Annotated in this window: 52 protein-coding genes and 1 pseudogene; 21 read left to right on the forward strand and 32 right to left on the reverse strand. The window is 70.4% G+C overall.

All coding sequences use genetic code 11. From position 1 onward, the window contains the following. A pseudogene (locus tag FVE25_RS56050) lies at positions 1-88 on the reverse strand (O-acetyl-ADP-ribose deacetylase); the annotation flags it as partial. Between the two features lie 87 nt (positions 89-175). On the opposite strand from FVE25_RS56050, the gene FVE25_RS51470 reads away from it, so the two are divergent. The 5 genes from FVE25_RS51470 (at position 176) to FVE25_RS51490 (ending at position 2974) form a co-directional block, all read left to right on the forward strand. Next, positions 176-499 (forward strand): BlaI/MecI/CopY family transcriptional regulator, encoded by a 324-nt coding sequence (locus FVE25_RS51470; protein ID WP_281367994.1) that lies wholly within the window; start codon positions 176-178, stop codon positions 497-499. After that, complete coding sequence (locus FVE25_RS51475) at positions 496-1404, forward strand: M56 family metallopeptidase (RefSeq protein ID WP_157254732.1); 909 nt, start codon at positions 496-498, stop codon at positions 1402-1404. The genes FVE25_RS51470 and FVE25_RS51475 overlap by 4 nt, the downstream gene beginning before the upstream one ends. A gap of 71 nt (positions 1405-1475) precedes the next feature. Beyond that, complete coding sequence (locus FVE25_RS51480; protein ID WP_157254733.1) at positions 1476-1967, forward strand: helix-turn-helix domain-containing protein; 492 nt, start codon at positions 1476-1478, stop codon at positions 1965-1967. 3 nt (positions 1968-1970) lie between these two features. Continuing rightward, the gene (locus tag FVE25_RS51485) at positions 1971-2495 is read left to right on the forward strand and encodes a hypothetical protein (RefSeq protein WP_181019985.1); all 525 of its coding nucleotides are present in this window, start codon (positions 1971-1973) and stop codon (positions 2493-2495) included. Between the two features lie 110 nt (positions 2496-2605). After that, the gene (locus tag FVE25_RS51490) at positions 2606-2974 is read left to right on the forward strand and encodes a DUF2516 family protein (protein WP_157254734.1); all 369 of its coding nucleotides are present in this window, start codon (positions 2606-2608) and stop codon (positions 2972-2974) included. Here the strand turns inward: FVE25_RS51490 and FVE25_RS51495 are convergent. Beyond that, positions 2959-3654 (reverse strand): SGNH/GDSL hydrolase family protein, encoded by a 696-nt coding sequence (locus FVE25_RS51495; protein ID WP_157254735.1) that lies wholly within the window; start codon positions 3652-3654, stop codon positions 2959-2961. The genes FVE25_RS51490 and FVE25_RS51495 overlap by 16 nt on opposite strands. Positions 3655-3696: 42 nt before the next feature. Here FVE25_RS51495 and FVE25_RS51500 point away from each other — a divergent pair, with 42 nt between their 5' ends. Then, positions 3697-4431: an alanyl-tRNA editing protein gene (locus FVE25_RS51500; RefSeq protein ID WP_157254736.1), complete on the forward strand. Its 735-nt coding sequence runs from the start codon at positions 3697-3699 to the stop codon at positions 4429-4431. Here FVE25_RS51500 and FVE25_RS51505 read toward each other — a convergent pair. From FVE25_RS51505 to FVE25_RS51515, 3 genes are read right to left on the reverse strand one after another with little or no spacing between them, the layout of a single operon-like run. Next, entirely contained in the window at positions 4428-4637 is a 210-nt protein-coding gene (locus FVE25_RS51505) for a helix-turn-helix domain-containing protein (protein WP_157254737.1), read from the reverse strand. The genes FVE25_RS51500 and FVE25_RS51505 overlap by 4 nt on opposite strands. A gap of 1 nt (position 4638) precedes the next feature. Beyond that, entirely contained in the window at positions 4639-5238 is a 600-nt protein-coding gene (locus FVE25_RS51510) for a DUF2975 domain-containing protein (protein ID WP_157254738.1), read from the reverse strand. A gap of 27 nt (positions 5239-5265) precedes the next feature. Further along, positions 5266-6162 (reverse strand): TetR/AcrR family transcriptional regulator C-terminal domain-containing protein, encoded by an 897-nt coding sequence (locus tag FVE25_RS51515; RefSeq protein WP_246268791.1) that lies wholly within the window; start codon positions 6160-6162, stop codon positions 5266-5268. A 122-nt stretch (positions 6163-6284) separates the two neighbouring features. Between FVE25_RS51515 and FVE25_RS51520 the strand changes: the two genes are divergently transcribed. Continuing rightward, positions 6285-7367: an FAD-dependent monooxygenase gene (locus FVE25_RS51520; protein ID WP_157254740.1), complete on the forward strand. Its 1083-nt coding sequence runs from the start codon at positions 6285-6287 to the stop codon at positions 7365-7367. Here FVE25_RS51520 and ligD read toward each other — a convergent pair. Continuing rightward, complete coding sequence (gene ligD / locus FVE25_RS51525) at positions 7357-8259, reverse strand: non-homologous end-joining DNA ligase (RefSeq protein ID WP_246268792.1); 903 nt, start codon at positions 8257-8259, stop codon at positions 7357-7359. The genes FVE25_RS51520 and ligD overlap by 11 nt on opposite strands. Positions 8260-8322: 63 nt before the next feature. On the opposite strand from ligD, the gene FVE25_RS51530 reads away from it, so the two are divergent. From FVE25_RS51530 to FVE25_RS51540, 3 genes are read left to right on the forward strand one after another with little or no spacing between them, the layout of a single operon-like run. After that, the gene (locus FVE25_RS51530) at positions 8323-9936 is read left to right on the forward strand and encodes a DUF2207 domain-containing protein (protein ID WP_157254741.1); all 1614 of its coding nucleotides are present in this window, start codon (positions 8323-8325) and stop codon (positions 9934-9936) included. After that, a complete protein-coding gene (locus FVE25_RS51535) occupies positions 9933-10877 on the forward strand; it encodes an RNA polymerase subunit sigma-70 (protein ID WP_157254742.1) in 945 nt (314 codons plus the stop codon). The genes FVE25_RS51530 and FVE25_RS51535 overlap by 4 nt, the downstream gene beginning before the upstream one ends. Further along, a complete protein-coding gene (locus FVE25_RS51540) occupies positions 10870-11967 on the forward strand; it encodes a serine hydrolase domain-containing protein (protein WP_157254743.1) in 1098 nt (365 codons plus the stop codon). Before FVE25_RS51535 ends, FVE25_RS51540 begins: the two co-directional genes overlap by 8 nt. Here FVE25_RS51540 and FVE25_RS51545 read toward each other — a convergent pair whose 3' ends face one another. After that, the gene (locus FVE25_RS51545) at positions 11968-12588 is read right to left on the reverse strand and encodes a response regulator (protein ID WP_157254744.1); all 621 of its coding nucleotides are present in this window, start codon (positions 12586-12588) and stop codon (positions 11968-11970) included. Then, the gene (locus FVE25_RS51550) at positions 12585-13619 is read right to left on the reverse strand and encodes a sensor histidine kinase (RefSeq protein ID WP_157254745.1); all 1035 of its coding nucleotides are present in this window, start codon (positions 13617-13619) and stop codon (positions 12585-12587) included. The genes FVE25_RS51545 and FVE25_RS51550 overlap by 4 nt, the downstream gene beginning before the upstream one ends. Positions 13620-13799: 180 nt before the next feature. On the opposite strand from FVE25_RS51550, the gene FVE25_RS51555 reads away from it, so the two are divergent. Beyond that, positions 13800-14306 (forward strand): GlcG/HbpS family heme-binding protein, encoded by a 507-nt coding sequence (locus FVE25_RS51555; RefSeq protein WP_157254746.1) that lies wholly within the window; start codon positions 13800-13802, stop codon positions 14304-14306. Between the two features lie 340 nt (positions 14307-14646). After that, the gene (locus FVE25_RS51560) at positions 14647-15228 is read left to right on the forward strand and encodes an ankyrin repeat domain-containing protein (RefSeq protein WP_246268794.1); all 582 of its coding nucleotides are present in this window, start codon (positions 14647-14649) and stop codon (positions 15226-15228) included. On the opposite strand, the gene FVE25_RS51565 is transcribed toward FVE25_RS51560, so the two are convergent. Beyond that, positions 15225-16184: an asparaginase gene (locus FVE25_RS51565; RefSeq protein WP_343046195.1), complete on the reverse strand. Its 960-nt coding sequence runs from the start codon at positions 16182-16184 to the stop codon at positions 15225-15227. The two genes, FVE25_RS51560 and FVE25_RS51565, sit on opposite strands and share 4 nt — an antisense overlap. Here FVE25_RS51565 and dtd point away from each other — a divergent pair. Then, the gene (gene dtd / locus FVE25_RS51570) at positions 16183-16608 is read left to right on the forward strand and encodes a D-aminoacyl-tRNA deacylase (RefSeq protein ID WP_157254748.1); all 426 of its coding nucleotides are present in this window, start codon (positions 16183-16185) and stop codon (positions 16606-16608) included. The genes FVE25_RS51565 and dtd overlap by 2 nt on opposite strands. 192 nt (positions 16609-16800) lie before the next feature. On the opposite strand, the gene ygfZ is transcribed toward dtd, so the two are convergent. From ygfZ to FVE25_RS51590, 4 genes are all read right to left on the reverse strand, one after another. Beyond that, positions 16801-17736 (reverse strand): CAF17-like 4Fe-4S cluster assembly/insertion protein YgfZ, encoded by a 936-nt coding sequence (gene ygfZ / locus FVE25_RS51575; protein ID WP_157254749.1) that lies wholly within the window; start codon positions 17734-17736, stop codon positions 16801-16803. A gap of 23 nt (positions 17737-17759) precedes the next feature. Continuing rightward, positions 17760-18173, reverse strand: a complete 414-nt coding sequence (locus tag FVE25_RS51580; RefSeq protein ID WP_157254750.1) for a Fur family transcriptional regulator — start codon at positions 18171-18173, stop codon at positions 17760-17762. A 308-nt stretch (positions 18174-18481) separates the two neighbouring features. Continuing rightward, positions 18482-18778, reverse strand: coding sequence for a DUF2470 domain-containing protein (locus tag FVE25_RS51585; RefSeq protein ID WP_157254751.1), 297 nt, complete (start codon positions 18776-18778; stop codon positions 18482-18484). A 6-nt stretch (positions 18779-18784) separates the two neighbouring features. Next, positions 18785-19273 (reverse strand): heme-binding beta-barrel domain-containing protein, encoded by a 489-nt coding sequence (locus tag FVE25_RS51590; protein WP_157254752.1) that lies wholly within the window; start codon positions 19271-19273, stop codon positions 18785-18787. Between the two features lie 68 nt (positions 19274-19341). Here FVE25_RS51590 and FVE25_RS51595 point away from each other — a divergent pair, with 68 nt between their 5' ends. Continuing rightward, the gene (locus tag FVE25_RS51595) at positions 19342-19704 is read left to right on the forward strand and encodes a DsrE family protein (RefSeq protein WP_157254753.1); all 363 of its coding nucleotides are present in this window, start codon (positions 19342-19344) and stop codon (positions 19702-19704) included. On the opposite strand, the gene FVE25_RS51600 is transcribed toward FVE25_RS51595, so the two are convergent. Then, the gene (locus FVE25_RS51600) at positions 19698-20627 is read right to left on the reverse strand and encodes an NADP-dependent oxidoreductase (protein ID WP_157254754.1); all 930 of its coding nucleotides are present in this window, start codon (positions 20625-20627) and stop codon (positions 19698-19700) included. The two genes, FVE25_RS51595 and FVE25_RS51600, sit on opposite strands and share 7 nt — an antisense overlap. Before the next feature lie 50 nt (positions 20628-20677). On the opposite strand from FVE25_RS51600, the gene FVE25_RS51605 reads away from it, so the two are divergent. Next, positions 20678-21304: a TetR/AcrR family transcriptional regulator gene (locus tag FVE25_RS51605; protein WP_181019986.1), complete on the forward strand. Its 627-nt coding sequence runs from the start codon at positions 20678-20680 to the stop codon at positions 21302-21304. An 84-nt stretch (positions 21305-21388) separates the two neighbouring features. Next, positions 21389-22093 (forward strand): cytidylate kinase family protein, encoded by a 705-nt coding sequence (locus tag FVE25_RS51610; RefSeq protein ID WP_157254756.1) that lies wholly within the window; start codon positions 21389-21391, stop codon positions 22091-22093. 855 nt (positions 22094-22948) lie between these two features. On the opposite strand, the gene FVE25_RS51615 is transcribed toward FVE25_RS51610, so the two are convergent. From FVE25_RS51615 to FVE25_RS51630, 4 genes are all read right to left on the reverse strand, one after another. Then, entirely contained in the window at positions 22949-23662 is a 714-nt protein-coding gene (locus tag FVE25_RS51615; protein ID WP_157254757.1) for a type 1 glutamine amidotransferase, read from the reverse strand. Then, positions 23652-24956, reverse strand: a complete 1305-nt coding sequence (locus FVE25_RS51620; protein WP_157254758.1) for a MurT ligase domain-containing protein — start codon at positions 24954-24956, stop codon at positions 23652-23654. Before FVE25_RS51620 ends, FVE25_RS51615 begins: the two co-directional genes overlap by 11 nt. A gap of 41 nt (positions 24957-24997) precedes the next feature. Further along, the gene (locus tag FVE25_RS51625) at positions 24998-27928 is read right to left on the reverse strand and encodes an ATP-binding protein (protein ID WP_157254759.1); all 2931 of its coding nucleotides are present in this window, start codon (positions 27926-27928) and stop codon (positions 24998-25000) included. An 84-nt stretch (positions 27929-28012) separates the two neighbouring features. After that, on the reverse strand, positions 28013-29947 hold the full coding sequence (locus tag FVE25_RS51630; protein WP_157254760.1) for a hypothetical protein: 1935 nt from the start codon (positions 29945-29947) through the stop codon (positions 28013-28015). Positions 29948-30181: 234 nt separating this feature from the next. Between FVE25_RS51630 and FVE25_RS51635 the strand changes: the two genes are divergently transcribed. From FVE25_RS51635 to FVE25_RS51645, 3 genes are read left to right on the forward strand one after another with little or no spacing between them, the layout of a single operon-like run. After that, positions 30182-30778, forward strand: coding sequence for a hypothetical protein (locus FVE25_RS51635; RefSeq protein WP_157254761.1), 597 nt, complete (start codon positions 30182-30184; stop codon positions 30776-30778). Beyond that, on the forward strand, positions 30775-31419 hold the full coding sequence (locus tag FVE25_RS51640; RefSeq protein ID WP_157254762.1) for a hypothetical protein: 645 nt from the start codon (positions 30775-30777) through the stop codon (positions 31417-31419). The genes FVE25_RS51635 and FVE25_RS51640 overlap by 4 nt, the downstream gene beginning before the upstream one ends. Positions 31420-31422: 3 nt before the next feature. After that, positions 31423-32289: a hypothetical protein gene (locus FVE25_RS51645; protein ID WP_157254763.1), complete on the forward strand. Its 867-nt coding sequence runs from the start codon at positions 31423-31425 to the stop codon at positions 32287-32289. On the opposite strand, the gene FVE25_RS51650 is transcribed toward FVE25_RS51645, so the two are convergent. Next, positions 32279-33538: a hypothetical protein gene (locus FVE25_RS51650; RefSeq protein WP_157254764.1), complete on the reverse strand. Its 1260-nt coding sequence runs from the start codon at positions 33536-33538 to the stop codon at positions 32279-32281. The genes FVE25_RS51645 and FVE25_RS51650 overlap by 11 nt on opposite strands. A gap of 120 nt (positions 33539-33658) precedes the next feature. Next, complete coding sequence (locus FVE25_RS51655; protein ID WP_246268798.1) at positions 33659-34837, reverse strand: benzoate/H(+) symporter BenE family transporter; 1179 nt, start codon at positions 34835-34837, stop codon at positions 33659-33661. 47 nt (positions 34838-34884) lie between these two features. Between FVE25_RS51655 and FVE25_RS51660 the strand changes: the two genes are divergently transcribed. Further along, on the forward strand, positions 34885-35448 hold the full coding sequence (locus FVE25_RS51660) for an XRE family transcriptional regulator (protein ID WP_157254766.1): 564 nt from the start codon (positions 34885-34887) through the stop codon (positions 35446-35448). On the opposite strand, the gene FVE25_RS51665 is transcribed toward FVE25_RS51660, so the two are convergent. The 11 genes from FVE25_RS51665 to FVE25_RS51710 all read right to left on the reverse strand — a co-directional run bounded on the left by FVE25_RS51665 (position 35415) and on the right by FVE25_RS51710 (position 41571). After that, a complete protein-coding gene (locus FVE25_RS51665) occupies positions 35415-36146 on the reverse strand; it encodes a methylated-DNA--[protein]-cysteine S-methyltransferase (RefSeq protein ID WP_157254767.1) in 732 nt (243 codons plus the stop codon). The two genes, FVE25_RS51660 and FVE25_RS51665, sit on opposite strands and share 34 nt — an antisense overlap. After that, complete coding sequence (locus tag FVE25_RS51670) at positions 36143-36694, reverse strand: RNA polymerase sigma factor (RefSeq protein ID WP_246268799.1); 552 nt, start codon at positions 36692-36694, stop codon at positions 36143-36145. Before FVE25_RS51670 ends, FVE25_RS51665 begins: the two co-directional genes overlap by 4 nt. Before the next feature lie 94 nt (positions 36695-36788). Further along, the gene (locus FVE25_RS51675) at positions 36789-37094 is read right to left on the reverse strand and encodes a DUF1416 domain-containing protein (protein WP_157254769.1); all 306 of its coding nucleotides are present in this window, start codon (positions 37092-37094) and stop codon (positions 36789-36791) included. Continuing rightward, entirely contained in the window at positions 37094-37933 is an 840-nt protein-coding gene (locus FVE25_RS51680) for a sulfurtransferase (RefSeq protein WP_157254770.1), read from the reverse strand. The genes FVE25_RS51675 and FVE25_RS51680 overlap by 1 nt, the downstream gene beginning before the upstream one ends. Further along, entirely contained in the window at positions 37930-38343 is a 414-nt protein-coding gene (locus tag FVE25_RS51685; RefSeq protein WP_157254771.1) for a DUF4395 domain-containing protein, read from the reverse strand. The genes FVE25_RS51680 and FVE25_RS51685 overlap by 4 nt, the downstream gene beginning before the upstream one ends. A 57-nt stretch (positions 38344-38400) precedes the next feature. Then, positions 38401-38514, reverse strand: a complete 114-nt coding sequence (locus FVE25_RS57295; RefSeq protein ID WP_397086968.1) for a putative leader peptide — start codon at positions 38512-38514, stop codon at positions 38401-38403. A 3-nt stretch (positions 38515-38517) separates the two neighbouring features. Further along, complete coding sequence (locus tag FVE25_RS51690; protein WP_157254772.1) at positions 38518-38943, reverse strand: thioredoxin family protein; 426 nt, start codon at positions 38941-38943, stop codon at positions 38518-38520. A 38-nt stretch (positions 38944-38981) separates the two neighbouring features. Then, a complete protein-coding gene (locus FVE25_RS51695) occupies positions 38982-39806 on the reverse strand; it encodes an anti-sigma factor family protein (protein WP_246268810.1) in 825 nt (274 codons plus the stop codon). Then, positions 39806-40318, reverse strand: coding sequence for a sigma-70 family RNA polymerase sigma factor (locus FVE25_RS51700; RefSeq protein WP_157254790.1), 513 nt, complete (start codon positions 40316-40318; stop codon positions 39806-39808). The genes FVE25_RS51695 and FVE25_RS51700 overlap by 1 nt, the downstream gene beginning before the upstream one ends. Positions 40319-40465: 147 nt before the next feature. After that, positions 40466-41131, reverse strand: coding sequence for an LmeA family phospholipid-binding protein (locus FVE25_RS51705; protein WP_157254774.1), 666 nt, complete (start codon positions 41129-41131; stop codon positions 40466-40468). Between the two features lie 188 nt (positions 41132-41319). Further along, a complete protein-coding gene (locus FVE25_RS51710) occupies positions 41320-41571 on the reverse strand; it encodes a MoaD/ThiS family protein (RefSeq protein ID WP_157254775.1) in 252 nt (83 codons plus the stop codon). 167 nt (positions 41572-41738) lie between these two features. Here FVE25_RS51710 and FVE25_RS51715 point away from each other — a divergent pair, with 167 nt between their 5' ends. After that, positions 41739-42434 (forward strand): response regulator transcription factor, encoded by a 696-nt coding sequence (locus tag FVE25_RS51715; RefSeq protein ID WP_157254776.1) that lies wholly within the window; start codon positions 41739-41741, stop codon positions 42432-42434. Here FVE25_RS51715 and FVE25_RS54780 read toward each other — a convergent pair. Continuing rightward, positions 42431-42673: hypothetical protein (locus FVE25_RS54780; RefSeq protein WP_219826022.1), on the reverse strand; the 243-nt coding region annotated here is incomplete at its 5' end. The two genes, FVE25_RS51715 and FVE25_RS54780, sit on opposite strands and share 4 nt — an antisense overlap.

Consider the following 42673-nt stretch of genomic DNA (forward strand, 5'->3'; position numbering starts at 1 on the left):
CGCCCCCCATCAAGGAGGAGTTCGCCGCATTGACCACGGCGTCGACCTCCTGCATGGTGATATCTCCCTTAACAAGAGTGATGTCCATCTCACCAGCATCCCGGATGGCTGCTCGACACGTTGTAGTACTACGCTGGAGCGTGTGAAGGGTCTTGGCGAGCTTGAGCGCAGCATCATGAACATCCTCTGGGCGCAGAGCAGCCCGCTGACAGCCCGTGAGGTGGGCCGGCTCATCGCCGAGCGCGACCTCGCCCCCACCACGGTGATGACCGTCCTCGACCGGCTGACCCGCAAGGGCTTCCTCAACCGCATCCGTGACGGCCGGGCATGGCGTTACGAACCTGCGGAAAGCCGCGACACGTACATCGCCGAGCTTATGCTTGAGGCTCTGGAAATGACGGGCGACCGATCGGCCGCCCTGACCCGCTTCGCCCAGGCGGTCGCCGCCGATGAGGCGGAGATCCTGCGCAAAGCCCTTACGGAGCTGGAGGACGAGTGATAACCGCCGCCGCGCTGGCAGCGCTCGCGACCGCGTGCGCGCTCGGCGCCTGGCGATTCACCTCCGCACGCTGGACCTACCGCGCCCCCAAGACCGCCATCATCCTCTGGCAGGCACTCGGCCTGGCCTGGGGGCTGGCCACCACGGGCGCGATGCTCGCCTACGCCGTTCAGCCGTACGAGCGGGGTCTCCTGCACGGACTGATCGCCTTCGCCCAAGGCTGGCCGCCCGTCACCCCCTGGGACCTGCCCCACCTGGTCGCCCTCGTGGCCGGCCTGACCGCGCTGGCCGTGCTCGTCGCCGTGACCCTGGCGGCGGGCGTCCAGGCGCTGCGTGCCCGCCGCCGCCACCGCGAGCTGCTGGCCCTCATCTCCCGCGACGACCCCTTCGTGCCCGGCGTGCGCGTGCTCGACCACCCGGGCGCCGCCGCGTACTGCGTGCCCGGCCTGCGCTCCCAGGTCGTCATCAGCGCGGGCGCGCTCAAGCTGCTGTCGGACGACGAGCTGACCGCGGTGCTCGCCCACGAGGCCGCGCACGTCCGCGAGCGTCACGACCTGGTCCTGCTGCCCTTCGGCGCGCTGCGCCGCCTGCTGCCCTGGTCCAAGGTGGTGTGCGAGGCGCAGTCCCAGGTCGAGCTGCTGGTCGAGATGGCCGCCGACGACCGTGCCCGCCGCTACTGCTCGCCCCGCCGCCTGGCCACCGCGCTGCTGCGCTTCGGTACGGCCGGCGCCATGCCCGCTCCGCACGGGATGCTGGGCAGCGTGAGCTCGGCCAACGTCATGGCCCGGGTGAACCGCCTGGTCAAGCCGGACCCGGAGCTCCAGCCCCACTTCCGCTACGGCTACCTCGGCCTCTCGGCCGCCCTCCTGTCCGCCGCGGCCTTCCTCTGGGTGATGCCCCTCTAGCTCACCAAGGACCGCTTGCAACTGTTAGCTCCTCGTTTGCAATTGCAAGCACCTTGAGGCAGACTATGGGCATGGCACTGCCCAAGGTCGGTTCGATCGGCGAGTACATCCGCGAGCAGCGGCAGCAGGCGAAGATCTCACTGCGCCAGCTGGCCGCCGCCGCCGGGGTCTCCAACCCCTACCTCAGCCAGATCGAGCGCGGCCTGCGCAAACCGAGCGCGGAGATCCTCAACCAGATCGCCAAGGGTCTCCACATCTCGGCGCAGGCGCTCTACGTGCAGGCGGGTCTCATCGAAGACCGGGAGCCGCCGAGCGACGTGGAGGCCGCGATCCGGGCCGACACCCACATCACCGGGCGGCAACGCCAGGTGCTCATCGACATCTACGAGTCGTTTCGCAAAGAGAACCGCGCCGAGGACGAGCAGACCTCCCAGAACGCCCGTCCCCAGCGCGATCCCGATTCGGACGACGCGCCGCTGCCGCAGGAATACCTCGCCGCTCTCGAGCCTTACGCGGCGACCTCGAGCAACGGCACCGTCACCCAGGAAACCAAGGAAGGTTAACCCATGACGCTCGCCACCGAGGTCAAGAAGCTGACCGAGTCCAAGCCCTTCTACGCGGTCGCGGGCGCCGGCGACTACGCCGTCGAGAAGCTGCGGGAGCTGCCCGAGCAGTTGCTGAAGCTCCAGGAGCGGCGCGCCGAGATCGCCAAGGACCTGCCCGAGCGGGCCCGCGTGCTGAGCGGCAAGGCCGAGGGCTTCGCCCGCGACCTGCCCGAGAAGGCTCGCGCCTACGCCGACGAGCTGGGCCACAAGGCCACCGAGGCCGCTTCGGAGCTCGGCCACAAGGCGACCGAGGTCTACGAGCAGTTCGCCAGCCGCGGCCGCAAGGTCGTCAGCAAGGTGAGCGGCGAGGCCGCGCTGGAGCTGGAGGAGGTCTCGGAGAGCGCCGAGCCCGCCACCGCCGCGGTCGCCACCACGCGCCGGCCCGCCGCCCCGAAGAGCACCACCGAGAAGCCGGCCACCGCGAAGCCGGCCACCGCGAAGAAGAGCACCCGCACGACCTCGCGCACGGACAAGCCCAAGGCCTGACCTGGCGCCTCAGGACCCGTCCCCACCAGGGGCCGGGTCCTTTCTGTTGCCCGCGTGCCCGAGTTGCGCACTAGGCTGGGGCCGACAACGCAGCCTTGGGCGGAGCCAACATGAGTGTGATCAACGGCGTTCTCAACCTTCTTTTCCTGGTGCTGGCCGTCGGCATCCTGGGCATGTCGCTCTACGCGCTGATCCACGCGCTACGCGTGCCGGGCAACGCCTTCATCTCGGCGGGCAAGCTGAAGAAGGAACTGTGGCTGCTGATCCTCGGCCTGGCGACGCTGTTCGCCGCCGCCGGATCGTGGTCGTACTTCACCGCCTTCATGATCTACGGCGGCGCCGTCTTCATCGGCATCGGCCTGGGCATCTTCTCGATCATCGCGGTGATCGCGGCCACGGTGTACATCGTGGACGTCAAGCCTGCGGTGAAGGGCATGGGCGGCCGGGGCGGCAGCAACGGTCCCTACGGCCCCTGGTGACCCGCCAGGCCGGCGCCCTCGAGCGCGCCGGCCAGCCACCGGGCCAGGTCCGCGTGACCGGCGAAGGTGGGATGCACCCCGTCGGGCAGGAGCACCTCCGCGCGGCGGCCGGTGATCCAGCGCTGCCGCAGCGGGTCCAGGAACGTGACCTCCTCCCTGGCGGCCACCTCGGCCAGCGCGTCGCGGACGGCGAACGCCTTGGGCGGGGCGGCGTCCAGCCAGATCGGGCCGACCATGACCATGCGGGTCTCCGGCCAGCGGGCCCGGACCGTCCACAGGAGTTCCGCGGCGGCCCGCCGTACGCCCAGGGTGTGCCAGCGGCGGTCGTTGTGGCCGCCTGAGATGACCAGCAGGTCGGGGGCGGGGCGCCAGGCGAGCTCGGCCTCGAAGGAGTCCCGGAAGGTGCGGCCCACGCGGCCTTTGTTGAGGTAGCCGGTGCCGCCCGCGCCGGCGATGACGGGCTGCCAGCCGAGCAGGCGGGCGGTTTCCGAGGCGTAGCTGCCCCAGGTGGGGACGGGGCCGGAGCCGACGGTGAAGCTGTCGCCCACGAACATCAGCACGGGTGCGGCCTTCTGCTGGACCGGGGTGGGGGCGGAATGGACGGCGTCGCCCGCCGCACTGCTACATCCGGAACAAAACGCCAGAATCAGCGCGGCTGGTGCGATCAACTGGCGATGCATCAGGCCGCGCATGATCACCTCGTGGGCTCTAAGCTGCCGGGCATGAGCTCCGACCTCCACGGGCGCACCGAGCGCCTTGAGCTGTCCGACCAGAACCTGCGTGAGTTCGAGGCTGTCGTGCTGGACGCGACACCCGAGGGGATCGTCTTGAGCAGGTCGGCATTCTACCCAGGTGGCGGCGGTCAGCCGGCGGATCAGGGAGTTCTGCTCTGGCTGGGTGTCGAAACCCGGATCGCCGGGGTGCGCAAAGGCGACGATCTCTACCTGATTCCGGCCGAGGGCGATCCGATTCCCCCGGTCGGGACGGTCGTGCGGGCGGCCGTGGCCGACGAGCGGCGTTCGGCGCTGATGCGCACCCATTCGGGGCTGCACGTGTTGTGCGGGGTCGTCTTCCGCGACTACGGCTCGCTGGTGACGGGCGGCAACATGGAGCCGTTCAGCGCCCGCATGGACTTCAACCTGCCGGAGGTGCCAGCGGGGTTCAAGGAGGCGGTCGAGGACGCCTGCAACGCCGAGATCGGCCTCGACCGGCGCATCGACATCCGGGTGCTGCCGCGCGGGGAGGCGTTCGAGATCCCGGACATCATCCGCACCGCCACCAACCTCGTGCCCGAGGAGGTCGAGGAGGTGCGGATCGTGGACATCGTCGGCCTGGACACCCAGGCCGACGGCGGCACCCACGTGGGCTCCACCGGCCAGATCGGCCGGATCAAGGTCACCAAGATCGAGAGCAAGGGCAAGGGTTTCCGCCGCCTGCGGATCGCGATCTCCGACTAGGCGTCGGGGGTGTAGGCGAGCAGGTCGCCCGGCTGGCACTCCAGCGCCTCGCACAGCCGGATGAGCGTGGAGAAGCGGATGGCCTTGGCGTGGCCGTTCTTGAGGATGGACAGGTTGACCACCGTGATCTCCACGCGGTGCGACAGCTCGGTGAGCGTCATCTGACGTTCCTTGAGCAGTTGGTCCAGGCGAATGTGGATCGGCATGTCAGATGGTCGCCTCCACCTCTTCGAGCAGGGCGAGGCCGCGCCGTACGATCTCCGCGATGCCGAGCGCGGCCGCGCCGAACAGCATGGCGACCAGCCCGCCGCCCGAGGGCGGCTGGACGGGGTTGACCTGGGTGAGCAGCACGCCCGACAGGAGCGTCTTGGCCAGCCAGGAGAGCACGGACGAGGCCGCGGTGCCGATGATGAGGGTCCAGCCGAGCGTGCGCAGGTGGCCGGCGGTGCGCGCGGAGAAGAGCGCGCGGTCGCCCGACCTGGCCAGGCGCAGGGCCCGCACGAGGCTCAGCAGCGCGAGCAGCCCGGTGACCAGCCAGGGCAGGTTGTCGAGCAGGTAGAGGCCGGCGACCGGCGGCGAGGGCCGCGTGGAGCGGACCATGACCTCGCCCACGCCGCCGACGAAGGCGGCGTGCTCGGCGAGGGTGCCGGTCACGCCGGCCTCCGGCACGGTGAGGACGACGCCGATGCCGCCGGCGTTCCCGAAGAAGGCCATGGACACGGCTTGCAGGAGCAGCCCTAAGCCGCCGAGACAAGCGAAGACGAAGGCGATCGTGAACACGATCTCGAGCCTGGCGATCCATCTCATAACGATTATCGTAAATAACGAAAGTCGTTATGTCGAGGGCTCGATGACCCGCGCCATGCCGTCGAGCAGTGGCGTCAGGCCGAACTCGAAGAAGGCGTCGAGGTCCATGTCGTAGTCCTCGCCCAGCCCCGCGGTGACGGCGACGAAGTGCGGGTAGGCGCCGGAGGCGGCGATGGCGGCCAGGCCGGGTCCCTGCGCGTCCATCCACTTCTCCTCGTCCAGGCCGCTGGCCTCCTGCTGCTGGGTCCCGCGCTCCAGGTGTACGGCCACGCCCTGGACGTAGTTGTAGAGCAGCACGTGAAGGTTGTGCCGGGTGAGCGCGTCGAGGCCGTAGCCGTCCAGGGCGGCCAGGACGAACTCGGCGTGCCGCATGAGGTTGGGCACGACCAGCGGCCGGGTCAGCGCGGTGACGTGCGGCAGCCAGGGGTGGCGGCGGCAGAGCGCCCACATGCTGCGCGCCGACAACTCCAGGCGGGCCCGCCAGCCGTCCGGCGGGTCGGCGGGGTAGCCGGCCTCGCCGTAGGCGGCGTCGGCCATCAGGACGACCAGGTCCTCCTTGCCGGCCACGTGCCGGTAGAGGGACATGGTCGCCGCGCCGGTCCTGGAGGCGATGCCGCGCATGGACAGCGCGGCCAGGCCCTCGGCGTCGGCGATCTCGATGGCGACGCGGACGATGCGCTCGCGGGTGAGGTCGGAGGGCGTGGGGGTCCGGTCGCGGGCGGGGCCGACGACGGTGTAGCCGACACGGGGCTCGGCGGTGATCACACCCTCCTGGGCCAGGGTGGTCAGCGCCTTGGCGGCGGTGGCCAGGGCGACGTCCCACTCGCGGGCCAGGCCACGGGTGGACGGGACCCTGTCGCCGGGCTTCAGCATGCCCTGGGCGATGCGCCGCTTGATGTCGGCCGCGATGTTCTCCGCCTTCAACGAGTTCTCCCATGTCCGCGCTGTACTAGTACAGAAGCTAGCAGAAATGCCTGTTGCACCGGCTGTGCGTACTGTGTACATTCACTTTGCGTACAGCGTCAACGACTGAATGGAGAACCCTCGTGAACGTCCTCGTCTCAGGTGCGAGCATCGGCGGCACCGTCCTGGCCTACTGGCTGCGCCGGCGCGGAATCCGCGTCACCCTCGTCGAGCGGGCGCCCGGCCCGCGCGGCGGCGGCCAGGCCATCGACGTGCGGGGCGCCGCGCTGACCGTCGCCCAGCGGATGGGCATCCTGGAGGAGATCCGCTCCCTCAGGACCGAGATGCGGGGCATGTCGGTGATGGACGGCGACGGCAACGAGGTCATGCGCAGCGAGGAGTCCACCTACAGCGGCGGCCGCCTGGACAGCCCGGACGTCGAGATCATGCGCGACGACCTCACCCGGATCCTCCTGGACTCCGTCGAGGGCGCCGAGATCCTCTGGGGCGACTCCATCGCCTCGCTCGACGACGACGGCTCCGCCGTACACGTGAGGTTCGAGAAGAACGCGCCGCGCAGCTTCGACTTCGTCGTCGGCGCCGACGGGCTGCACTCCAACACCCGCGGGCTGGTCTTCGGCGAGGAGGCGCGCTTCATCGAGCACCTCGGCACCTACGTCGGCTTCTTCCGCACCGAGAACTTCCTCGGCCTCGACCAGTGGCAGGTCTGGCACCGCGACGGCGCGGCGGGCTTCGGCATCTACCCGGCACGGGGCAACGACGAGATCGTGGTGAACCTGGGCTTCGAATCCGGGCCGATCGCCTACGACTACCGCGACGCCGAGCAGCAGAAGCGCATCCTCGCCGGCGCGTGCGCCCACCTGCGCTGGATCGCGCCGAAGCTGCTGGAGGCGCTGGCGGCGGCCGGCGACCTCTACTTCGACTCCATGTCCCAGATCCACCTGCCGGAGTGGAGCAAGGGACGGGTCGCGCTCGTGGGCGACGCCGCCTACTGCGCCTCGCCGAAGTCGGGGCAGGGCACCAGCCTGGCCATGGTCGGCGCGTACGTGCTGGCCGAGGAGCTGGCCACGACCGGCGGGCCCGGCCGCTACCAGGAGCGGATGGCCGGGTTCGTCGCGCTCAACCAGGCCCTGGCCAAGGAGAACCCGGCCGGTCCGGCCTCCGACGAGAGCGTACGGCGGGCGGCCGACGGCATCACGTTGTGAGCCCGCGCCAGGTCGGGTGGCGCAGGACGCCGTCGCGGGTCCATCCGGCGTACTCGACCTCGCCCCTCAGCACCGGCTCCACCCAGTGCGCGGGCTCCGGAGCCGGTCCGGCGAAGGGCGAGACCGGCCGGACCAGCGGCGTCAGCCGTACCAGCAGCTCGTGCAGCATGCGCTCGGTGAAGCCGGTGCCCACGTGACCCACGTACCGCAGCCCCTCGTCCCCGGGCACGCCGACCAGCAGCGAGCCGATCGTCCCGGACCGGCGGCCCTCCCCCGGCTTCCAGCCGCCGACCACCACGTCCAGCATCAGCGTGAGCTTGACCTTGATCCACAGCTCGCTGCGCCGCCCCGGCAGGTACGGCGCGTCCAGCCGCTTGCAGACGATGCCCTCCAGCCCGTGCTCGCGCGCGACGTCCAGCACCACCCGCGCGCTGCCGGGGAACGAGGGCGGCACCCGCACCCGCCCGCGCTCCAGGCGCAGGTCCTCCAGCAGCTTCCTTCTCTTCTCGTACGGCAGGCGCAACGTCGATCGCCCTTCCAGGTGCAGCACGTCGAAGACGTGGTACACCACCGGCACGGCCGCCACCAGCGACCGGCTCGGCGCGCGCACGTGCATGCGCGACTGCAGCCTGCCGAAGTCGGGCGCGCCGGAGGAGTCCAGCGCGACGATCTCCCCGTCCAGCACCATGTTCTTGTCGCTCGCCAGATCCGCGCGCAGCTCCGGATAGGCGCCGGTCACCTCGCGGTCGTTGCGTGAGAGCAGCCGCACCTCTCCGTCGAGCAGGTAGGCGACGGCTCGTACCCCGTCCCACTTGAACTCGGCGGCCCAGGCCGCCTCCTGCGAGGCGATGGGCAGCTCCCCGCTGACCGCCAGCATCGGCCTGATCAGCATTATTCCCCCTGGTCAGAGGCATACCCCTGCCGGAGAAAGGGGGAACCGATACGATTTGCCGCCATGACCGGAATCAGGCTGATGCTGGGCGTGGCCGCCGTGCTGCTGACCGCCGTGCCCGCCCCTGCGAGCGCCACCGCAGCCGGGCCGATCACCGACGAGGTCACGCTGGAGTTGCGCAAGGACGGCGTGCTCCGGGTGAGCGAGAAGATCGGCGCCGAGAGCCCCGGAGAGGTCAGGCGGACCTTCCTCACCCGGACCCGGTTCGACGACGCCAACGACCGCCTCTACCGGATCGCCAACGTCAAGGGCGGGCAGCTCGCCGGTGACGTGCTCACGGTCAAGGCCCCGGCGACCGTCACCTACGAGGTCACGGGCGCGGTCACGCCGGCCGGGGGCGTGGAGGAGCTGCGCTGGTTCGCGGTCAACGGCTGGAACGTCCCGGTCGCCAAGGCCACCGTCAAGGTCACCGGGGCCGGCATGGTGCAGAACCTGTCCTGTTTCGCCGGTGAGCTGACCTCGGCCGTCGGCTGCACCAGCGCCTCCATGGATCATGGGGCGACCGAGGCCGACTTCGAGCAGCAGAACCTGGGGCCGGGGCAGGCGCTGACCGTCGTGGTCGGCTATCCGAAGGGGACCAGTTCCGGCAAGCCGCTTCTGGAGCGGCGGTTCTCGCTGGCCGCCGCGTTCACGCTGGACGTGGTGACCGGCGGGGCGCTGGCCGGGTTGCTGGTGTTGCTGCTGGGCGGGGTGGTGCTGCTGTACTGGACGCGGGGGCGCGACGCCCGGGTCGCCGGGCAGGAGACCGCCTCGGTCGATCCCATCCAGAACGGGCACTTCTCGCCGCCGGACGGGGTGCGGCCCGGGCAGATCGGCACGCTCGTGGACGAACAGGCCGACGTGGTGGACGTGACCGCGACCATCGTGGACCTGGCGGTGCGCGGGTACCTTCGCATCGACGAGCAGCCGCGCGGGGCCTACGACGCGCCGGACTGGTTGCTGGTCAGCCTGCCGAACGCGCCGGTGAACGCGTTGCTGCCGTATGAGAAGGCGTTGTACGACGCGGTGTTCGAGGGCAGGGACGCCACCCTCTTGTCGGATTTGTCAGGCTCTTTCGCGAAAAATCTCGGGAAAGTGCGGGATGAGCTTTATGAGGATGTGGTGCGGCAGGGGTGGTTCGCCCGGCGGCCCGACACCGAGCGGACCCGGTGGACCACGCTCGGCCTGGCCCTCATCGGCGTCGGCGTCCTGGCCACGGGGGCGCTGGCCTGGTTCACGACCTACGGGCTGCTGGGGCTGGCGGTGATCATCGCAGGGGCGGCGCTGGCCGTCGGCGGGCAGGCCATGCCGGCCAGGACCGCCAAGGGCTCGGCCGCGCTCGCGCACACGCTGGGCTTCCGGCAGTACTTGTTCTCCGGCGAGCTGGGAAATGTCCCTGAGCAGCACCGAGTCGAGCTTTTTTCGCGATATTTGCCCTACGCCGTGATTTTTGATGGCGTGGAGCATTGGTCGCGCATCGTGGCCTCCGTCACCGGCAACGGCCACCAGGCCGACAACCTGTACTGGTACCACGGCCCCGCCGAGTGGGACCTGTCCAAGTTCGCCGGATCGATGCGCACCTTCACCACCACCACCTCCGGCGCCATCTCCGCCACCCGGCAGCTCCGGTCGTTGTGAACGCCGAGGAGCTCGAGCGGCACCGCAGGGAACTCCACGTGCACTGCTACCGCCTGCTCGGCTCCTACCACGAGGCGGAAGACCTGGTCCAGGAGACGTTCCTGCGCGCCTGGCGCAAGCGCGAGACGCCGCCGGACAACCTCAAGGCGTGGCTGTACAAGATCGCCACCAACGCCTGCCTCGACTTCCTGCGCGCCAACCCCCGCCGCCCCGAGCCGCGCGAGGCCCCGATCGCGGCCGACGAGGGCCTGTCGTGGCCGGTCTCCGCCCATGTGCCGTGGCTTCAGCCGTACCCCGACCATCTCCTCAACGCCGTCATCGAGCGCGAGACGATCGAGCTGGCCTTCCTGGTGGCGATCCAGCATCTCCCGGCCAGGCAGCGGGCCGTCGTCATCCTGCGTGACGTGCTCGGCTGGTCCGCCGCCGAGACCGCGGAAGCCCTGGACACGACGGTCACCGCGGTGAAAAGCGCCCTGCAGCGGGCCCGTCCGGTGCTCAAGGAGCACCTGCCCGCCCAGCGCATGAACGCCGCCAGCGCCGACGAACTGGCCGTCGTCCGCACGTACATCAGAGCGCTGGAGGAAGGCGACCCCGCCGTGCTGCCCGCGCTGCTCAAGGCCGACGTCTGGCAGACCATGCCGCCCGCGCCCCTGTGGATCCTCGGCCGCGACGCCTTCGTCTCCTCGTGGGGGCCGCAGATGGCCGGGGAGGGCTCGTGGGGCGACTGGCGGGTGCTGCCGGCCCGGGTCAACCGGCAACCGGCCATCGCCGCCTACCTCCGCCGGCCAGGCGAGGAGCTGTTCTCGCCGTTCTGGCTCGGCGTCTTCCGCATGGACGGGCCGCTGATCAGCCAGATCACCACGTTCGGCCACGAACTCTTCCCGGATCTGCATCTCCCCGATTCCTTTTCCGGCGCCGGCTCGTCATATGCGCATGACTGATCTGCAGAAGAACGTCCAGGCCCTTGCCGACGAGCTCGTGGAGACCGGTGTGGAGCGCGGCCTCCAGGTCGCCGTCTACCGGGACGGCGAGCTCGTCGTCGACGCCGTGGCCGGTGTGGCCGACCCCGCCACCGGCCGCCCGATGACCTCCGGCACGCCGGTGTACGTGACCTCCACGGGCAAGGGCATGGTCGCCACCGTCGTCCACGTCCTGGCCGAGCGCGGCGTGCTCGCCTACGACACACCGATCGCGGAGTACTGGCCCGAGTTCGCCGCCCACGGCAAGGAGCGGGCCACCGTACGGCATGCGCTCACCTACCAGCTCGGCCTGCCCGGCGTCCCGGTGGACACCACGGCCGCCGACCTCGTGGACTGGGAGAAGATGTGCGCGACGCTGGCCGGCGCCAAGCCCTGGTGGGAGCCGGGCACCAAGATCGGCTACCACCCGCAGAGCTTCATGTTCATCGTCGGCGAGGTGGTACGGCGGGCCTCCGGCAAGACCGTCTCCCAGGTGCTGCTCGAGGAGGTGGCGCAGCCGCTCGGCGTGGCCGGTGAGCTGTTCCTGGCCGTGCCCGCCGCCGAGCTGCCCCGGCTGGCCGTGATCGAGGACCCGCAGGGCCCGCCGATGGAGATGCCGCCGGAGATGCTGGCCCAGATCCCCTTCTTCCGGGTCGTGGACGGCTTCACCGCCGCGCCCATGCAGGCCCTGCCCGACGCCGCCCTCAGCAACCGGCCCGACCTCCTCACCTCGGACGCCGGCGCCACAGGTACCGCCCGCGGTCTGGCCCGCATGTACGACGGCCTGCTCCACGGGCTCATCCCGGCCGGACGGCTGGCCGAGGCCACCTCCGCCCAGGCCGCCGGCATGGACGAGGTCACCGGCAGGCCCGTCACCTGGGGCCTCGGGTACTCGGTCGGGCTCACCACCGCCCTGGACAAGCCGTCCTACTTCGGCATGGGCGGCAGCGGCGGCACCGCGGCCTTCGCCGACAAGGAGAGCGGCCTGGCCGTCGGCATCACCAAGAACCGCATCGGCGCCGGGGACCCGTTCGAGACCGTGGACAGGATCGGCCGGCTCATCCTCGGCTGATCAGCGGCGGATGTGGCCCAGCTCGATCGCCTTGCTGACCGCGCCGGTCCTGGTGTCCACGCCCAGCTTGCCGTACACGTGGTTGAGATGGGTCTTGACCGTCGCCTCGGTGACGAACAGGGCCTTCGCGATCTCTCTGTTGCCGGCGCCGCGGGCCAGCAGCTCCAGGATCTCGATCTCCCGGGCGGTCAGCGCCGGGCCCGGATCGCGCATCCGGCGCATCATCCGGGTCGCCACCTTGGGCGAGAGCGCCGTCTCTCCCCTGGCGGCGGCCCGGATCGCCTGGAACAGCTCGTCCGGCGGGCAGGCTTTGAGCACGTACCCGGTGGCGCCCGCGTCGATCGCCCGGACGATGTCCGCGTCCGTCTCGTACGTCGTCAGCACCAGCACCTGCGGCGCCGGGTCCAGCGCGCGCACCTTCCTGGTCGCGGCAACGCCGTCCGGCCCGTCGCCGAGCTGCAGATCCATGAGCACCACGTCCGGCTGCCGCAACGCGATCAGCCGCAGGGCGTCGTCGGCGCCGGCCGCCTCCCCGACGATCTCCATGTCGGCCTCGCCGCTCACCAGCGCCGCGATGCCCGCCCTGACCACCGGATGGTCGTCGACCAGGAACAACTTCATACGGGAATCCTCGCAGCCACCGCCGTGCCCTCCCCCGGAGCGCTCTCCACCGTCAGCGTGCCGCCGACCTCGGCCACGCGATCCCGCATCGCCCGCAGCCCGTACCCGCGCCCGGGCCGGGCCACCGCCTGGTCGAACCCGGCGCCGTCGTCGTAGACGTCCAGCGTGACCTCGTCGTCCAGATACGACAGCGTCACGATCACCCGGCTCGCCCGCGCGTGTTCACGCGCGTTCGCCACCGCGCCCTGCGCCACCCTCAGCAGGACGGCCTGCGTCCGGTCATCCAGCGGGAACTCCTCCCCCTCCAGCCGGAACTGCGTGCCCAGCCCCCGCAGGGCGTCGGCCAGTGACGCCTTCGCCAGTGGCGCCGGGCCCAGATCGCGCACGAACCTGCGGGCCTCGTCCAGATTCTCCCCCGCCGCCTCGATCGCCGTGCGCACATACGCCCTGGCCTGCTCCGGGTCCGACTCCCAGGCGCGGTCGGCCGCCTGCAGCAGCATGCGCTGGCTGGTCAGCCCCTGGGCCAGGGTGTCGTGGATCTCCCGCGAGAGCCGTTCGCGCTCCTGCATGACTCCCGCCTTCCTCAACTCCCAGAAGATCACAATGGTCATCGCTGCCACCGCCACCGGCGCCAGCACCAGGCTCGGATCGAAGCGGTCCGACAGGCTGATCTGCGCCACGATCACCGCCACCGTCAGCACCGTCGCCGCCACCAGGGTCATCCGCAGCGACAGCAGCCGCAGGCACACGTACAGCAGCGGGATCGCGCACCAGGCGAACGACGGCGCCAGCTCCACCAGCACCAGCCAGCACCCGAGCACCACGGCCAGCCACGCCAGCCGTCCCCGCCGCCCGAGCCGGTCCCACACCAGCACCCCGCCCCCGTACACCAGCGCCAGCAGCGCCGTGTCGGCCAGCGCGACGACGGTCCTGAGGTCCATCTCGTGCCGCACCACGAGGCGCGCGGCGGAGGCGGCCAGCAGCAGGAAGAAGCCCAGATGCATGGCCCGGTTGAGCCACACCCTCTCCATCCCGCCCCCTTTTCTCCGGTGTGAGCGTAGGCAGGCTTTCCTGCCCGCGCATCAACCGATCGATTGACCTCCTCCTCAATCGATTCTCCCCGCAGCCTCGATCGCTCTCTCGATGGCCCGCCCCGATCCGCCCGGCAGGCTTAATCCCGTCGGACCAATGACCTGACCTGGAGGAACACCATGAAGCTCAGCACCCGCATCGCCGCCGCGTCGCTGGCCGCGCTCGCCGTCGCCGGTGGCATCACCACCGCCGCCACCGCCCAGGCCGCCGCGCAGGACGCGCCCGTGGTCCAGACGAACGTGCTGTCGGCCGACGCCGCCCTCAAGATCGCCGACGCGGTCCAGAAGGAGGCGGTCAAGCAGAAGCAGCGGGTCACGGTCGCCATCGTGGACCGCTCCGGCGCCACCCGGCTCATCCTGAAGGGCGACGGCGCCGGTCCGCAGACCGAGGAGTCGGCCCGCCGCAAGGCGTTCACCGCCGTGTCGTTCGGCCAGCCGACGAGCGCGCTGTCCAAGAACCAGGCCCTGGCCGCCATCCCCGGCACCCTACTGCTGGCCGGCGGCATCCCGGTCGCCTCGGCCGGCTCCCCGATCGCGGGCATCGGCGTCGGCGGGGCGCCGAGCGGCGACATCGACGAGGCGCTCGCCCAGGCCGGCCTCAAGGCCATCCAGGGCCAGCTCCGCTGACGTGACCCGCGACGCCCGAGAGGCCGCTCCCTACCCCAAGGGCAACCACCGCACCGGTTACCCAACCCGGGAGGCCGCTCCCAACCCCAAAGCCAACCACCCCACCGATTACCCAACCCGGGAGGCCCCTTCCTAGCCCAAGGGCAACCACCGCACCGGTTACCAAACTCGGGGGGCCAAAGACGGCCTGCGGGGTGAGGATGGGGGTGTGGGGGTTGGCAGGCGCGGGCTGTTGCTCGCGGGGCTGGCGGTCGTGGCGGCGGCCTGTGGGGGAGGTGGTGACCGGCCGGTTTCCCCCGTGCCGGGCCGTACCTCCCCAAGAGCCGTGAAAGGATCAGACGTGCTCGACGACGAACTGCTCACCGCCGCCGCAGCCGGCGACGCCGCCGCCGTCCGTGAGGCGGTCACCGAGGGGGCCGACCTGGAGGCCCGCGACGGCCGGCAGCGTACTCCCCTGCTGCTGGCCGCGGCCGAGGACCACGTGGAGGTGGCGCAGATCCTGGTGGCGGCCGGCGCCGACCCTGACGCCCTGGACGCCCAGCACGACACCCCGTGGCTGGTGACCGGCGTGACCGGAAGCGTGGCGATGTTGCGGGTGCTCCTTCCGGCGAAGCCGGACCTGACGATCCGCAACCGGTACGGCGGCGTCTCGCTGATCCCGGCGTGCGAGCGGGGCCACGTCGACTACGTGCGCGAGGTGCTGAAGACCGGCATCGACGTCAACCACGTCAACGACCTGGGCTGGACCGGCCTGCTGGAGGCCGTGATCCTGGGCGACGGCTCGGCGAAGTACCAGGAGATCGTCCGCCTGCTGCTAGCCGCCGGCGCCGACCGGGACCTGGCCGACCGCGAGGGCGTGACCGCGCTGCAGCACGCGGTCAAGCAGGGCCAGCGAGAGATCGCCGCCCTCCTGCGCGGCTAGCGCAGCCGGATCTCGCCCACGGGGCGGCCGCCGCCGGACAAGACGCCCTTGGCCAACGGCTCCAGATCCGGGCTGGTCAGGCCGAGGTTGCGCAGGGCGGCGACGGTGACGGGGGTGCGGGCGCGGGCGGAGCCGTCCTCGATCTTGACGGTCCCCGCGCGGCCGTCCTCGAAGACGAACGCGTCGAACGCCTCGGCCCCGGACTTGAGCATCAGGCCGGGCAGCGCCCGCATGAGCCGTGCCTCGGGCCGGTCGGTGCCGGAGGTCCACTCGGGGTGGGCGCGCATGGCGTCGAAGATGTGGCGCTCATGGCTGCCGGGGGCGGCGAGGGGCAGGGCGCGGAACGCCTTGGTGACGCCGAGCATGGAGACGAAGAACAGCGGGGCGCCGCAGCCGTCCACGCCGGAGGCGGCCACCCGTTCGCCGGTCAGCTCCTCGACGGTGGCGCGGATGGCACGCTGCAGCGGATGCACCGGCTCCAGGTAGGTGTCCAGGGGCCAGTCGTTGAGCACGCACGTGGCGAGCATGGCCGCGTGCTTGCCGGAGCAGTTCATGGTGACGCGCGACTTCTCGCCGACCGTGCGGTCCTCCGGGTAGTCCTCGGGGCAGCGCAGGGCCGACTCGTCCAGTCCGGCACCGGCCAGGATCTTGCGCACCCCGTCCACGTGGTACGGCTCGCCCGCGTGCGAGGCGCAGGCCAGCGCGAGCAGTTCGCCCTCCAGCCGGAGTCCCTGGCGCAGCATGCCCAGCGCCTGCAGCGGCTTCATCGACGAGCGCGGCGAGGCGGGCACGTGCACGGCCCCGTGCACGTCCACCGGAGTCCCGGCGGCGTCCAGGGTCAGAACCCGGGCCAGGTGCGTGGACTCCACAAACCCAGACCGGACAACTTCCACCACAAGCGACATTCCCGCCCCCTTTCCCCAGGAGTCTACGGATCGGCGAGAATGACTTCTCATGCGGGCGGTAGTGCAACGAGTCAGCACGGCCTCGGTGGTCGTGGACGGTCAGACGATCGGCGCGATCGACGAGCCCGGGCTCATGGTCCTGGTCGGCGTCACCCACACGGACACGGCGGCCGAGGCCAGAAAGCTGGCCGCCAAACTGTGGGGGCTGCGCGTCCTGGACGGGGAGAAGTCCTGCTCGGACATCGGCGCCCCGCTCCTGGTGATCAGCCAGTTCACGCTCTACGGCGACACCAGGAAGGGCCGCCGCCCCACCTGGCAGGCCGCCGCCCCCGGACCCGTCGCCGAGCCCCTGGTGGACGCCGTGGTCGCCGAACTGCGCGCCCTCGGCGCCCGCGTCGAGACCGGGAGCTTCGGGGCCGACATGAAGGTGTCGCTGGTCAACGACGGACCCATCACGCTGGTCATCGACGTCTAGCCCCGACGTCGGCCGTATCGGCGGGGACCACGTCCGACGTGAGAAGCGACCCCCACGATCGGCGCAAACCCACGTCGGCGGGTGGCGTGAGGGTGGCTCCGCCGTACGAGAGTCAGCGGATACGGCGCCGCAGGGCCAGATCGAGACAGAAGCCACCGGATACGGCGCCGCAGGGCCAGGTCGAGACAGAAGTCAGCGGATGCGGCGGCGCAGGGCCGGGTCGATCGAGACGTTGCGGCCCGCGTCCGGCGGGACGATGACCTCCTGCGTGGCCGCCACGCCGCCCGCCAGCAGCGGCGCGTCCACCGGCACCGCGCGCTTCACCAGCGCCAGCGCGATCGGCCCCAGCTCGTGGTGGCGTGCGGCCGAGCCGACGAAGCCCACCTCCTGCCCGTCGAGCACCACCGGCGCCCCGTGCGGCGGCAGCGTGTCCACGCTCCCGTCCAGGTGCAGGAAGACCAGCCGCCGCGGCGGATGTCCCAGGTTGTGCACGCGGGCGACCGTCTCCTGGCCTCGGTAGCAGCCCTTGGTCAGGTGTACGGCGGCGCCGATCCAGCCCACTTCGTGGGGGATGGTCTTGTGGTCGGTGTCGAGGCCGAGGCGGGGCCGGTAGTCCTCGATCCGCAGCGCCTCGTACGCCCACAGCCCGGCCATCCTGCCCAGGTCCGCGGTCAGTTCGGCGCGCGGGATGTAGCGGTCGCCGTCGGCCGTGGAGATCAGCGCCAGCTCGTCGGCGCGGGAGACCTCGACGCGCAGCATGAAGCGCATCTTGTCGAGGTAGTCGATGAGCGCCTGCGCGGCGCCGGGTTCGACGTGCGCCAGCACGGCCTCGCCGTCGTCCACGAGCGTGAGGTGGTGCTCGACGCGGCCCTGCAGGTCGAGGATGAGGGTCTGGGTCCACTCGCCGGGCTGCAGGGTGTCGAGCTTGTTCGAGCTCAGGTCGTTGAGCCATTTCAGCCGGTCTGTCCCGGAGATGCGGACGATCTCGCGATTGCTGCGGTCGACGACCGCCTCACCCTTGACGAGCGCGCGCTGCTCGGCGAACAGATCGCCGTAGTGCGCCGCCACGTCGGCGTCGGGGGCTTCGGCCGCGACCGCGCCGGGGAGATCGAGCAGAGGGCTACGCATACCCTCCAGGGTATCCGCCCGCCTCAGCGGCAGGTGCGGCACAGTCCGAACACCGTGAGGTGATGGACGTCGGCCACGAACCCCAGCTGGTCGTCCAGCCCCTTGACCAGCCCTTCGGCCATCTCCGGCCCCACCTCGCTCACCTCGCCGCACCCCCGGCAGACCAGGTGCACGTGATCGGCCTCGGCCGCCAGGTGGTAGGTCGGCGCCCCGTGCCCGAGATGCGTGTGGGTCACCATGCCCAGCTCTTCGAGGAGTTCGAGCGTGCGGTACACGGTGGAGATGTTCACCCCGCGTGCGGTCTGGCGGACCTTGACGCAGATCTCCTCCGGAGTGGCGTGCTCCAGCTCCTTGACCGCTTCCAGGACGAGCTGGCGCTGCGGGGTCACCCGGTAGCCCTTGGCGCGGAGTTCTTCGTGCCACTGCGTCTCCGTCATGCCCTGAGAATAATCGCTTGCCCGGGTTCGGGGGCCTCACATAACGTCGTCAGCACGCGGAAAGGAGGTGGTCCAAACAATGGTGATTCATAGTTGGGCTAGCGAGGTGGTTGTCCGCTGACGATGCGGACTCCATGTCTCGCGCCGTTCGGCGAAAACGAGGCAACCACCGGGGCCCCGAGGCCGCTGGAGGGCGGGAGGTCCATCCCGACCCATGGCCCATCCAGCCCGTCTGCTCGAGCAGGCGGAGTCCGCCCGGGGCCCTTTGCCTTTCCTCAGTGCTTCCTCATCGCTTCTTCAGCGCTTCTTCAGTGCTCCTCGCGCCAGGCGATGCCCAGTTTGTCGCACGACTGGCGATACAGCGTCACCACCGCCTTGCGCACCTGCGGACGCTCGGTCAGCGTCTCGCCCCACGGCACGCTGACCTCTTCGCCGCCGTCGATGGTGAACACGATCGCCTCCGCGGTGACGTCGCTCGTGACCGCCTGAGTGGCCTCGGGCCGCCCGCCCATCCCCCGCACGATGATCAGTGAGTCGTCGGCGTGGTCGTCGTTCATGTGCCGCTTGATGGCTTCGACGGCATCAGCGGAAAAAGGGGTGCTCATATCCGCTCAAGCTACCTTCTTCAGCTCCGCGGACATATGGGAAGTCAGCGGATGCCCCGTGGCCGCCATGTCGTAGGCCCACATGAGGTTGCCGTTGACCAGGCCGTAGAGCCGATGCCCCGCGGTGTACTCCTTGGCCGACTCCGTCCTGGCCACCATGTCGGTCCGCAGCTCGATCTTGTGGAAGACCACCTCGCCGACGTAGATCTCCACGATCCCCGTCGGATGCGCCAGCACCACCTCGAGCTGCCGCTCCGGCCGCGCCCGCCAGTAGCCGGACTCGGTCGCCAGCGGCCGCACCCGGTTGCCCTCCTCGTCCAGCAGCCAGGTCCGGCTCACGTACTCGAGGAACGGCTTGCCGTTGTGGCCGAACTCGACCTCCTGGCCGAAGTTGAAGCTCTCGATCGAGGGATATCCGCCCACCCCGGCACCTTCCCACCTGCCCAGGAGGAAGGAGATGTGCTCAAGATCAGGGTGCACCTCAGGTGTCTCCATGCCGCCCAACATTACTCTCCGCCGCCTTGCCGCCTGATCCCCTGCGGGGGAGGCGTAGGCTGACCCGCATGGCACGATCACTGGTCATCAAGGTGACCGCAGGGGCCGACGCCCCGGAGCGGTGCAACCAGGCGTTCACCGTCGCCGCCGCCGCCCTGGCCAGCGGTGTACCCGTCTCGCTGTGGCTGACCGGCGAAGCCTCCTGGTTCGCGCTCCCCGGCCGGGCCAAGGAGTTCAACCTCCCCCACGCCGCCCCGCTGACCGACCTCCTGGAGGCCGTCCTGGCCGGGGGCCGGGTCACGGTCTGCACCCAGTGCGCCGCCAGACGCGACATCACGGTCGACGACCTGATCGACGGCGTCCGCATCGCCGGGGCCCCGGCCTTCGTCGAAGAAGCCGTCACCGAGGGCGCCCAGGCCCTGGTCTACTGACCAAAAACGATCTTTCCCCGGGCGTGACCGGTCTCGCTCAACCGGTGCGCCGCGGCCGCGTTGTCGAGCGTGAAGACGGCCGCGACCGGCACGGTGAAGCGGCCCTGCTGGGCGAGGGCGGCGGCCGCGGCGAGTCCTTCGACCGCCGGCGGGTCCGCTCCGGGGCCCGCCGAGCTTGACAGGTGGACTCCGTACTCCGCGGCGTTCAGGTCGGCGATGCTCACCACCCGGGCCGGGTCCGCGGTGAGCTTCACCAGATCGGGTAGCGAGCCGGATCCGGCGCAGTCGAGGACGACGTCGACGCCGTCCGGAGCCAGGGCACCGACCCGCTCGCCCAATCCCGGGCCGTAGGTGGTCGGTGTCGCCCCCAGCCCCTCGATGAACGCGTGGTTGCGCACGCCGGCCGTACCGATGACACGCGCGCCGCGGGCCGCCGCGAGCTGGATGGCGACCGTGCCGACCCCACCAGCCGCGCCCTCGATCAGCAGGGTCGTACCGGCGCCGACCTTCAGAAGGTCGAGGGTGCGCGTGGCGGTCTCGACGTTCCCGGCCGCACCGCCGGCCTGCTCCCAGCTCAGCGCCTCCGGCTTCGGCGCCCAGGCTGCCAGGACGGCGTACTCGGCGTTCGCGCCGCCGAGCGCCGCGAGATCGACGCTGCCGAAGACCGCGTCACCCGGACGGACGCCGGTGACGCCGGGGCCGACCTCGTCGACCACGCCTGCCGCATCCATGCCGAGCACGTGGGGCAGGCGCAGCGGCATCGTGTCCCGGAACCGGCCCGAGCGCAGGTAGCAGTCGGCGGGCGTGAGGCCGGAGGCCCGTACGGCCACGCGGATGTGACCCGGTCCCGCGTGCGGTTCGGGCAGGTCGGCAACCTCAAGCACGCCGGCGGGGCCGTACTCGGCGAATGTCAGTGCTCTCATGGCCTCGGACGCTACCGGAACACCCCGTCCGTTTAGCTAAAGTGAGAGCGGTGACGAACCGATTGCCTCACTCCCTGCGCTCCGACGCCCGGGACAACCGTGAGCGCATCCTGGCGGCGGCCCGCACGGCATTCGCCGAGCAGGGGCTGGACGTGGCGATGCGCGAGATCGCGCGGCGGGCCGAGGTCGGCCCCGCGACCCTCTACCGGCACTTTCCGACCAAGGAGGCGCCGGTCACCGACGTCTTCACCGAGCAGATGACGGTCTGCGTCACCATCGTCGAGGAAGGGCTGGCCGACCCGGACCCATGGCGCGGCTTCTGCCAGATGATCGAACGGATGTGCGCACAGCAGGCACGGGATCAGGGCTTCACCGCGGCGTTCGTCTCCGCCTTCCCGCGCGCCACCGACTTCGCCGCCGGCCGGGAGCGGACATTGGGCAAGATCGCCGAACTCGCCCGCCGGGCCAAGGCGGAGGGCGGACTACGCCCGGACTTCGTCCTGGACGACCTGATCATGGTACTCATGGCCAACGGCGGCATCCGCACCACCTCACCGGCCGCCGCGGTGGCCGCCTCGAGGCGCTTCGCCGCGCTGCTGATCCAGGGCCTGCGCGCCGAACCGCCCGTCCTGCCCCTGCCTCCGGCGGTCCGGCTACCGCTGACGACCGTGATCTAGGAACCTTCTGGTTCGGGTGATGGATGACAGGTGGCTGGAGCCGGGCGGGGTTCGGCTGGTGGCATCACCGTGAAAGAGGCGGCAATGGACCAAGGCACCCGTGGCGAGCTCATCACTCGGCTGGCCGAGGCGATCAGGTCCGTCACGACCCCGCACCCGCTGAGGGTCGCCGTCGACGGGCCGCCCGCCGCCGGCAAGACCACGCTGGCCGACGAACTCGCCGTCGTCCTGCGCGCGCAGGATCGCCACGTCATCCGCGCGAGCATCGACGACTTCCTCTTCCCTCGCGCTCGGCGCTACCGACGCGGCCAGTACTCGGCCGAAGGCTGCTACTTCGACGCCCATGACCGCGCCGCGCTGTGCCGGGTTCTGCTCGATCCGCTGGGTCCGGGTGGAGACCGGAGGTTCCAGCACTCGGTCTACGACCGAGACGCCGATGCCCCGTCGTCGCCGCCGTTCACCACAGCCGCCGCAGATGCCGTACTGCTCTTCGACGGCGTCTTCCTCCTGCGCCCGGAGCTCATCGGCCGGTGGGAGCTGCGCGTCTTCGTGTCCGTCCCCTTGGAGCGGACGGTCGATCGCGCCCGGGATCGGAGCATCGCGCTGGCCGGGGACACCACTGACCCCGCCGAAATCGAACGGTCCTGGCGCAACCGCTACATTCCCGCCCAACAGCTCTACTTCGCCACAGCCCGCCCGGCCGACCACGCCGACGTCATCGTGTACAACGATCAGCTCCAACGGCCGGCCTGGGAGGTCCGACGGCATCCATCGGTACGCGGGGGTTGACCTTCTGTGCGGCCTCCGCCGTTCTCCGTCAGGCGCGACCAGACATTGCCGTAGCGGTTTGGAGCGACGACGCCGGGCGCGGATCTGCGTGGTTCTCGTCCTATCGCCCTGAACCATCGCGCCATCCCCGAGAAGTCCGACCAGGCGACCGGCCGATCAGCCATGACCGAGACCTCCCCACGCAGCGCAACGCCGCATCGTCTGCCTGGGAACTCATGATCCACAGGTCTTGACTGTTACGGTCCCAGGGGCGGCCACCCCGGCTACAGCAGAAAGCCCGCACCGTTGGCCGGCGCGGGCTCATCACATCCCAGGAGTATCCGGGTTCAGGCTGTGGCAGCCCGTCTCGTAAACCGCAACGGCGGCAGCTCTTCTCCTGGCTCGTCGTCAGGCATCCACAATCCGCCGGCGCTCTCATCGAGTTCCTCGTCCTTGACCGCGTCGCCGATGTGGAGGACTTGCGCGATTTGGAGGTTGGGGTCGTCGGTTGAGGGTGCGTTCATGGCAGTGTTCCGTCCGTGTTGAGATGCGCTGGGTAGTGGTGCTTTCGCTTGATCCACTTGAAGCCTTCGTGCCGCGTAATCGCCGCGATCTCGATCGGACCTCTAATACCTCCGTGTAGTCGTCAACAAGGTTGACCGCTGTATGAAGCGGCACTTGGTAGGCAGCTTGGCTGTGGTCCGGGCCCCCGATGTGGTTGACCGCAGGCGCAAGCCCCGGCGCCGCAGGCGCCTGGGTGGTGAGGGCGCCCGAGCGGAGCGAGGACCATGGTTTCGGGGTGGGGTCCAACTGGCTGACCACCCAGCTGGGTGACGGGTGGGCCTAGACAAGGCGCCCGAGCGGAGCGAGGACCTTTTAGCCTGGCAGCACAGCCGCCAGCCGTTCGTTGCGCAGGGCTTCGTACCACCGGTCGTCCAGTGGCGCCAGTTCCCCCACCGACCAGCTCAGCAGCAGGTCGGCCAGGGCGGGGTTGCGGGCCAGGGCCGGCCCGTGGAGGTAGGTGCCGACGACGTGCCCGGCGTAGCAGCCTTCGAAGCCGTTTCCGTTGCCCACCCCTGTGACCACCTGGGACAGGGGCTTGACGCCGGGCCCCAGGTGCGTGATGCCCATGTGGTTTTCGAAGCCGGTCAGCGTGGGCAGGTTGAGGGCGGTGTCGACTTCGGCCACCAGTTCGCCGACCGCGCGGGCGGGGCCTCTGCTGCTGGAGATGTCCAGGAGGCCGATGCCGTCCACCGGCTGGCCTTCTTCGCCGCCGAACGTGCTGCCCATGATCTGGTACCCGGCGCACACCGCGAGCATGGAGGCACCCCGGGCGATGGCCCGGTGCAGGCCGCCGTCGCGGCGCAGGCGTTCTGCGGCGAGGATCTGGGGCCGGTCTTCGCCGCCGCCGATGAGGTAGATGTCGCCTGTTTCGGGCACGGGGTCGGCCGAGCGCACGTGGACGATCTCGGCGTTGATGCCCCGGCGGCGGGCGCGTTGTTCCAGGACCAGCGCGTTGCCCTGGTCTCCGTAGGTGCTCAGCAGGTCGGGGTAGATCCAGACGATGCGCAGGGTGCTGTCAGACGGCACGGCCGAACTCCGATCGGATCTGCTGGAAGGCGGTGTAGTTGGCGATGACGTCGACCCTGCCGGGTGGCTGCATGCCCAGTGCCTCGGCGAACGTGTCGGTCAGCGTGAACGGCACGTTGGCCACGTCCAGGCGCAGGGCGAGGTCGAGGCGGCGTTCTCCGGTGACGAAGACGGGGCGGCCGCGCAGGATGCGGTAGTCGACGTCCCACAGCCAGGAGGTGTCGCGGCCGTCGGGGCCCTGGGCGTTGACGGACAGGATGATCGGCAGTGAGCGGTCGGCCACGTCGAACGCCTCCAGCCAGCCGGCCGGGTTCTTGGCCAGGAGCAGGCGGGCGTGGCGGCCGTCGCGTTCGACGGTGGTGTAGCGGCCGGCGACCGAGGTGACTTCGCGCAGTCTGGGCAGCGCCCGCTCGACCGGGAGGCCGAACGCCTCCGAGACGGCCAGCGCCATGGCGGCGTTGGAGCGGTTGGCGGTGCCGGGCAGTTGGATGTCGAGGACCCAGCGCTGGCCGCGCGGGTCGATGACGGCGTCGCCGTCCAGGATCCACTGGGGTTCTGGGCGGTGGAAGGTGCACTCGCGGCAGGCCCAGTGCCGGGCTGTGTCTATGGTCGCAACCGCTTCGTGGCTCGTTGGCATCGCACGCCCGCTCTCTCCCCACGAGCTCCTTTGCTCGCCGCGCTCGAGGGGGCCGCCGCACTCGGGGCAGGACCAGCTGTCGTCCTTCCAGCGCTGGCCGCCGGAGACCCAGGTGACCTTCGCGGCGGTGGAGGCGCCCCAGGTGACGAGCGGGTCGTCGCAGTTGGCGATGACGTGGGTGGGTTTGCCGGACAGGGCGCGGCGCCACTTCTGGGCCAGCAGCCAGATCTCGGCGGCACGGTCCATCTGGTCGCGGCTGAGGTTCATCAGGCAGACGACGCCGGCGCCGGTGGTGTCGAGCACCTCGGGCAGGTACTTCTCGTCGACCTCCAGCACGCCGTACGGGGCGTGCTTGTGCTGGGACAGCGCCGAGACGTGGCCGGCGGGCATGTTGGCGCCGAAGGCGTTGGTGGCCACCTCGCCCATCTCCAGCAGCGCGGAGGTGATCAGCCGGGTGGTGGTGGTCTTGCCGTTGGTGGCGCTGATGAGGGCCAGCCTGCGGTCACGGGCCAGCTGGCGCAGGAGGTCGGGCTCGAGCATGAGGCCGACGCGGCCGCCGATCACCGAACCGTCGCCGCGCCCGGTCATCCTGGACAGGGTGGCGGCGCTGCGCCCCAGGGCACTCGCGAGCTGAGCCCGCAGGGGAAGCTGGGTCATGGTTATGGATCCTAGTCAAGGGGTCCCGTAGACCACGACAACTAGCCGGACTCGGCAGAGGCGAAGCTGATCTGCGGCGCTCCCTCCTCGTCGAACGGCAGCACGAACCGCCGGGGCCACGACAGGACGCTCTCCAGCCACCCGGCCCCCATGGTCTGCCCGACGTGCCGCAGCCGGGCGCCGCTCTCGATCCCGATGGCCACGGTCAGGATGTCCCGCTGCATGGCCTCGTTCTCGTCGTCGCCGAGGATGACCCGCCAGGCCAGTGCCCGGTTGTGGTCGATCTCCATGGACAGCGGGTGGTGCCGGAGCGCGCGTGCCCGGTGCCCGAGCAGTTCGGCCCGCACCAGCTCGGCCGGCCCGCCGGCCCCGAACAGCGCGTACTCCAGCGGCGGCGCGGGCGCCCGCAGGTCGGGCGCCGGATGCCCGTACGGGAACAGCCTGTCCACCTCGTGCAGCCACCGGACCTGCGGAATCACCCACGACGGCCCGGGCCGCTCGCCCCCGCCCTCGGCCGCGTCGAGCAGCTTGGCGGCGGTCTCGGCGGCCTTCTCCACCAGCAGCGCCGGATCGAACCAGCTCCGCAGCGCCCAGGCCCGCCGGCTGACCGCGCGTTCCACGAGGGTGGCCAGCAGGCACTCCCGCCGCCGCGCGGGCACGTCGGCCCAGGTCGCGGCGAGCGCCCGCGGCACCCCGGGCAGCGGCCGGTTGCTGACGAAGGCCAGCACGACCGTGTCGCACCAGATCCGCAGCCACGCCCATTCGGGCCCGCCCGCCAGCACGTCGGCCTCGCGCAGCTCGACGAGCGTGCACGCCTGGCCGGTACGGCAGGCCGCCCCGCAGGCCGCCGAGCGCCGCCCGCGGATGGGCGGCGGCGGACCGGTCATCGTCTTCTCGCGCGCCTCCCCCAGCGGCACCCGGATCCGCAACGGCCGGTCCATCCCGTCGGCGAAGACGGCGGCGGCCCCGGGCTGGAGTGAGACGACCTGGCGGGACTGCTCGTCGCTGAGGTTCATGGCGGCCCCGACGAGCTGCCGGTCGTCCTCGGCGGGCAGCCGGTGGACGACTTTGAGGGCGGTGTTCTTGATCACGTCGGAGACGAGTTTGGTCGGGATCTGCTCGGCCACGACGATGCCTTCGCCGTACGCGCGGATCTCGGCGAGCATGCCGGCCAGGAGTTCGACGGCGTGGGTGGAGGCGCGTCCGGCGCCGCGGTCGCGCAGCAGCCGGTGCGCTTCCTCGATCACAATCACATGCCGGAGATTTCCGGACTTCTGGCTGCGGGCGCGCATCCGCAGATGCTCCACGATCCTGATGATCAGCGTGCCCATGAGGAACGCCTTGTCCTCGTCGTTGGCCACGTCCTCGATGGCCAGGACGACGTTGCGCTCCAGCAGGCCGCCGATGTCGGCCGGATGCCCGCCCTCGAAGAACCGCCCCGCCGAGCCCACCCGCAGCGACCGCAGCCGCAGCGAGATGAAGCCCTCGACGTCGGCCTGCACCTCGCGCCCGTAGCCGATCTCCTGGATGACGTCTATGGCATGCTGCTGCAGTTGTTCGAGCGTGGGCACGCTGGGCGGCACCTTGGAGCCGGGCACGGCGCCGCCGGTGACGACGTCCCAGCCGGTCGCCTCGTATACGCGCTGCAGCGCCAGCGACATGATCTGCGGGAACGGCTCCTCGGCGTCGAAGGCGGCCATGAACAACGCCCGCACCATGTCGATGTGCGCCTGCACCGGATACCCGGGCTCGGGCTCCAGCGGGTTCACGCTGAACGGCACGCTGTCGGGCGCCGACGGGTTGATCACGGTCACCGGGGCGTCGACGCGCCCGGCCATCGCCGGGTACTCCGACTTGGCCGGTTCGATGGCCAGCCACGGGATGTGTGCCCGGCTGAGTTGTTCCAGCAGGTGGCGGACGGTCTGCGACTTGCCCGAGCCGGTGGCGCCGGTGACGAAGGCGTGCCGGTTGAGCGTGGCCAGCGGTACCCGGAAGGCGCCCACGCTCCGGTCCTGCCCGTCGAGGATCTCGCCGAGGTCGAGTTCGCCCGCGGCTTCGGAGGTGACGTCGAAGAACCCGGCTTCCAGAACCCGGAGCCCGGGAACCTCGCGGCGCGGCAGTCCGGCCAGCGCCGCCAGGGCGCCCGCCGTGGCCGCGAACGGCGCCGCCGCCCCGTCGCCCGGGTCCTGCATGCTCACGTTCAGCGCCTCGGGCAGCGCGTAGACGGCGCCCGCCGCGCTGCGCAGCCGGTAGGGATGGTGGCCGATCTCCACCGAGCCGACGAGCACGGGCGCGATCTGCCGGAGTTCCTCGGCCGTGGCGGCGCCGGCCAGCACGCGGGCGTTCCACAGTCCGGCCTCGCGGAAGGCGTCCAGCTCCTGCATGCGGCGTTCGGCCCGTTCGGCGTCGAAGCGGGAGCGCTCGGAGGCGTCGCCGTACTGCCTGAGGACGTTCAGTTGTGTGCGCAGGTGCGCGACCTCGGCGTCGAGCAGGTCGGTCGGCTCGGCCACGAGCAGCCAGGCGAACGGCCGCGACATGAGCGTGACCAGCGTCGACTCGAACAACGTGGGCCGCTTCAGCTCGTCCGGGTCGAACTCGCGGCGCGCGTGCAGCGGCGGCGCCTGCCGTCCCGGGCACGGCGTCCACACCAGGTCGGCCAGGTCGGCCAGGCACTCGTCGCCCAGCCGCAGCCCGCGGGCGCCGCCGGGGAACAGCAGCGGCTGCGGCCCCATCAGCCCCTCGGGGTCGGGCGCGCGGCGCGGCTGGCGCGGCGGCGACAGCGGCCCGGCGTTGGTGATCAGCTCCAGCGGCGCCCCTGAGCCGCGGGAGAGCCAGCCGATGACGAACGGCCGGCGGTGCTGTGCCGCGGAGAGAACGGCGGGCAGGATCGTGACGAAGTCCCACTCCGCCGATGAACTTCGCGAGGGTGCGGCAATCGACTGGATTCTGTACCAGGGTCCGCTTAGCTGCATCTCATCCCCCCACAGATGGTTCTTAGTAAAGTCCGCCGCCTTTCCGTCCACGTCCGTGGCATTGACGATGTCCTTACCTGTTGCTTACCGGTCCTTGCGCCAGTCCAGACGGGGCGGGGGCGGCCCCAGGTTGGGGGGTGGCTCGTCGTCTGCCTCGTGATTGCCGTTCTGGGCGAGTACGGCGTCGCGGACGTCCTCGAGCTCGCCAAGCGTGGTCTTGGGGAAGGTCAGTATCGCCGGGTTGGCGTCGGCCAGCCGTACTCTGCGGCCTTCTGCGGTGGCGTCGGTGACGATCACCGACGTCGTGGGGAGCTGCTGCAACTGGTGGGGCTCGACGAGGAACTCGCGCGAGCGCTGTAAGACCCGCTCGGTTTCGCCGATCTTGGTGGCGGTCCTGCCCCACTCGGTCGACTCCGTGATGTCCTCCACGAGGTCGGTACGGCTGTCGCCGCGCTCGCCCGAGGACTCCTCCACCTGCGAGATCGTCGAGGTGTAGCCCCCGTCCAGCCCGGGGACGGAGGCGCTGATCGTCTCGGTGAGCTGGGCCAGCTCCAGCCGGTGCTCGGTGCCGACGTGCTCGCTGGCCACCCGCGCGTCCTCGGCGTTGCCCAGCCGCATGAACGCCACCGCCGCGTGCCCGCGCCCCAGCCGCTCCCGCACGGTGCTGGTCAGGGACCGGTAGGTGAGCACGAGCCCCGTCCTGGACGTCTCGCAGGCGTCCATGAGCCGGTCGAGCACGTCGCCGCGCAGCTTGTCCGCCCCCGCCACGATGATCGTGTGGTACCAGGGCCGGTCGGAGGCCGGTGACTGGCGCAGGATGTGCGTCAGCGCCGTGGCCACGTAGGTGCCGAGCACCCGGTTGCCGAACACGCCCGCCTGGCGGTCCATGCTCACGACGCGCAGCCGCGCGGGCGGCAGCCGTACCGCCTGGGTGCCGAGCGTTTCGAGCTTGCGCAGCTGTGACTCCAGCGCCCAGGCCCGCTCGATCACCACGCGGTCGCTGACCCCGCGCCCGAACAGCGTCCCGATCCGCTCCAGTTGGGTCGCGGTGATCAGCCCGAACCGCAGGTCGTCCCGCGGGTCGCCCACCTGCGCCAGCGCCCGCAGCGCCGCGGTGACCTGGCTGATGGTCGCGTTCTCGCCGAGCACCTCGAGCACCCGCTCCAGGATCGCGTTGTCGAAGCTGAGGTCGCGCGTGCTGCGATGCTCCTCGCTGACGCTGACGACGTGGGCCAGCACGTCCGCGAACGCCTCCGGCTTGAGCGTGGCCCCGAGGTCGAGCCGGGGCAGGTCGACGGGCAGCACCCAGACCAGCGGATCGTCGCCGCCGCGCCGGGCCAGCTCGATCAGGTCCTTGGCGATGGCCCCCTCGGACAGGTCGAGCACGGTCAGATGCCCGCCGGAATACAGCCGCGTGGCCCCCAGCAACGTGATCAGCGCCGACCACCCGGGCAGCGTCCCGCCGGCCACGTCGATCCGGTCGATCTCATCGGGTACGGCTACCGCGTACCAGTTGACCTGCCGGTCATGGCGGTCCTTGACCTCCTGCCACTCGCGGTAGCGCTGGGCGTGCTCCTCCTGCGCCTTGAACAGCTCCCGGTCCCGCTCCTGCCGGACCCGGTCGAACCGGGCCTGCTGCTCCAGAACCCGGTACCGGACGGCCCGGTCGCCCTGCAGCAGCGCGTAGCTGCAGATCCCGGCCACCCCGCCGGCCGCGACGAACGCGATGAGCGCGAACGACCAGTCCAGATATCCGAGTACGGCCAGCACCAGGATGAGCAGGGTGAGGAAGACCATGAACATCCGGAACAGCCGGACCGGCCGGTTGAGCAGGTCTTCCTGAAGTTTCTCCCGCTTCAGCAGCTCGGTGTCGATCGGTTCCCCGCCCTCGTCCGGATCGTCGATGGGCGAGGGGCGCTTGGGCGGCGGGCCGGGGTCGGGGTGCAGCAGGACGTATTGCCAGCCCAGGTAGATGCGGTCCGCCTGGAGCTGCGCATGCTCGGGATGCACGTCCGCCACGTGACCCTCCGGCCGCGATATGTCCTTGTTCCACGGCGACCTGTTTCGTCGGCCGCTCGTGACAGCGTAAGAGCTAGAACCCCTATTCGGGCAGGGTTCCCGTCAAATCCATCGGGGGGATGGGAGCATAGGGGCAGATGGGACAACCGCGACCTATTACCATCCATACCCATGACGGAAGCCACCGGCGCATCAAGCACCCCCAAACGCCCGGTAGTGGTACCCGCAATCGGCTTGGTCCTCCTGACGGCCTTCGGCATCACCGCTCTGCTCGGCGGGCTCAACACCGCGCCGGACAAAGAGCCGCCGAAGATCGCCGCCGGTCAGAAGATCGACCAGGGAAGGTTCGAGACCGAGTTCGTGGAGGCCAAGGTCACCGTCCAGAAGGCCGCAGACGAGTTCGCCCAGGACCGCCGCTACCTCGACCTCCTGTTCAAGGTCACCAACAAGGACAGCGAGACCACGCTGACCGGATCGCCGCCCAACTCCAAGGGCTCGGGCAGCGGGTTCGCCGCGACGCTGGCCAAGATGACCCCCGAGATCAAGTCCGATTGGGGCGGGCTCGCCTTCGTCCCGTCAGGGGACGCCCAGAGCTCACAGTTGCATCCCGGGATCGCCGTCCCGGTGACCGTCCGCTACGAACTGGACAAGGCGGCACAGGCGCCGGCCGAGGTGAGCCTGAGCCTGTCGAAGCTGGAGAAGGTCGAGAACCCGCTCTCGGGACAGACGACGTGGTTGCCGGTCACGGATGAGGACCCCATCGCCGGGACACGAACCGTGGAGGTCATCGCCACGATCACGGCCCCGGTGAAGCAGGAGCCCACCTCATGACCGCCACCGACCAGCGCTCGGTCGCGCCCCGCAGGAGCCGCCAGAGCACGCGCCGGCGCGCGGGCGGCTCGAAGGTCATCGGCGCCATCGCCGGTCTGGCTCTCGCCGCGGCGGCGGTGGGGCTGCAGACGTTCGGGCTGAGCGCCGACGACATGGCCATGCCCCTGACGACCGTGGGCGCCAAGGGCGAGGAAGTCTCCGCGCAGCGCTTCTCCGTGCGCGTGGACGGCGTGAAGTCCGCCAAGACCATCAAGTCCGGCGACAAGACCGCCGTCACCGACGGCCTCTTCCTGGTCATCGAGGTCGCGGCGACCGTACCGGCCGAGCCGATCCACCTGAACCCGCCGATTCTCCTCACCGAGGACGGCCGGCGCTTCGACGCCACGGACAAGGTCGACAAGGCCAAGACGCTGGCCAATCCGTGGATCCAGCCGGGCTGGTGGAGTTCCGGGGCGTTCGTGTTCGAGGTGCCCGCGGCGGTCCTGGCCGGCGCCAAGGCCACGTTCATCGCGCCGACCAGCGCCTTTTACGGTGAACCTCTGCTGCCGGAGGCGGAGATCGACCTCGGCATCGACGAGGCGGCGGCCAAGCAGCTCGCCGCCGCACCCCAGGACGTGTACACGTTGGGCGAGAAGAAGTAGACGATGAGCACGAACGACTCAGAGCGCGACTGGTTCTCGCCGCCCGCCGGCCAGCCGGCGGCCCAGCCTCCCCGGCCCGCGCAGCCTCCCCAGGCGCCGCTTCAGCGCCCGCAGCGCCCGCAGCCGGCCGCCCGCCCGCGCCCGGTGATCCACCCCGATCAGCAGGTGTGGCCGCCCGCGCCGGCCGAGCCGGTCGGCAGCTCGACCCAGCCCATTCCGGCCATCCCGAGCGCCGGACCACTTCCCCCGCGGCCTCCGCAGCCGCCGTGGACGCCGCCCGAGGAGACTGCGCAGGAGACGCCTCCCGCCAAGCCACGGCGGCTCCTCGTCGGCGTGGGCGCGGTCGTCGCCCTCGTGGTGGCCCTCGGCGCTCCGACCGTCGACCGCTACCTGTTCTTCAAGTCCGGCCGGCCCAGCGAGACCGTGCATCTGGTGCAGCCCGGCCAGACGCTCACCTACGAGCACGTGTCCTGGAAGTCCGCCATCGAGCCGACGACGGCGCCTCCGGGCAGCAGGCACAACACGCCGGAGAAGCAGTGGCTGAAGATCACGGTCACGCGATCGGCCGCCGACGGCACCGGCGCCGTGCTCACCGGCAAGCCGGAGCTCACGCTGAAGGACACCCGGGGACGCACCTGGAAGGCCGAGATCTACGAAGACGACACGCCCACCGAGAAGCACGAGGTCGGCAAGGCGTACGACTACCGGGCGCTCGCGGTGGTGCCCACGGCGGTCGGCAAGGAGGTCCAGCTCAACCTCAAGCCGAACATCACCTATCGCGCGGACACCCCGACCGCCGACCTGATGAAGATCACCCCCGAGCTGACGGAGAAGTCCCGCCGCAACGACGTGATCATCTTCAGGCGGTGATGTCCTCGCCACGCGCCCTGGCCCTGGTCGCCGCGATGTCGAAGGCGGCGGCCAGCAGGCAGAAGGTGAGCACGGTCAGCAGCAGGTCCTTCAGGAAGCTGACCGGCCAGCTGTAGACCAGCCACATGTACGGCTCTGCGGAGCCGATCAGCGTCTTCACGGCGCGGTCCAGGTAGTCGGCGCCCACGTGAAGCCCCACGTAGATGAGGCACATCAGGCCGAACAGCGTGGCGCCGCCCTTGACCGTGACGCGGAAGGCGTTCACGATCGGGATCCAGCGTTCCTGGAAGCCCCCGATGACCCGGTTGACCGAGCGCTGGGTGACGTCATGGGAGCCTTCCAGCCGGCTCACTCCCGTTTCCAGCCGCGTTCCCCGCAGTGCCCGCCGGGTGTCGTCCACCGTGCCGCCGAACACCAGGACGGCGATGGCCAGCCAGGTGAGCGGCAGGACCAGCGCGTCCACGACGAAGGGCCAGACCTCTCCCACCCAGTTCCAGAAGGCTTCCCAGCCGGGGATGCTCTCCTTGGCCCGGGTGACCACGTCCTCCGCCTCCGTGACCACGACCCGGTGCTGCGCCCAGTCGGCGCGGAGGCCGCTGAAGGTGAAGACCGCGTTCAGGCCGCAGAACATGAAGGCGAACTCGGCGAAGGCGGTCGCCATGCCGGCCGCTTTTCCGGCGCCGCGCTCGACCTGCCGCTCGAACAGCATCCGCAGCCCCAGCGCCACCGCCATGGCGGCCAGGGACACCCGCCAGTCGAGACCGGTCAGCCCTTTCAGGTACGTGGTCTCCTCGTTGCCGCCGGTGGCGACGTTGTTGAAGATGACGCTGTAGAAGTTGTCGTCCAGGTTGTGCAGCCCGTCCATCGCCTGGAAGTCGCCGGCGTCGTCGAGGTACAACTCCCACGCCAGATAGATCACCGCGAACGCGGGCGCGACTCGGTTCATCGACGACCAGAACGACTCGTCCTCGACGTTGTCGGCCCGTCGCGCCGCGGTCTCCCACATGGCGGTGCGCAGCGCGAGCAGCATCCCGGTGATCATGGTCATCGAGACCATGACGATCACCGTCATGAGGGTGACGGTCGCCACGAGCCGCACCTGGCGGTAGTCGCCGTGGGAGATCTCGGTGGCGATGTAGAGAAGCGCCCACCGAGCGGTCTCTCCGGCGGAGAACCAGAGAACCAGCGGCAGGGCGCACTTGCCCGCGAGACGGAGGGTGTGGAGGGGCAGCGAGTACGGCGACGGCACTCGCTGAGCCGGCGTTGGCCCAGGTGGAGGGGGTGCCACTACTCCAGACGTTCCGGACATCTGCAGAATCGTAGCGTTGTGCCCCATATCGGCGCACCTGCAACGGGGAATGCGGCCCGACTACGCCGATTCGCTCGCGGGGGTGGAGCGCAGACCGGCCGGGTGACGCCGGGTGAGCAGGTGGAAGGCGACGCCGGCCAGCAAGCCCCAGAAGGCGGAGCCGATGCCGAAGAACGACACGCCCGAGGCGGTCACGACGAAGGTGATGGCGGCGGTTTCCACCTTCTCCCCGAAGGAGGCGGCGATCGACGAGGCGAGGGCGCCGAACAACGCCAGGCCGGCCACCGCCTCGATCAGCACCGGCGGGGCCAGGAGAACCAGCGCGGTGGCCAGGCCGGCGCCCAGGCCCAGGACGATCATGGTCAGGCCCGAGGCGGTGGAGGCGATCCAGCGGCGGGCGGGGTCCGGGTCGGCGTCGGGGCCGGCGGTCAGGGCGGCGGTGATGGCGGCCAGGTTGACGGCGTGGCCGCCGAGCACCGCACCGGCCGCGCTGCCCGCCCCGGTCGCGAGCAGGATCCGGGTGAACGGCGGGCGGTAGCCGTACCCGGACAGGACGGCCAGACCGGGGACGTTCTGGGAGGCCATCGTGACCAGGAACAGCGGCAACGCGATGCTCACCAGGGCGGAGCCGGTGAACACCGGCCAGGTGAACGCCACGCCGGGAGCCGGTGAGACGGACAGGGAGGGCGTGGTCCAGAGGATGGCCAGTACCGCGGCGGCCAGCGCTCCGGGGACGGACCACAGGCGGGCGTAGCGGTACAGGACTGCCCAGATCACGATGACCGGCAGCGCCATCCACGGCACCTGGGCGACGGCCGAGACCGGGGCGAGGCAGAGCTTCAGCAGGATGCCGGCGAGCATGGCGCCGGCGATCGGCTGCGGGATCAGGGCGATGAGGCGGCCCAGGGCGGGGAAGAGGCCGACGGCCATCATGGCCAGGCCGCAGACCAGGAACGCGCCCACGGCCGCGGGGTAGCCGCCGTCCACCGGGCCCGTGGACAGCAGGAGCGCGGCCCCCGGTGTGGACCAGGCGGCGGTGACCGGAAGGCGGTGCCGTACCGACAGAAGGACGGTCACCACGCCGGCGGCCACGCAGATCGCGAGCAGGCCGGAGGCGGCCTGGCGGGAGTCGGCGCCCACGGCGCGCAGGCCCGCCAGGACGACGGTGAAGGTGCCGGCGAAGCCGACGATCGCGGTGACCATGCCGGCGATGACCGGTCTCAGGAGGCTACGTTCCACGAAAGGAACGTTAGTGAAGCGGACGGAGACGGGGCAAGATGGGGCGCATGACATCCCGCCCGGCGCTGGACGCCGACCCCGCCGAGGTTGGCCGGCGCGTGCGCAGGCTGCGCGAGGCCAGCGGGGTGTCGCTGTCGGAGCTGGCCCGGCGCGCGGGGATCGGCAAGGCCACGCTGTCCGGCGTCGAGACGGGGCAGCGCAATCCCACGCTGGAGACCCTCTGGGCGATCACCGCGCAGCTCGGGGTGCCCATCGCCACCATTCTCGACCCGCCGGCGCAGTCGCAGGTCATGCACGGAAGCGCGGTGGACGCGACGCTGCTGGAGATGTTCGAGGACCAGGAGGTCACCTACGAGCTGTACCGGCTGCGCATCGCGCCCGGCGTCGTTCAGTCCTCGCCCGCCCATCACGCGGGCGTCTCCGAGCACCTCACGGTGTTCCACGGCGTGCTCACCGCCGGGCCCGCCGACGCACCCGCGACGGCCGGGCCCGGCGAGCACCTGCGCTGGGTCGCCGACGTCCCCCACTTCTACCGGGTGGAGGGCGCCGACACCGTCCAGGCCAGCCTGCTGATCCGCTACCCCGGGCGGCACACCTTGCAGGGGCGGTAGCCCTCCCGCTCAGCCTGTGCCAGGGTGCGGAAGCCCACCCGGTGCGCCGGGGTGATCCGCCGGGCGTTGTGGCAGGTCGGGAAGCAGAACACGCCCGTGGTGTCGCTGCCCAGGTAGAAGACGTGCGAGCCGGCCAGCTCCCGCAGCCGCTCCAGATCGACGCCCTCGCCGCGCAGCACCTCTTCCTTGGCCGGCGCCCCGAAGACGTACTCGCCCACGACCCCGTCGGAGCGCGTGACCCGGTGGCAGGGGATCAGCAGCGGCATCGGGTTGTTGCCCAGCGCGGAGCCCACCGCCCTGACCGCCTTCGGACGGCCGATCCTCGCCGCGATCCACGCATACGGGCGGACCTCGCCCCGCGGAATCGTCCGCGCCGCCTCCAGCACGTCACGCTGGAAGTCGCTGAGCCCGCGCAGATCCAGCTCCAGCCCGGACGTCTGGCCGGTGCGCAGCGCGGGCACCAGCCCGGCCGGCGGGCGCTCGGCGCGCACCAGCGGGCGGCCGAAGCGCTTCCTGAACGTCTCGGCGAACCCGTCGCCATGATGGACGTAGGCGATGCCACGATCGGTGAAGGCGACGGTCAGCTCGCCGATGGGGCCGGGGACCAGCGTCCATTTGGCGGCGATCCGGTCGTACAGCCCGCCGGGCGCCTCCGTGGCCAGTGCCGCGAGTCCGGAAATAAGGGGATCGTGGGTCATCGGGCACCTCCTAGTGTGCGCAGCCGCTTCAGACCTCGTGAGATATGCGATTTGACCGTGCCCTGCGGGAGGTTCATCACCGACGCGATCTCGCTGACCGGCAGGTCCACCACGTGCCGGAGCACGACCGCCGCCCGCTGGTCGTCCGGCAACTGGACCAGCAGGTCGGCCAGCTCGTCCCCGGTCTCGCGGCGCATGGCCGCCTCCTCCACGCCCTCGCCCGGGTCCAGCGTCTCCACCGGCTCGTCGAACAGCTGGGGCGGCGGCTTACGGGACTTGTGCCGGGCACAGTTACGCCAGACGTTCATGACGATCGTCACGATCCAAGCCCGCGGCTGCAGTACGGCGATGCGGTCCCGGTCGTAGTCGGCCAGGGCGCGATAGGCACGCAGGAACGCCTCGGCCGTCAGATCCTCGGCGTCGGCCCACTTGCCGGTCAGCCGGAGCGCGGTCGAGAACACCAGGCCCCGGTAGACGTTGAAGAGCTCGGCGAAACCCCCGTCGAGGTCGTCGAGCAGCGCCTTGCGCACCGGGTCTTGGCATTCCACGTCAATCACCTCCATAGAACACCGCCGGCGCATCTCCGGTTGCACCACAACGAAAAGGCCCGCGCCGTACGGCACGGGCCCCTTCTACCAGCTGTCAGACGGCGACGGCGAGCTGCGACACCTCGCCGAGACGCGCGGAGACCTGCACGTCACGGGTGACGCCGCCACCGGCGATGATGCGGACCGTCCACTCGCCGGGAGCGGCGAAGAAACGGAAGATGCCCTCGTCGGAGACGACGACCTCGCCGGTGAACTCACCGGACTCGTCGAGCAGCCGCGCGTACGCGGTGCCCGCGCCGGTCACCACGCCCTGGATGACGGCCTGGGTGGACAGGTCGATCCCGGCGGGCAGCGACGCGGTCTGCTCCGGCGCCGCGCAACCCTGCGAAACAACAGACATCAGCGGGCCTCCCCCAGCTCGATCGGCACGCCCACGAGCGAGCCGTACTCGGTCCACGAACCGTCGTAGTTCTTGACATTGGCCTGGTCGAGAATCTCGTGCAGCACGAACCACGTGTGCGCCGAGCGCTCGCCGATCCGGCAGTAAGCGATGGTGTCCTTGCCGAAGTCGACGCCGGCCTCCCCGTAGAGGGTGCGCAGGTCGTCGTCGGACTTGAAGGTGCCGTCGTCGTTGGCCGCCTTCGACCACGGGATGTTGCGGGCGGTCGGCACGTGGCCGGCGCGCTGCGCCTGCTCCTGCGGCAGGTGGGCCGGGGCGAGCAGCTTGCCGGTGAACTCGTCGGGCGAACGCACGTCGACGAGGTTCAGCTTGCCGATCGCGGAGACCACGTCGTCGCGGAAGGCGCGGATCGCGGTGTCCTGGTCCTGGGCCGTGTAGGTGGTGGCCGCGCGCGGCTTGACCTCGGTGACCAGCTCGCGGGAGTCGAGCTCCCACTTCTTGCGGCCGCCGTCGAGCAGGCGGACGTTGTCGTGGCCGTAGAGCTTGAAGTACCAGTAGGCGTAGGCGGCGAACCAGTTGTTGTTGCCGCCGTAGAGCACGACCTGGTCGTCGTTGGAGATGCCGCGCTCGGACAGCAGGGCCTCGAAGCCGGCCTTGTCCACGAAGTCGCGGCGGACGGGGTCCTGCAGGTCGGACTTCCAGTCGATCTTCACGGCGCCACGAATGTGGCCCTTGTCGTAAGCGCTGGTGTCTTCGTCGACCTCGACGAGTACGACACCGGGCGTGTCGAGGTTGGCCTCGACCCAGTCGGCATCCACCAGGACGGCGGAGCGGCTCATTGGGGAACCTCCTGTTTGGCGGCGGGCAGTAGACGGCGAATGAGCAGATACATCTCGCAGCCAAGGCAGAATCCGAAGGCTGCGTTGAGGAGGGCGGCGAGGAGGGCCGCTGCCGTCGCCCCCAGGGCGAGCGGCGTGATCCCGGTGAAGAAACCGATCAGCCCGGCACCCGCGAAGACCAGCCCGACAACCTGCGCGAAGCGCGGCGGGCGGGCGTCTTCCGTCTCCTTCGGGGCGCTCTTGACGAGCGCCTTGAAGAGCATGGTGTACGGCGAGCGCTTCGCCGTACCGAGTGCGAACACCACCGCCTGGGCGGCCAGGAGCCAGGGGCTCTCGGTGACCAGGACGAGGGTCAGGACCAGGGTCGTGATGGCCGCGCCGAAGCGCAGCGCTCTTGGGTCGGCACGCATCGCTGGATGCTCCTGAAGGGTCGGGTTGGTGCGGATCGGAAGTCCGCGAGACCGTCCTCAGGCAGCGCGACAGAGCGCGGTGGCGACGCGGCAGAAATCAACCGCGCGCCGCTTCGTCAGCAGCTCTGTCGTGGGGTTCATGTAGGCGAGAGTACATCGACGTCTCGCCATCTGTCACATCTCGTCCGGCTCCTGAGACACCGCGAGGCCCAGAGCAGCGAGGACGTCGGGCTTCCTGGGCTGCCCCGACGCCTTTTTCACGATTTTTCCAGCTTTGTCCAGGATCAGCACCGTGGGGGTGCGCAGAATGTCCAGGCGGCGTACCAGATCCAGCCGGGACTCCGCGTCGATCTCCACATGGGCCACGCCCGGCACCAGCTCCGCCACCTCGGCCAGGATCCGCCGCGTCGCCCGGCACGGCTGGCAGAACGCCGTCGAGAACTGCACCAGCGTCGCCCGCTCCCCCAGCTCCCCGCCCAGGTCCGCCGCGGCCAACGTCTCGGCGGCGGTTTCGCGCATCCTTCCGTCCCGGCGCAGCCGTACCACCCCGATCCCCAAACCCAGCGCCAGCGTGGCGAGCGCCACCCACAAACCAGTCATCGCTCAAGCGCAACCACGGCAGGGCCCCGCTTCTTCCCTCAAGCCGGCACCGCCTTCACCAGCAGCCTGCCGTCCTGGTCGACGACCTGGATGGAACGGATCTCCGCCGGCTTCAGCTTCGTCTCGGCCCGGAAGACCGGCGGCGTCTCGTAGTTCTCCCGGCTGACCTCCCAGCTGCCGACCGGCTCCCGCTTGCCGTCGGAGTCCACGACGAGCAGGCGGCACGTGGTGCCGATCGGGACACCGGACACCTCGACGTTCAGATCCGTGCCGTTCTCGCCGGGCATCGCCATGACCTCGGCCTTGACCTGCTTCAGAGTGCCCGCGAACTTCTTGCCCGCGGCCAGGCTCAGCGTCGCCGCGCTCTCGGTGGGAGACGCCTTCGGCTTCATGCTGCGCTCGGGCATCGGCGTGGTCGCATCGCTGTACGCGCTCGTGCTCTGATCTCTGGTGTCGGGTGCGGCAGCGGCGGCGGGATCCTCGTGCTGAGCCGACTCGGCCTTGCCCGCCGGCGCGGCGGCCGTGCTGTTGCCACCACCACCCGTCGTGTTGGTCCAGAACGTGCCGCCGACGGCCAGCACCGCGGCCGAGGCGGCCACGACCAGGAAGACACGCCCGCGCCTGCTGCGCTTGGCACGGTCGTTCAGCAGCCGCTCAAGCACCCGGCGAGGGGGGCTGACGACCAGCTCCACATCACGCTCGGAAACCTTGCCCAGGAACGCGCTCACACCCTCCAGTTCCAGCAGCTCGGCGCCGCACACCTCACAGGTGGCCAGATGCGTGTCGACCTCCAGCGCCTCTTCCGGGTCGAGCGCGCCCAGCGCGTGCGCACCCAGCGAGAGCCGTACCTCCTCACACGTCATCACGGCGCCAACCCCCGCTCTTCCAGCGCCAGCTTGAGCGCCCGCAACGCGTAGTAGGTACGGGACTTGACCGTGCCCGGCGGGATGCCGAGCGTGGCCGATGCCTCCTTCACCGATTTCCCCCGGTAGTAGACCTCCATCAGCACCTCACGGTGCTCGGGCCGCAGCGCCGCCAGCGCCTCGGCCACCGCCCACGACTCGACCGCCTTCTCCAGCTCGTCGTCGGCCGGGATCACGGCCAGCGCCTCGTCACCCGTCTCCGGCGGCCGGGCCCTCCTCGCCCGGTGCTGATCGACGACGAGATTACGGGCCACCGTGAACAGCCACGCGCGAATCGGACGCCCGGACAACGCGTCGGGATGCCGCCAAGCTCTCAGCAGCGTCTCCTGCACGACATCCTCCGCCCGGCCGGAATCTCCGGTTAGTCGCAATACGTAGCCATAAAGGGGCCCGGCGTGCTCGTCGAAGAGGGTGCGAACAAGCTCCTCATCGGCGGTGCCAGCTGGACTCACACCCTCATCACGTACGGCACGGCCAGGCGGTTCACCCGCGGTTTCGTCATCCACGGAGCTGCTTCCTTCTTTCCCAAGGGCCTGTCCCGACCCCTTACAGGGGGCCCGGCTCAGCCCCGGAGCGGGACGTTTCACAGGGGGCCCGGCTCAGCCCCGGAGCGGGACGTTCGCCCCCTCGGCCGAGAGCTCGAGTCCCCCGGGCACGCTCTTCACCCCAGTCACCTTCACGTCGAATGGAAGTTTGCCCTGGAACGGGATCGTGTAGGTGACGAACTGCGCAAGCTGACTGGGTACACCCTGGATTTTCTCCGCCACCAGCCTGATGCCGCCATCGCCCAGCTCGACCCTCAACTCCGCGCTGAACTTCACCCGGTTCCCGCCGAGCGGCACCTCACCGGAGGCGACCAGCCGCCTGCCGTTGCCGGAGATCTTCACCCCCTGGGGAGCGAACTTGTCGACGGTCGCCTTGGTCAGCATGCCCGTGACGGCCAGCCGTTCGGCACGGATGTCGGCGGTGTTCTGCAACACGTCGGCCAGCGGCGCCCGGACGTTGTAGGCGGCGCCGCGCAGGTTCCTGATCGACACCCCGCCGACGGCCAGCGTGCCCAGGTCGAACCGGACCTCGGGATACTCGCCGGCCAGCGCCTGCGTCAGGAACGGGATCCCCTCGATCGTCACCGTGGGCGTGCCGGTGATGTCGGCGGCCGCCGCGATCCGGTTGGCCAGGTCACGCTGGACCCCCGCGACCGCGACCCGATCGACGGCGACCAGGAGAACGATCAGCACGATCAGGAAAATGACCAGCTTGCGCATCGGGCTCCCTCTGGCACGGTGGGCATTGAGCTTACCGACCATTTCCCGGAAAAATCGGCACATCACCGGCGCTGCCCTTTTCCCGCAACGGCACCCCGACTACCCCGTCACAGAAGCACCCGCACTCACCCGAGGCACTCCTCCAGTGGCTTGGCCTCTAGAGGCTTGGCCGCGGCAAATCGAGGCACTCACCCGCCCGCGAATGGCGGCAGCACCTCAACCGTCACACCCTCACCCAGCACCACGTCCTCGTGAGCCCGCCGCCCCACCGGATCCCCATCCACCAAGAACGACGACCGCCGCACCACCCTGGCCAGATCCTCACGCCCAGCTGTGATTTTGGCCATGAGTTCCCCAAGAGTCGCGGCCTCGAACGCCTCCTCCGCGACCCCTGCCGCGTCCTTGGCCGCCGCCCAATAACGAACCTTTCCCGTGGCCATAGGCTCCTCACCCTCGTGTTCCGACCATTGTGCGGCACCGTTAACACGTTCGTTTCACTGTTTCACCAGGTGGACGCTCCATGAACGCGAGATTCCCTTGGGTTATCCTCACGTACGGGACCTGGGCGACGTAGCCCCCGGGTCCTTGCGTGTTTGAGGAGGCCGTGATGAGCAACCTGCTCCTGCTGACCAACGCCCTCGAGCCGTCCGCCGAGGTGCTGCCGGCGCTGGGCCTGCTGCTTCACGCGGTCCGCGTCGCCCCCGCGGAGGCCAGCGCGCTCCTCGACGCCCCGCCGTCGGACGCCGTCATCGTCGACGCCCGCAGAGAACTCGCCCACGCCAAAAGCCTGTGCCGCCTGATCCGCACCACAGGCATCGACGTCCCGCTCCTGGTCATCGTGACGGAAGGCGGCCTGGCCGCGATGACCGCAGAATGGGGCGTCGACGACGTCCTGCTCGACAGCGCCGGCCCCGCCGAGGTCGAGGCCCGCCTCCGTATGGCGACCGGCCGCCTCTCCCAGTCCTCCGCCGAGGACGTGCCCGACGAGATCCGCAGCGGCGACCTGTCCATCGACGAGGCCACCTACACCGCCCGCCTGCGCGGCCGCGTCCTGGACCTCACCTTCAAGGAGTTCGAACTCCTGAAGTACCTGGCCCAGCACCCCGGCCGCGTATTCACCCGAGCCCAACTCCTGCAGGAGGTATGGGGCTACGACTACTTCGGCGGCACGAGAACGGTCGACGTCCACGTACGCCGCCTGCGCGCCAAGCTCGGAACCGAATACGAGTCGCTGATCGGCACCGTCCGCAACGTCGGCTACCGCTTCGTCCCAGAACGCGGCGACTCATCCCTCGTCTCCTAACACCAGCACCGCCGAGCAACCCCCAAGACCAGATCGTCAGTGAGGGAACGCTCGACTGTCCAACGGGCCAGAGCAAGCAGGCGCACGTCCGCCGCCAGCGCCTTGAGCAGGTCAATCGAGCTAGGGCGTGTCCCGTGATCTTTGTTGGCGGTTTGGTGTAGATCATCCGTGTGGATGATGAACGGCTGAAGCGTCATGATCTGACGGATGAGGAGTGGGCGCGGCTGGCGCCGCTGTTG

Source organism: Nonomuraea typhae (genome assembly GCF_009760925.1).
Lineage (GTDB): Bacteria > Actinomycetota > Actinomycetes > Streptosporangiales > Streptosporangiaceae > Nonomuraea > Nonomuraea typhae.

Coding starts and splice junctions, on each gene's coding strand:
- FVE25_RS51470 (WP_281367994.1), top strand. CDS start 176: ATGAACATCCTCTGGGCGCAGAGCAGCCCGCTGACAGCCCGTGAGGTG.
- FVE25_RS51480 (WP_157254733.1), top strand. CDS start 1,476: ATGGCACTGCCCAAGGTCGGTTCGATCGGCGAGTACATCCGCGAGCAG.
- FVE25_RS51485 (WP_181019985.1), top strand. CDS start 1,971: ATGACGCTCGCCACCGAGGTCAAGAAGCTGACCGAGTCCAAGCCCTTC.
- FVE25_RS51490 (WP_157254734.1), top strand. CDS start 2,606: ATGAGTGTGATCAACGGCGTTCTCAACCTTCTTTTCCTGGTGCTGGCC.
- FVE25_RS51495 (WP_157254735.1), bottom strand. CDS start 3,654: ATGCATCGCCAGTTGATCGCACCAGCCGCGCTGATTCTGGCGTTTTGT.
- FVE25_RS51500 (WP_157254736.1), top strand. CDS start 3,697: ATGAGCTCCGACCTCCACGGGCGCACCGAGCGCCTTGAGCTGTCCGAC.
- FVE25_RS51505 (WP_157254737.1), bottom strand. CDS start 4,637: ATGCCGATCCACATTCGCCTGGACCAACTGCTCAAGGAACGTCAGATG.
- FVE25_RS51510 (WP_157254738.1), bottom strand. CDS start 5,238: ATGAGATGGATCGCCAGGCTCGAGATCGTGTTCACGATCGCCTTCGTC.
- ligD (WP_246268792.1), bottom strand. CDS start 8,259: ATGCTGATCAGGCCGATGCTGGCGGTCAGCGGGGAGCTGCCCATCGCC.
- FVE25_RS51530 (WP_157254741.1), top strand. CDS start 8,323: ATGACCGGAATCAGGCTGATGCTGGGCGTGGCCGCCGTGCTGCTGACC.
- FVE25_RS51540 (WP_157254743.1), top strand. CDS start 10,870: ATGACTGATCTGCAGAAGAACGTCCAGGCCCTTGCCGACGAGCTCGTG.
- FVE25_RS51545 (WP_157254744.1), bottom strand. CDS start 12,588: ATGAAGTTGTTCCTGGTCGACGACCATCCGGTGGTCAGGGCGGGCATC.
- FVE25_RS51550 (WP_157254745.1), bottom strand. CDS start 13,619: ATGGAGAGGGTGTGGCTCAACCGGGCCATGCATCTGGGCTTCTTCCTG.
- FVE25_RS51555 (WP_157254746.1), top strand. CDS start 13,800: ATGAAGCTCAGCACCCGCATCGCCGCCGCGTCGCTGGCCGCGCTCGCC.
- dtd (WP_157254748.1), top strand. CDS start 16,183: ATGCGGGCGGTAGTGCAACGAGTCAGCACGGCCTCGGTGGTCGTGGAC.
- FVE25_RS51565 (WP_343046195.1), bottom strand. CDS start 16,184: ATGAGAAGTCATTCTCGCCGATCCGTAGACTCCTGGGGAAAGGGGGCG.
- ygfZ (WP_157254749.1), bottom strand. CDS start 17,736: ATGCGTAGCCCTCTGCTCGATCTCCCCGGCGCGGTCGCGGCCGAAGCC.
- FVE25_RS51580 (WP_157254750.1), bottom strand. CDS start 18,173: ATGACGGAGACGCAGTGGCACGAAGAACTCCGCGCCAAGGGCTACCGG.
- FVE25_RS51585 (WP_157254751.1), bottom strand. CDS start 18,778: ATGAGCACCCCTTTTTCCGCTGATGCCGTCGAAGCCATCAAGCGGCAC.
- FVE25_RS51590 (WP_157254752.1), bottom strand. CDS start 19,273: ATGGAGACACCTGAGGTGCACCCTGATCTTGAGCACATCTCCTTCCTC.
- FVE25_RS51595 (WP_157254753.1), top strand. CDS start 19,342: ATGGCACGATCACTGGTCATCAAGGTGACCGCAGGGGCCGACGCCCCG.
- FVE25_RS51600 (WP_157254754.1), bottom strand. CDS start 20,627: ATGAGAGCACTGACATTCGCCGAGTACGGCCCCGCCGGCGTGCTTGAG.
- FVE25_RS51610 (WP_157254756.1), top strand. CDS start 21,389: ATGGACCAAGGCACCCGTGGCGAGCTCATCACTCGGCTGGCCGAGGCG.
- FVE25_RS51620 (WP_157254758.1), bottom strand. CDS start 24,956: ATGACCCAGCTTCCCCTGCGGGCTCAGCTCGCGAGTGCCCTGGGGCGC.
- FVE25_RS51625 (WP_157254759.1), bottom strand. CDS start 27,928: ATGCAGCTAAGCGGACCCTGGTACAGAATCCAGTCGATTGCCGCACCC.
- FVE25_RS51640 (WP_157254762.1), top strand. CDS start 30,775: ATGACCGCCACCGACCAGCGCTCGGTCGCGCCCCGCAGGAGCCGCCAG.
- FVE25_RS51645 (WP_157254763.1), top strand. CDS start 31,423: ATGAGCACGAACGACTCAGAGCGCGACTGGTTCTCGCCGCCCGCCGGC.
- FVE25_RS51660 (WP_157254766.1), top strand. CDS start 34,885: ATGACATCCCGCCCGGCGCTGGACGCCGACCCCGCCGAGGTTGGCCGG.
- FVE25_RS51665 (WP_157254767.1), bottom strand. CDS start 36,146: ATGACCCACGATCCCCTTATTTCCGGACTCGCGGCACTGGCCACGGAG.
- FVE25_RS51675 (WP_157254769.1), bottom strand. CDS start 37,094: ATGTCTGTTGTTTCGCAGGGTTGCGCGGCGCCGGAGCAGACCGCGTCG.
- FVE25_RS51680 (WP_157254770.1), bottom strand. CDS start 37,933: ATGAGCCGCTCCGCCGTCCTGGTGGATGCCGACTGGGTCGAGGCCAAC.
- FVE25_RS51685 (WP_157254771.1), bottom strand. CDS start 38,343: ATGCGTGCCGACCCAAGAGCGCTGCGCTTCGGCGCGGCCATCACGACC.
- FVE25_RS57295 (WP_397086968.1), bottom strand. CDS start 38,514: ATGGCGAGACGTCGATGTACTCTCGCCTACATGAACCCCACGACAGAG.
- FVE25_RS51690 (WP_157254772.1), bottom strand. CDS start 38,943: ATGACTGGTTTGTGGGTGGCGCTCGCCACGCTGGCGCTGGGTTTGGGG.
- FVE25_RS51695 (WP_246268810.1), bottom strand. CDS start 39,806: ATGACGTGTGAGGAGGTACGGCTCTCGCTGGGTGCGCACGCGCTGGGC.
- FVE25_RS51705 (WP_157254774.1), bottom strand. CDS start 41,131: ATGCGCAAGCTGGTCATTTTCCTGATCGTGCTGATCGTTCTCCTGGTC.
- FVE25_RS51710 (WP_157254775.1), bottom strand. CDS start 41,571: ATGGCCACGGGAAAGGTTCGTTATTGGGCGGCGGCCAAGGACGCGGCA.
- FVE25_RS51715 (WP_157254776.1), top strand. CDS start 41,739: ATGAGCAACCTGCTCCTGCTGACCAACGCCCTCGAGCCGTCCGCCGAG.